51 protein-coding genes and 1 tRNA gene (2 of these 52 only partly in view) are annotated in these 56404 nt (G+C 64.1%); 38 read left to right on the top strand and 14 right to left on the bottom strand.

The annotated features are described in order from the left end of the window. On the bottom strand, positions 1 to 443 hold the 5' portion of the coding sequence (locus ACQ4WR_RS13530; RefSeq protein WP_102295246.1) for a GntR family transcriptional regulator. It extends 298 nt beyond the left edge of the window; only the first 443 of its 741 coding nucleotides appear in the window; its start codon is at positions 441 to 443; its stop codon lies beyond the left edge, outside the window. Between the two features lie 228 nt (positions 444 to 671). On the opposite strand from ACQ4WR_RS13530, the gene ACQ4WR_RS13525 reads away from it, so the two are divergent. The 12 genes from ACQ4WR_RS13525 (at position 672) to ACQ4WR_RS13470 (ending at position 14894) form a co-directional block, all read left to right on the top strand. After that, positions 672 to 2027 carry a serine hydrolase domain-containing protein gene (locus tag ACQ4WR_RS13525; protein ID WP_436487817.1) on the top strand — a complete coding sequence of 452 codons (1356 nt, stop codon included), beginning with the start codon at positions 672 to 674 and terminating at the stop codon, positions 2025 to 2027. A gap of 120 nt (positions 2028 to 2147) precedes the next feature. Then, positions 2148 to 3395, top strand: a complete 1248-nt coding sequence (locus ACQ4WR_RS13520) for a D-amino acid dehydrogenase (RefSeq protein ID WP_436487816.1) — start codon at positions 2148 to 2150, stop codon at positions 3393 to 3395. Positions 3396 to 3463: 68 nt separating this feature from the next. Then, the gene (locus ACQ4WR_RS13515) at positions 3464 to 3919 is read left to right on the top strand and encodes a YchJ family protein (RefSeq protein WP_219726831.1); all 456 of its coding nucleotides are present in this window, start codon (positions 3464 to 3466) and stop codon (positions 3917 to 3919) included. Positions 3920 to 3959: 40 nt separating this feature from the next. Continuing rightward, positions 3960 to 5582, top strand: coding sequence for a carboxyl transferase domain-containing protein (locus ACQ4WR_RS13510; RefSeq protein ID WP_436487814.1), 1623 nt, complete (start codon positions 3960 to 3962; stop codon positions 5580 to 5582). Positions 5583 to 5603: 21 nt separating this feature from the next. After that, a complete protein-coding gene (locus tag ACQ4WR_RS13505) occupies positions 5604 to 6392 on the top strand; it encodes an enoyl-CoA hydratase/isomerase family protein (RefSeq protein ID WP_102295240.1) in 789 nt (262 codons plus the stop codon). Between the two features lie 45 nt (positions 6393 to 6437). After that, the gene (bioA, locus tag ACQ4WR_RS13500) at positions 6438 to 7766 is read left to right on the top strand and encodes an adenosylmethionine--8-amino-7-oxononanoate transaminase (RefSeq protein WP_436487812.1); all 1329 of its coding nucleotides are present in this window, start codon (positions 6438 to 6440) and stop codon (positions 7764 to 7766) included. Position 7767: 1 nt separating this feature from the next. After that, the gene (gene bioF, locus ACQ4WR_RS13495; protein ID WP_436487810.1) at positions 7768 to 8964 is read left to right on the top strand and encodes an 8-amino-7-oxononanoate synthase; all 1197 of its coding nucleotides are present in this window, start codon (positions 7768 to 7770) and stop codon (positions 8962 to 8964) included. After that, a complete protein-coding gene (gene bioD / locus ACQ4WR_RS13490) occupies positions 8954 to 9745 on the top strand; it encodes a dethiobiotin synthase (protein WP_436487808.1) in 792 nt (263 codons plus the stop codon). The genes bioF and bioD overlap by 11 nt, the downstream gene beginning before the upstream one ends. A gap of 45 nt (positions 9746 to 9790) precedes the next feature. Further along, positions 9791 to 10837: a biotin synthase BioB gene (gene bioB, locus ACQ4WR_RS13485; RefSeq protein WP_046681747.1), complete on the top strand. Its 1047-nt coding sequence runs from the start codon at positions 9791 to 9793 to the stop codon at positions 10835 to 10837. Positions 10838 to 10997: 160 nt separating this feature from the next. Beyond that, positions 10998 to 13025, top strand: coding sequence for an acetyl/propionyl/methylcrotonyl-CoA carboxylase subunit alpha (locus ACQ4WR_RS13480; RefSeq protein ID WP_102295232.1), 2028 nt, complete (start codon positions 10998 to 11000; stop codon positions 13023 to 13025). Between the two features lie 11 nt (positions 13026 to 13036). Beyond that, the gene (locus ACQ4WR_RS13475; RefSeq protein ID WP_436487805.1) at positions 13037 to 13969 is read left to right on the top strand and encodes a 2-hydroxyacid dehydrogenase; all 933 of its coding nucleotides are present in this window, start codon (positions 13037 to 13039) and stop codon (positions 13967 to 13969) included. 1 nt (position 13970) lies between these two features. Beyond that, positions 13971 to 14894 (top strand): hydroxymethylglutaryl-CoA lyase, encoded by a 924-nt coding sequence (locus ACQ4WR_RS13470; protein ID WP_436487803.1) that lies wholly within the window; start codon positions 13971 to 13973, stop codon positions 14892 to 14894. 173 nt (positions 14895 to 15067) lie between these two features. Here the strand turns inward: ACQ4WR_RS13470 and ACQ4WR_RS13465 are convergent. Next, positions 15068 to 15144, bottom strand: a tRNA-Pro gene (locus ACQ4WR_RS13465). Positions 15145 to 15322: 178 nt separating this feature from the next. Here ACQ4WR_RS13465 and ACQ4WR_RS13460 point away from each other — a divergent pair. Then, entirely contained in the window at positions 15323 to 15952 is a 630-nt protein-coding gene (locus ACQ4WR_RS13460; protein ID WP_436487802.1) for a hypothetical protein, read from the top strand. Between the two features lie 39 nt (positions 15953 to 15991). Here ACQ4WR_RS13460 and rsmI read toward each other — a convergent pair whose 3' ends face one another. After that, the gene (gene rsmI, locus ACQ4WR_RS13455; RefSeq protein ID WP_436487800.1) at positions 15992 to 16900 is read right to left on the bottom strand and encodes a 16S rRNA (cytidine(1402)-2'-O)-methyltransferase; all 909 of its coding nucleotides are present in this window, start codon (positions 16898 to 16900) and stop codon (positions 15992 to 15994) included. A 165-nt stretch (positions 16901 to 17065) separates the two neighbouring features. Between rsmI and ACQ4WR_RS13450 the strand changes: the two genes are divergently transcribed. The 7 genes from ACQ4WR_RS13450 to ACQ4WR_RS13420 all read left to right on the top strand — a co-directional run bounded on the left by ACQ4WR_RS13450 (position 17066) and on the right by ACQ4WR_RS13420 (position 22109). Further along, positions 17066 to 18277 carry a penicillin-binding protein activator gene (locus tag ACQ4WR_RS13450; RefSeq protein WP_436487798.1) on the top strand — a complete coding sequence of 404 codons (1212 nt, stop codon included), beginning with the start codon at positions 17066 to 17068 and terminating at the stop codon, positions 18275 to 18277. Positions 18278 to 18286: 9 nt separating this feature from the next. After that, entirely contained in the window at positions 18287 to 18646 is a 360-nt protein-coding gene (locus tag ACQ4WR_RS13445) for a YraN family protein (RefSeq protein ID WP_102295219.1), read from the top strand. Positions 18647 to 18703: 57 nt separating this feature from the next. Beyond that, a complete protein-coding gene (locus ACQ4WR_RS13440) occupies positions 18704 to 19300 on the top strand; it encodes a phosphoheptose isomerase (protein WP_102295211.1) in 597 nt (198 codons plus the stop codon). Then, entirely contained in the window at positions 19293 to 19979 is a 687-nt protein-coding gene (locus ACQ4WR_RS13435) for a BON domain-containing protein (RefSeq protein WP_102295210.1), read from the top strand. Before ACQ4WR_RS13440 ends, ACQ4WR_RS13435 begins: the two co-directional genes overlap by 8 nt. A gap of 107 nt (positions 19980 to 20086) precedes the next feature. Beyond that, positions 20087 to 20608 carry a peroxiredoxin family protein gene (locus ACQ4WR_RS13430; RefSeq protein ID WP_436487796.1) on the top strand — a complete coding sequence of 174 codons (522 nt, stop codon included), beginning with the start codon at positions 20087 to 20089 and terminating at the stop codon, positions 20606 to 20608. Positions 20609 to 20826: 218 nt separating this feature from the next. Next, positions 20827 to 21417 carry a sigma-70 family RNA polymerase sigma factor gene (locus tag ACQ4WR_RS13425; protein ID WP_436487794.1) on the top strand — a complete coding sequence of 197 codons (591 nt, stop codon included), beginning with the start codon at positions 20827 to 20829 and terminating at the stop codon, positions 21415 to 21417. Then, on the top strand, positions 21414 to 22109 hold the full coding sequence (locus ACQ4WR_RS13420) for an anti-sigma factor (protein WP_436487792.1): 696 nt from the start codon (positions 21414 to 21416) through the stop codon (positions 22107 to 22109). The genes ACQ4WR_RS13425 and ACQ4WR_RS13420 overlap by 4 nt, the downstream gene beginning before the upstream one ends. Positions 22110 to 22221: 112 nt before the next feature. On the opposite strand, the gene ACQ4WR_RS13415 is transcribed toward ACQ4WR_RS13420, so the two are convergent. After that, complete coding sequence (locus ACQ4WR_RS13415) at positions 22222 to 22644, bottom strand: PaaI family thioesterase (RefSeq protein WP_102295202.1); 423 nt, start codon at positions 22642 to 22644, stop codon at positions 22222 to 22224. A 103-nt stretch (positions 22645 to 22747) separates the two neighbouring features. Beyond that, complete coding sequence (locus tag ACQ4WR_RS13410; RefSeq protein WP_436487790.1) at positions 22748 to 23905, bottom strand: PepSY-associated TM helix domain-containing protein; 1158 nt, start codon at positions 23903 to 23905, stop codon at positions 22748 to 22750. A 146-nt stretch (positions 23906 to 24051) separates the two neighbouring features. Between ACQ4WR_RS13410 and ACQ4WR_RS13405 the strand changes: the two genes are divergently transcribed. Together ACQ4WR_RS13405 and ACQ4WR_RS13400 are read left to right on the top strand one after the other, a co-directional pair. After that, positions 24052 to 24396 (top strand): hypothetical protein, encoded by a 345-nt coding sequence (locus ACQ4WR_RS13405; protein WP_436487788.1) that lies wholly within the window; start codon positions 24052 to 24054, stop codon positions 24394 to 24396. Positions 24397 to 24491: 95 nt separating this feature from the next. Further along, on the top strand, positions 24492 to 26681 hold the full coding sequence (locus tag ACQ4WR_RS13400) for a TonB-dependent receptor (protein WP_436487786.1): 2190 nt from the start codon (positions 24492 to 24494) through the stop codon (positions 26679 to 26681). Between the two features lie 205 nt (positions 26682 to 26886). On the opposite strand, the gene ung is transcribed toward ACQ4WR_RS13400, so the two are convergent. From ung to pdxR, 4 genes are all read right to left on the bottom strand, one after another. After that, positions 26887 to 27549: a uracil-DNA glycosylase gene (gene ung, locus ACQ4WR_RS13395; RefSeq protein WP_436487784.1), complete on the bottom strand. Its 663-nt coding sequence runs from the start codon at positions 27547 to 27549 to the stop codon at positions 26887 to 26889. A 144-nt stretch (positions 27550 to 27693) separates the two neighbouring features. After that, entirely contained in the window at positions 27694 to 28710 is a 1017-nt protein-coding gene (gene lipA / locus ACQ4WR_RS13390) for a lipoyl synthase (RefSeq protein ID WP_436487782.1), read from the bottom strand. A gap of 38 nt (positions 28711 to 28748) precedes the next feature. Further along, a complete protein-coding gene (gene lipB, locus ACQ4WR_RS13385; RefSeq protein WP_102295193.1) occupies positions 28749 to 29465 on the bottom strand; it encodes a lipoyl(octanoyl) transferase LipB in 717 nt (238 codons plus the stop codon). 79 nt (positions 29466 to 29544) lie between these two features. Beyond that, entirely contained in the window at positions 29545 to 31011 is a 1467-nt protein-coding gene (gene pdxR, locus ACQ4WR_RS13380) for a MocR-like pyridoxine biosynthesis transcription factor PdxR (protein ID WP_436487780.1), read from the bottom strand. Positions 31012 to 31129: 118 nt separating this feature from the next. Between pdxR and ACQ4WR_RS13375 the strand changes: the two genes are divergently transcribed. Next, positions 31130 to 32335 carry a multidrug effflux MFS transporter gene (locus tag ACQ4WR_RS13375; RefSeq protein WP_436487778.1) on the top strand — a complete coding sequence of 402 codons (1206 nt, stop codon included), beginning with the start codon at positions 31130 to 31132 and terminating at the stop codon, positions 32333 to 32335. Here ACQ4WR_RS13375 and ACQ4WR_RS13370 read toward each other — a convergent pair. The 3 genes from ACQ4WR_RS13370 to ACQ4WR_RS13360 form a co-directional block, all read right to left on the bottom strand. Then, on the bottom strand, positions 32328 to 32624 hold the full coding sequence (locus tag ACQ4WR_RS13370; protein ID WP_086140485.1) for a DUF493 family protein: 297 nt from the start codon (positions 32622 to 32624) through the stop codon (positions 32328 to 32330). The genes ACQ4WR_RS13375 and ACQ4WR_RS13370 overlap by 8 nt on opposite strands. 357 nt (positions 32625 to 32981) lie before the next feature. Further along, a complete protein-coding gene (locus ACQ4WR_RS13365) occupies positions 32982 to 34823 on the bottom strand; it encodes a DUF6600 domain-containing protein (protein ID WP_436487776.1) in 1842 nt (613 codons plus the stop codon). Between the two features lie 110 nt (positions 34824 to 34933). Next, a complete protein-coding gene (locus ACQ4WR_RS13360; RefSeq protein ID WP_102297364.1) occupies positions 34934 to 35575 on the bottom strand; it encodes a LysE family transporter in 642 nt (213 codons plus the stop codon). 191 nt (positions 35576 to 35766) lie between these two features. Between ACQ4WR_RS13360 and ACQ4WR_RS13355 the strand changes: the two genes are divergently transcribed. The 3 genes from ACQ4WR_RS13355 (at position 35767) to ACQ4WR_RS13345 (ending at position 39384) form a co-directional block, all read left to right on the top strand. Continuing rightward, on the top strand, positions 35767 to 36714 hold the full coding sequence (locus ACQ4WR_RS13355; RefSeq protein WP_102297367.1) for a DUF808 domain-containing protein: 948 nt from the start codon (positions 35767 to 35769) through the stop codon (positions 36712 to 36714). A gap of 83 nt (positions 36715 to 36797) precedes the next feature. Beyond that, entirely contained in the window at positions 36798 to 37229 is a 432-nt protein-coding gene (gene yiaA / locus ACQ4WR_RS13350; RefSeq protein ID WP_436487772.1) for an inner membrane protein YiaA, read from the top strand. Positions 37230 to 37275: 46 nt separating this feature from the next. Further along, positions 37276 to 39384: an EAL domain-containing protein gene (locus ACQ4WR_RS13345; protein WP_436487770.1), complete on the top strand. Its 2109-nt coding sequence runs from the start codon at positions 37276 to 37278 to the stop codon at positions 39382 to 39384. A gap of 10 nt (positions 39385 to 39394) precedes the next feature. On the opposite strand, the gene ACQ4WR_RS13340 is transcribed toward ACQ4WR_RS13345, so the two are convergent. Further along, complete coding sequence (locus tag ACQ4WR_RS13340) at positions 39395 to 40612, bottom strand: DUF1444 domain-containing protein (protein ID WP_436487768.1); 1218 nt, start codon at positions 40610 to 40612, stop codon at positions 39395 to 39397. A 257-nt stretch (positions 40613 to 40869) separates the two neighbouring features. Here ACQ4WR_RS13340 and ACQ4WR_RS13335 point away from each other — a divergent pair, with 257 nt between their 5' ends. From ACQ4WR_RS13335 to ACQ4WR_RS13285, 11 genes are all read left to right on the top strand, one after another. Then, a complete protein-coding gene (locus ACQ4WR_RS13335) occupies positions 40870 to 42540 on the top strand; it encodes a methyl-accepting chemotaxis protein (RefSeq protein WP_102297375.1) in 1671 nt (556 codons plus the stop codon). Positions 42541 to 42564: 24 nt separating this feature from the next. After that, the gene (gene hemN, locus ACQ4WR_RS13330) at positions 42565 to 44013 is read left to right on the top strand and encodes an oxygen-independent coproporphyrinogen III oxidase (RefSeq protein ID WP_102297378.1); all 1449 of its coding nucleotides are present in this window, start codon (positions 42565 to 42567) and stop codon (positions 44011 to 44013) included. Positions 44014 to 44026: 13 nt separating this feature from the next. Then, positions 44027 to 44788 (top strand): sulfite exporter TauE/SafE family protein, encoded by a 762-nt coding sequence (locus ACQ4WR_RS13325; protein WP_436487765.1) that lies wholly within the window; start codon positions 44027 to 44029, stop codon positions 44786 to 44788. 22 nt (positions 44789 to 44810) lie between these two features. Next, positions 44811 to 47240, top strand: coding sequence for a heavy metal translocating P-type ATPase (locus ACQ4WR_RS13320; protein WP_436487763.1), 2430 nt, complete (start codon positions 44811 to 44813; stop codon positions 47238 to 47240). Beyond that, a complete protein-coding gene (gene ccoS / locus ACQ4WR_RS13315; protein ID WP_102293088.1) occupies positions 47240 to 47419 on the top strand; it encodes a cbb3-type cytochrome oxidase assembly protein CcoS in 180 nt (59 codons plus the stop codon). Before ACQ4WR_RS13320 ends, ccoS begins: the two co-directional genes overlap by 1 nt. Positions 47420 to 47656: 237 nt before the next feature. Next, positions 47657 to 49084 carry a cytochrome-c oxidase, cbb3-type subunit I gene (ccoN, locus tag ACQ4WR_RS13310; protein WP_034752511.1) on the top strand — a complete coding sequence of 476 codons (1428 nt, stop codon included), beginning with the start codon at positions 47657 to 47659 and terminating at the stop codon, positions 49082 to 49084. A gap of 15 nt (positions 49085 to 49099) precedes the next feature. Then, positions 49100 to 49714, top strand: coding sequence for a cytochrome-c oxidase, cbb3-type subunit II (ccoO, locus tag ACQ4WR_RS13305; RefSeq protein ID WP_102293087.1), 615 nt, complete (start codon positions 49100 to 49102; stop codon positions 49712 to 49714). A gap of 1 nt (position 49715) precedes the next feature. Next, on the top strand, positions 49716 to 49919 hold the full coding sequence (locus ACQ4WR_RS13300) for a cbb3-type cytochrome oxidase subunit 3 (RefSeq protein WP_035823305.1): 204 nt from the start codon (positions 49716 to 49718) through the stop codon (positions 49917 to 49919). Next, positions 49912 to 50832 (top strand): cytochrome-c oxidase, cbb3-type subunit III, encoded by a 921-nt coding sequence (gene ccoP / locus ACQ4WR_RS13295; RefSeq protein ID WP_436487760.1) that lies wholly within the window; start codon positions 49912 to 49914, stop codon positions 50830 to 50832. The genes ACQ4WR_RS13300 and ccoP overlap by 8 nt, the downstream gene beginning before the upstream one ends. 2 nt (positions 50833 to 50834) lie before the next feature. After that, positions 50835 to 52217: a cytochrome c oxidase accessory protein CcoG gene (gene ccoG / locus ACQ4WR_RS13290; protein ID WP_436487758.1), complete on the top strand. Its 1383-nt coding sequence runs from the start codon at positions 50835 to 50837 to the stop codon at positions 52215 to 52217. Between the two features lie 146 nt (positions 52218 to 52363). Further along, complete coding sequence (locus ACQ4WR_RS13285; protein ID WP_102293084.1) at positions 52364 to 52888, top strand: FixH family protein; 525 nt, start codon at positions 52364 to 52366, stop codon at positions 52886 to 52888. A gap of 3 nt (positions 52889 to 52891) precedes the next feature. On the opposite strand, the gene fnr is transcribed toward ACQ4WR_RS13285, so the two are convergent. Beyond that, positions 52892 to 53650, bottom strand: coding sequence for a fumarate/nitrate reduction transcriptional regulator Fnr (fnr, locus tag ACQ4WR_RS13280; RefSeq protein ID WP_102293083.1), 759 nt, complete (start codon positions 53648 to 53650; stop codon positions 52892 to 52894). 260 nt (positions 53651 to 53910) lie between these two features. On the opposite strand from fnr, the gene ACQ4WR_RS13275 reads away from it, so the two are divergent. Beyond that, positions 53911 to 56404, top strand: the 5' portion of a protein-coding gene (locus ACQ4WR_RS13275; protein ID WP_436487755.1) for a HAMP domain-containing sensor histidine kinase. Its footprint extends 581 nt past the window's final position; the window shows 2494 of its 3075 coding nt (coding positions 1-2494); it begins with the start codon at positions 53911 to 53913; its stop codon lies beyond the right edge, outside the window.

Raw genomic sequence — 56404 nt, 5'->3', positions numbered from 1 at the left:
ATCACCACGTCGTCGGCCAGGCGCAAGCGCTCCAGGCGGGCCACTTTGGTATTCTGGGCCAGGCCCAGGCTCAGCTGCTCATCGCTGCTGGCGATGACGACATCGCGCTTGAGCCAGCGCGAACCGGGACGGTAGCCGCGCTGCTGCAGCTGCTCGGAAAAGCTCGACAGGTTCGACAGCGGCTGCTCGATGCGCGGGGCAATATAGTTGCCCGAGCCACGGCGGCGCACCACGAGGCCTTGCTCGACCAGCTGGTCGATGGCCTTGCGGGCAGTCACGCGCGATACGTCGAGCAGTTCGGACAGGGTACGTTCAGATGGCAGGGCCTGGTCTACCTGGTAGCGGCCGTTGCGTACGTCATCGCTCAGCTTGCGGGCGATCTGCATATATAAAGGCGAATTGTCATTTAAATCGACCTTGAGTTCTACGCTGGTCTGGCTCATACAGTTCTCCTTGTCCTCCTAGTGTAATAGCGATGGCGCTTGCGCGTATCCCGTCCGCCCATGAATAAATGGAAAATAGCTATAAATAACGGTTATACACTTAAAAAAACAATGTTTTACCATGGGTATAGCTTTGCATTATAGATAAATAAGCAATTTTCATTGGCCTTGGACACTTTCCCACCCTATGCTGGTGCTGCACTCCATCTACCATGACACAGGGAAAGCATGATCAATAAAATGACGGGTTTGCTGGGCTTGCTGTTGCTGGGTACGACCTGGAGTACGCTGGCCGCGCCGCCCGGCAGCGGCGCCGCGCCAGCGCTGCCGCCCGCACAGCAGCGCGCGCTCGATGCGGCCCTGTCGGCCATCGTCGATGACCCTGCACACCCGCTGGCCAGCCTGTCCGTGCTGGCCATCCGCCACGGCAAGGTGTCGTATGAACAGCAGTTTGGCTACCGCCACCTGGGCGCTACGCCGGACAGCAACTTGCCAGCGACGCCGGCCACCCTGTTTCGCATCGCCTCGGTCTCCAAGATGATGACCACTCTTGGCCTGATGCGCCTGGTGGAGCAAGGCAAGCTGAGCCTGGACCAGGATGTCAGTATTTATCTGGGCTTTTCCCTGCGCAATCCGCATTTCCCCCAGCAGAGCGTGACCTTGCGCAGCTTGCTCAGCCATACCTCCTCGCTGCGCGATGCGGGCGGCTACGCCTGGGGACCGGAGCGCAGCCTGCGCGACGTGTTTACGGCCGGTGGCGACCTCATGTGGGATACGACCGCGGCGCCAGGGCGCTACTTCACGTATTCCAACCTGAACTGGGGCGTGATCGGCACGGTGATGGAGCAAGTCACGGGCGAGCGCTTCGACCTGCTGATGCGGCGTTTGCTGCTCGATCCCATGGACGTGCCAGGCGGCTACAACCCGGCGGCGTTCCCGGCGCAAGACGTGGCAAACACGGCTACCCTGTACCGCAAGCGCACCGTTGACACGGAAGCGTGGCAGCCGCACGGGCCGTGGATCGCGCAGGTTGACGATTTCCATGCGCGCCCACCCGCCGCGCCGGCCGGCCTTGAACATTATGTGATCGGAAGCAATGCCACCGTCTTCAGTCCCACGGGCGGCTTGCGCATTTCCGCCGCCGGCCTGGGCAAGATCATGCAGATGCTGCTCGATGGCGGGCGCTACCAGGGTCAACAGATCGTGCAGCCGGCCAGCATCGCGCTGATGTTTGGCCGGCAATGGCAACTGGCGCCCGCTGGCGGCAACGGTGACAGCGAGCGGGGCCTGTACCGCGCCTGGGGCCTGGGCAACCAGCAATTCGATGCGGTGGCAGGGCAGGGCAACGGCCTGGCCGACGGCGCCAGCTTCGACGCCGTGGGCCACCTGGGCGACGCGTATGGCCTGGTCTCCGCCTTCGTGCTCGATTTCAAGAACAGGAACGGCATGGTGATGCTGGTGGGCGGCACGGGCAGCGATCCCGGCCAATACCCCGGCACGTACTCCGCCATGGGGCGCAGCGAGGAATTGATACTCACGGCCTTATACCGTGGTGCGATTGCCAACAGTCCCCCCTTGCCTTGAAATGGTGCATTCCTGAAAGTTATGGCTGCACCATGATGTTTCATTGGCTCCCATAACGCCCAGCCTCTAAGCTCTTCCCGAATGCTCCCGCACCATGGGAGCGCAACGCAGCGAGGCTACATGCAGCAACAAGTCATCATCATCGGCGGCGGCGTCGTCGGTCTGACATCGGCCTGGTGGCTGGCCGAGGCCGGCTACAAGGTCACTTTACTGGAACGCAATGAAGAAGTGGCGGTCGCCGCCAGTTACCGCAATGGCGGCCAGCTCAGCTATCGCTATGTGGCACCGCTGGCCGACGCCGGCGTCCCCCTGAAGGCCCTGCAGTGGCTGCTGCAAAAAGACGGACCGCTGCGCTTCCGCCCGGAGGCCGACTGGCGCCAATGGCGCTGGATGGCCAGTTTCCTGCGCAACTGTAACAGCGCCAGCAATGCCCGCACGACGGCCAAGCTGCTGGAACTGGGCGAACTGAGCCGCACTGGCATGGCGCAGCTGGAGTTGACGGTGCCGCCCGAGGCGTATGCCTGGCGCGATGCGGGCAAGCTCATCGTCTACCGCTCGCCGGCCATCTTCCAGCGCGCCGTGGCCCGCCCCGAATCGGAAGAGGCGCGCATAGTCTTGTCGCCGCTGGAAGCCGTGCAGCGCGAACCGGCGCTGGCCGCCTTGCAGGGTTCCCTGGCGGGCGGCATCTTTACGCCCGGCGAAGCGGTGGCCGATTGCCACGCCTTTTGCCTGACCCTCGAAGCGCGCCTGCTGCAGCACCCTAACTTTTCTCTCCTGCTGAAAGGCCAAGCACGCGGCCTCGTCACGCGCAATGGCAAGATGAGCGGCGTCGATACCAGCCTGGGTTTGCTGCAAGCGGACCACTACGTGCTGGCGGCCGGCATCCAGAGCCGCGACCTGGCCGCCACGGCGGGCATTTATTTGCCGCTGTACCCGCTGAAAGGCTACAGCCTGACGGCGCCCATCCGCACGCAGGACAAGGCGCCCGAGATCAGCATCACGGATTTCGAACGCAAGGTGCTGTATGCGCGCATTGGCGGCCACTTGCGCGTGGCCGCCATGGTCGACATGGTGGGCGCAGACAACCGCATCGATTGGAACCGCATCGCCGGCCTGACGCGACTGGCGCGCGAAGCCATGCCACAGGCAGCCGATTACGACCAGGCCACGGCCTGGGCCGGCTTGCGCCCCGCCACGCCAAACAGCGCGCCGCTGGTCGGCGCCAGCAAATATGCGAACTTGTGGCTCAACGTGGGCCATGGGCCGCTGGGCTTTACCTTTGCCGCCGGCACGGCGCGCATCCTTGCCGACCTCATGGCCGGCAAGGCGCCGCCGTTCGCGCTGGACTTCCTCAGCCCGAAAAAATAGCCGGCCAAGGCGGCGCGCACGCGGCGCCACCGTTATGGCGGATAATTGCGGAACTTTTCAGTTCCCCTATTTGCCAGCGCATGCCCACACCTTCGAAATTGTCCGCCTGCCCCTGTGGCGGCGCCGCCTACGCCAACTGCTGCGGCCCGTACATCGCGGGCGACGCCCTGCCGCCCACGGCCGAAGCGCTGATGCGTTCGCGCTACACGGCGTTCACCCTGCGCGACGAGCCGTATCTGCTGGCCACCTGGCATGCCAGCACCCGTCCCACCGACGCTTTATTTGCCGAAGAAGAAAAAGTCCATTGGCTGGGACTTGAGGTAAAATCTGCTTTACGTTTACGTCAACGTAAAGCAATATCAGCAGATCAAGCCGAAGAGACAAACCGCGACAGCGTCGAATTCGTGGCCCGCTACAAGGTCAACGGCCGCGCGCACCGCCTGCATGAAGTGAGCCGCTTCGTGCGCGAAGCTGGTGACGGCGGCATGCGCTGGTTTTATCTCGACGGCAGTTTTCCCGAATAGCGCGACCCGAGAGACCGGGCGATAAGAAAAAGGAACCGCAATGCCGCACATCGAAAGCAAACTCAATCCGCGCAGTGAAGATTTCAAGGCCAATGCCGCGGCCATGCAAGCCATCGTCGACGATTTGCGCGACAAGGTGGAAAAGATCGCGGCCGGTGGCGGCGAGGCGGCGGCCGCCAAACACCTGGCGCGCGGCAAGCTGCTGCCACGCGACAGGGTGCAGATGCTGCTCGATCCCGGCACGCCCTTCCTTGAGTTTTCCCAGATGGCGGCCTACGCCATGTACCAGGACGTCAAGGGCGTCGATGCGGCGCCCGCCGCCGGCATCATCACCGGCATCGGCCGCGTCTCGGGCCAGGAGTGCGTGATCGTGTGCAATGACGCCACTGTGAAGGGCGGCACGTATTACCCGATGACGGTGAAAAAGCATTTGCGCGCCCAGGAAATCGCCGACCAGAACAACCTGCCGTGCATTTACCTGGTCGATTCGGGCGGCGCCAACCTGCCGAACCAGGACGACGTCTTCCCCGACCGCGACCATTTCGGCCGCATCTTCTACAACCAGGCAAACCTGTCGGCCAAGGGCATCCCGCAAATCGCCGTGGTCATGGGTTCTTGCACGGCCGGCGGCGCCTACGTGCCGGCCATGAGCGATGAATCGATCATCGTCAAGGAGCAGGGCACGATTTTCCTCGGCGGCCCGCCGCTGGTGAAAGCGGCCACCGGCGAAGTGGTGACGGCAGAAGACCTGGGCGGCGGCGACGTGCACACGCGCTTGTCCGGCGTGGTCGACCACCTGGCGCAGAACGATTTGCACGCGCTGTCGCTGGCGCGCACCATCGTCTCAAACCTGAACCGTAAAAAACCGCAGCAGATGGATTTGCGCGCCTCCGTCGAGCCGAAATACCCGACGCAGGAACTGTATGGCGTGATCCCCGTCGATACGCGCAAGCCGTTCGACGTGAGGGAAGTGATCGCGCGCATCGTCGACGGCAGCGATTTCGACGAATTCAAGGCCCGCTACGGCACCACCCTGATCTGCGGCTTCGCGCATATCTATGGCGTGAAAGTCGGCATCATCGCCAACAACGGCATTTTGTTCTCCGAATCGGCGCTGAAAGGCACGCACTTCATCGAGCTGTGCTGCCAGCGCAAGATCCCGCTGGTCTTCCTGCAAAATATCACGGGCTTCATGGTGGGCCGCAAATATGAAAACGAAGGCATCGCCCGCAATGGCGCCAAGATGGTGACCGCTGTCGCCACGGCGGCCGTGCCGAAATTCACGGTGATCATCGGCGGCAGCTTCGGCGCCGGCAACTACGGCATGTGCGGGCGCGCGTTTTCCCCCCGTTTCATGTGGATGTGGCCGAATGCGCGCATCTCCGTCATGGGCGGCGACCAGGCCGCCTCCGTGCTGGCGACCGTCAAGCGCGACGGCATCGAGGGCAAGGGCGGGCAGTGGAGCGCGGATGAGGAAGCGGCCTTCAAGCAGCCGATCAAGGACCAATACGAACACCAGGGCCACCCATACTATGCCACCGCGCGCCTGTGGGACGATGGCGTGATCGACCCGGCCGACACCCGCATGGTGCTGGGCCTGGGCCTGTCGGCCGCCTTGAACGCGGAAATCCCGGACACGAAGTTCGGCGTGTTCCGCATGTAAGCGGCATTCAGGGAGAAGATCATGGAATTTGAAACCTTAAAACTGGTCATCGAGGGCAATGTCGCCACCGTGACCCTGAACCGCCCTGACGTGCGCAACGCCTTCAACGAGACGACGATCGCCGAACTGGCGCGCGCCTTCGAGGGCCTGGGACGCAGCGACATGGTGCGCGCCATCGTGCTGGCGGCGAATGGCGCGGCCTTTTGCGCCGGTGCGGACCTGAACTGGATGAAGAAGATGGCAGGCTACACGCATGCCGAAAACCAGGCCGACGCGCTGCAGCTGGCGCAGATGCTGCGCACGATTTACCTGTGCCCGAAGCCCGTGGTGGCGAAGATCCAGGGCGACTGTTATGCGGGCGGCATGGGCCTGGTCGCCGCATGCGATATCATTCTGGCTGCGGAAGATGTGCATTTCTGCCTGAGCGAAGTGCGGCTGGGCCTGATCCCGGCCACTATTTCACCGTATGTCATCAAGGCCATGGGCGAAAACGCGGCGCGCCGCTATTTCCTGAGCGCCGAGCGGTTCTCCGCGCAAGAGGCGCTGCGCATCGGCTTTGCCCACGAGGTAGTCGAGGCAAGCGCGCTGGACGCGAAAACGGCGGAGGTGCTGAAAGCGCTGACGGGCAATAGCCCGCACGCCGTGGCGCAAGCGAAAACGCTGGTGCGCGAGATCGCCGGCTTGCCGGTCGACGACGCGCTGCTGGCGGATACCGCCGAGCGCATCGCGCAGATCCGCGCCTCGGAACAGGGCCGCGAAGGCGTGCAATCGTTCCTCGACAAGCGCAAGCCGGCTTGGCTCATGGGCTAGTGAATAGTCTGAAGCCCATGGTCTAAGAATATCATTGGAGCAGTTTTGAAAGCAGAAAAACAATCGGGCTGGGTCGAACGCAGTCTGCGCAGCGTGTGGCATCCGTGCACGCAAATGCAGCACCACGAGACTGTACCGCTCATCCCCGTCAGCCATGGCCGCGGCGCCTGGCTGTATGACCACGAAGGCCGACGCTACCTGGACGCCATCAGCTCCTGGTGGGTGAACCTGTTCGGCCATGCGAATCCGCGCATCAATGCGGAACTCAAGGATCAGCTGGACCGCCTGGAACACGCCATGCTGGCCGGTTTCACGCATGAACCGGTGATCGAACTGTCGGAAAAGCTCTCTGCGCTCACCGGCGGCGTGCTTGGCCACAGTTTTTATGCCTCCGACGGCGCCTCGGCCGTGGAAATCGCCCTGAAAATGAGTTTTCACGCCTGGCGCAACAGCGGCAAGAGCGAGAAACAGGAATTCGTCTGTTTAAAGGGTAGCTACCACGGCGAAACCATCGGCGCCCTGGCCGTCACGGACGTCGCCCTGTTCAAGGATGCCTACGGTCCGCTGCTGCGTGCCACGCAGACCGTGATGTCGCCCGACTTGCGCCAGGCGGCCGAAGGCGAAACGGCTGAAGATGTGGCGCGCCGCGCCGCCTGTGAAGTGGAACACCTGTTCCAGCAAAAAGCCGACAAAATCGCCGCCATCATCATCGAGCCGCTGGTGCAATGCGCGACCGGCATGGCCATGCACGACCCGCTGTACCTGTCCCTGGTGCGCGCCCTGTGCGACCGCTATCAAGTCCATTTGATCCTCGACGAAATCGCCGTCGGCTGCGGCCGCACGGGCACCTTTTTTGCATGCGAGCAGGCCGGCATCTGGCCCGATTTCGTCTGCCTGTCGAAAGGCATCAGCGGCGGCTACCTGCCGCTGTCCCTGGTGATGACGCGCGAAGACATCTATCAGGCGTTCTACAGCACCGACGTACGCCGCGGCTTTTTGCATTCGCACTCGTACACGGGCAACCCGCTGGCCTGCCGCGCCGCGCTGGCGACTTTGTCGATTTTCGAGGAAGACGACGTGCTGGTGGCCAACCGCGTGCGCGCCGCCAAGATCACGCGCGCATTGGCGCCGCTGGCGCAGCATGACAAGGTAAAAAACTTCAGACAGCAGGGCATGATCTGGGCCTTCGATGCGGTGGATGCGGCGCCCGATTTCTCGCGCCGCTTCTTCAGCACGGCACTGGAACATGAACTGCTGATGCGTCCCATCGGCTCCACCGTCTACCTGATGCCGCCGTACATCCTCGACGACGAGGAAATCGCCGGCCTGGGCCAGCAGACCCTGGCCGTCTTCAACAGCGTGACGGGAGCCTGAGATGGAACTGCTCACGCGCTTGAAGCAGCAGTTGCACGGACTGGAAGAGCGCAGCCTGATCCGCCGCCGCCGCACCGTCGACACGCCATGCGCGCCGCGCCTGACGGTGGACGGGCGCGCCATGCTGGCCTTTTGCAGCAATGATTACCTGGGCCTGGCCGCGCATCCGCGCATCGTCGCCGCGCTGAAAGAGGGCGCCGACCTGTATGGCGCCGGCAGCGGCGCTTCGCACCTGATCAGCGGCCATAGCCGCGCCCACGCGCAGCTGGAAGAGCGGCTGGCGGCGTTCGTCGGCGCCAACCTGGAACAGGCGCGCGCCCTGTATTTCTGCACCGGCTACATGGCCAACCTGGCCGTGCTCACGGCCCTGTCGGCCGGCGACCCGGACGCGGAGATTTTTTCGGAAGCGCTGAACCACGCCTCGCTGATCGACGGCACGCGCCTGGCCCGCGTGAAAACGCGCGTGTATCCGCACGCCGACCTCGATGCCTTGGCGGGCCTGCTGGCAGCCAGCACGGCGCAAACCAAGATCGTCGTCACCGACAGTGTCTTCAGCATGGATGGCGACCTGGCGCCGCTGCCCGCGCTGCTGGCCCTGTGCGAACAATACGGCGCCTGGCTGGTGGTCGACGACGCGCACGGCTTCGGCGCGCTGGGCGAGCATGGCCGCGGTGCGCTCGAACATTTCAATTTGCGTTCGCCCTACCTCGTGTATGTGGGCACCCTGGGAAAATCGGCCGGCGTGGGCGGCGCCTTTGTGTGCGCGCACGAAGCCGTGATCGACACGCTGATCCAGAAGGCACGCCCCTACATCTTCACCACGGCGGCAGCACCCGCGCTCGCGCATGCGCTCTTGGCCAGCCTGGACATCATCGCCGGTGAAGAAGGAAAGCAACGCCGCGCCCACCTGGCGGCGCTGGTGGCGCAGTGGAACGACGGCTTGCAGCTGCAACGCTGGCAAGCCTTGCCTTCAGTGACCGCCATCCAGCCCGTCATCATCGGCGAAAACGCGCACATGCTGGCCGTCGCCGCCCAACTGTACGAGCAGGGCCTGTGGGTCGGCGCGATCCGCCCGCCCACCGTGCCAGCTGGCACGGCGCGCCTGCGCGCGACCCTGTCGGCCGGCCACACGGCGCAGGAAGTGGCGCAATTGATCAACGCAGTCAACACTCTGGAAAGGACTCGCCATGAGCCTTGATGACCCTATCGTGGCGGACGTGCTGGCGGACCTGGCACCGGCCGTGCAGCCGGCGCCGGCCACCACCGGCCTGCCATCGCGCTTTGCCTGTTTCGTCACCGGCACCGACACGGAAATCGGCAAGACCCTGACGTCGTCGGCCCTGCTGCACGCGCTGGTGGCGCGCGGCGTGCGCGCCTGCGGCATGAAGCCCGTGGCCGCCGGCGCCGAGATGCGCGATGGCGAACTGCATAATGAAGACGCCGACAGCCTGATCGCCGCCGGCAACGTCACCATGCTGCGCAGCCTGACGACGCCCTACATGCTGAAGGAACCGGCTGCGCCGCACATCGCCGCCGCGCTCGAAGGCGTGAGCATCGAATCCGTGCCCATCCTGGCCGCCTACCTGGAAATAGCTGCCGCCTCGGACGCCGTGGTGGTCGAAGGCGTGGGCGGTTTCCGCGTGCCGCTGTCTCCCGGTTTCGATTCTGCCGACCTGGCGCAGCAGCTCGACCTGCCCGTGATCCTTGTGGTCGGCATGCGCCTGGGCTGCATCAGCCAGGCCTTGCTGACGTTGGAAGCCATCGAAGCGCGCGGCCTGACGGTCATCGGCTGGGTCGCCAATACACTGGAAGTGGAAATGCGCTTCCTCGACGAAAATATCGATGCGCTGATCGAGCGCATCCCGGCGCCGCTGCTGGGCAGGGTGCCGCGCCTGGCGCAACCGAGCGCGCAAGCGGCGGCCGCGTATCTCGATTTCACCGGCCTGCCGAACTGGCCGGCGCAACAGTCGAACACTTAAACCAAACAATTAATCGTATCCAAAAATAGAAGCGAAGGAATCACCATGTCCGTAGTCCAAGAAGCAGCAAAAACCGTCGAACTGCACCGTCCGGCCGCACGCATCACCCTGCCGGAAGCGGCCACCTGGCCCATCGATGATGTGCTGGCCCTGTTCGACCTGCCGTTCAATGACCTGATGTTCAAGGCCCAGCAAACCCACCGCATCAACTTCCCCGATGGCGACGTGGAACTGGCGACCCTGCTGTCGATCAAGACGGGCGGCTGCGAGGAAGACTGCGGCTACTGCCCGCAGGCAGCCCGTTACGACACGGGCGTGGAAGCGAAAAAAATCCTCGACATCGACACGGTGCTCGACGCGGCCCGCCAGGCAAAAGCCAACGGCGCCACGCGCTTCTGCATGGGCGCCGCCTGGCGCGGCCCGAAAGACCGCGACATGGACAAGGTCGAGGAAATGGTCAGCAAAGTCAAAGCGCTGGGCCTGGAAACCTGCGCCACCCTGGGCATGCTGGAAGAGGGACAAGCGGACCGCCTGAAAAACGCCGGTCTGGATTTCTATAATCACAACCTCGATACGGCGCCCGAGTTCTACGACAACGTCATCTCCACGCGCGAATACCAGGACCGCCTGGACACCCTGGGCCGCGTGCGCGAAGCAGGCTTGAAAGTGTGCTGCGGCGGCATCGTCGGCATGGGCGAGACGCGTCTGCAACGCGCGGGCCTGATCGCCCAACTGGCGAACCTCAATCCATATCCGGAATCGGTACCCGTCAACCACCTGGTGCAGGTGGAAGGCACGCCTTTGTTTGGCCTGGAAGCGCTGGACCCGTTCGAATTCGTGCGCACCATCGCCGTGGCCCGCATCACCATGCCAAAGGCGCGCGTGCGCTTGTCGGCCGGCCGCCGCCAGATGGGCGAAGCCGTGCAGGCCATGTGCTTCCTGGCTGGCGCCAACTCCATCTTCTACGGCGACAAGCTGCTCACCACCGACAACCCGGAAGCGGAAGACGACCGCGTCTTGCTCGGTAAGCTGGGCTTGCAGACGCGCGGCGCCATGCTTGAATCGGTGCAGAAAGAGAAGTGCGGCTGCTGATGCCTGCCTTGTCGGGTTACGCCGTGCCGGCTAACCCGACCTACGAATACCGCCTCACCAATGCGTAGGTCGGCTTAGCGCAAAGCGCGTAAGCCGACACGCCAGCAGACAAGGTCCGCCAAGAGACAGCTGCCCCTTTTTGAGAGAATAGAGAGAGACCATGTTCACTAAAATCCTGATCGCCAACCGCGGCGAAATCGCTTGCCGTGTCGCCGCTACCGCGCGCCGCATGGGCATCCAGACCGTCGCCGTGTATTCGGAGGCGGACGCCAACGCCAAGCACGTCGCCGTGTGCGATGAAGCCGTCTTGATCGGTCCCGCGCCGGCCAAGGAAAGCTATCTGTGCGGCGAGAAGATCATCGCCGTGGCGCTGGCGACAGGTGCGCAGGCGATCCACCCCGGCTACGGCTTTTTGTCCGAGAACGCCGACTTCGCCGACGCCTGCGCCTCTGCCGGCCTGGTCTTCATCGGCCCGCCGGCATCGGCCATGCGCGCCATGGGTTCCAAGTCGGCGGCCAAGTCGCTGATGGAAAAAGCCAATGTGCCACTGGTGCCTGGCTACCACGGCGAAGAACAGGATGCGGACTTCCTGCACGGCCAGGCCGACAAGATCGGCTACCCGGTGCTGCTGAAGGCCTCGGCCGGCGGTGGCGGCAAGGGCATGCGCGTCATCGAGAACAGCGCCGATTTCAAGGCCGCGCTGGCCTCGTGCAAGCGCGAAGCGATCAGCTCTTTCGGCGACGACAAGGTGCTGGCCGAGAAATATCTGTCGCGTCCGCGGCATATCGAAATCCAGGTGTTCGCTGACACGCTCGGCAACTGCATCTACCTGTTCGAGCGCGATTGCTCGGTACAGCGCCGTCATCAAAAGGTGCTGGAAGAAGCACCGGCGCCGGGCATGCCGGCAGAGCGCCGCGCGGCCATGGGCGAAGCGGCCGTTGCCGCCGCCAAGGCCGTCGGCTATGTCGGCGCGGGCACGGTGGAATTCATCGCCAACCAGGATGGTTCGTTCTACTTCATGGAAATGAACACGCGCCTGCAGGTCGAGCATCCGGTGACGGAAATGATCACCGGTACCGACCTGGTGGAATGGCAGTTGCGCGTCGCCTTTGGCGAACCGCTGCCGAAAAAACAAAGCGATTTGACCATCCACGGCCACGCCATCGAGGCGCGCATCTATGCGGAAAATCCGGAGAAGGGCTTCCTGCCATCGATCGGCACCCTGCGCCACATGCAGTCGCCTTCGGCCGTCACGTTCGAACTCGGTGGCACGGTGGTGCCGGCCGCCGTGCGCATCGATTCGGGCGTGCGCGAGGGCGACGCCATTTCGCCATTCTACGATCCGATGATCGCCAAGCTGATCGTCTGGGGCGCCGACCGCCGCGAGGCACTGGCGCGCATGGCGCAGGCGCTGGCCGATTACCAGATCGTCGGCCTGGCCAGCAATATCGCCTTCTTGAAACGCCTGGTCGAAGGCCAGGCCTTCGCCAGCGCCGACCTCGACACGGGCCTCATCGAGCGCAATCAGGCGTCGCTGTTCCCCGCCTTGCAGGCGGCGCCCGACACGGCCCTGGCGCTGGCGTCCGTGGCCCTGCTGCTGGAGGAAAAAGCGGCGGCCGAAACGCAATCGGCCAACCGCGCCGACCCGTGGGGCAATGCCCTGGGCTGGCGTTTGAACAGCACCCTGGGGCGCAGCCTGTCGTTCGCCGATGAATTCACCTTGGCCAGCGACAACAAGGCCTATGCGGCGCGCATCGCCTACAAGACGGATGGCTGGCTGTTCAACGGCCAGCCCCTCTCCCTGACGGCGCACACAGGCAACGAGCTGCACATCAAGCTGGGTGAACGGGCCGTGCACGGCACCGTGCGCCGCGACGGCGAACAGTTCCACGTGTTTACCGGCGGCTTGCACCATACCTTGCATTACAACGATCCGATGGCGCATGCGGGCGAAGTGGAAGCGGAAGGCGGGCGCCTGACGGCGCCGATGCCGGGCAAGGTGGTCGCCGTACTGGTGAACAAGGGCCAGGACGTCAAGAAGGGCGAGCCGCTGGTCATCATGGAAGCCATGAAGATGGAGCACACGATCGCCGCGCCGCACGACGGCCTGGTGGAAGACGTGCTGTATGCGGTCGGCGACCAGGTGGCCGATGGCGCGCCGCTGCTGGCCTTCAAGGCAGCCGCATAAAGGCAGCCACCATGCGCATCCTGTTACAACGTTCGGACGGCAAGGAGGCGGCGTGGATCAGCGACCTGCGCGACTTGCTGCCCGAGGCCGAAATCCATTTCTGGCGCGAAGGCGAAGCGGTTGAACCATGCGACTACGCCGTCGTGTGGCAGCCGCCCGCCGCCATGCTGCCCGAGCTGGCCAAGGTCAAAGCCATTTTCAATACGGGCGCCGGCGTCGACGCGCTTTTAAAGTTCGGCGACGCGCTGCCGGACCACGTGCCGCTCGTGTGCCTCGACGACGCGGGCATGGGCGTGCAGATGGCCGAATATGTGAGCCACGCCGTGCTGCGCCACTTCCGCCGTTTCGACGATTACGAGGCGCAGGGCCGCGCCGGCATCTGGCAGCCGCTGCCCGCGTTCGACAAGGCGGATTTTCCCGTCGGCGTGCTGGGCATGGGCGTGCTGGGCACGCGCGTGCTCGATGCGCTGGCACAGTTCGAGTTTCCCCTGCGTGGCTGGAGCCGCAGCCAGAAACACATCGATGGCGTGGACTGCTTCGCCGGCGAGGAGGGACTCGACGCCTTTTTGCGCGGCACGCGCGTGCTGGTATGCATGCTGCCGCTCACGCCGGACACGCACAACCTGCTCGACCGCACCCGCCTGTCGATGCTGCTGCCGGGCGCCTACATCATCAACGTGGCGCGCGGCGCGCATATCGCCGAACCGGATTTATTGACCTTGATCCGCTCGGGGCATATCGCCGGCGCCACGCTCGACGTGTTCCGCAACGAGCCACTGCCGCAGCAGCACCCGTTCTGGCAAGAACCCCGCATCACCATCACGCCGCATATTTCGGCCGCCACCCTGCGCCGCGAAAGCGTGGCGCAGATCGCCGCCAAGATGCGCCGCCTGCAAGCCGGAGAAGTGGTTGCCGGCATCGTCAACCGTTTGCAAGGATACTGAAATGAATGCTCAAGCTAGTTTGCCGAAACAGGTCAAGATCGTCGAAGTGGGCCCCCGCGACGGCCTGCAAAACGAGAAGGAAACCATCAGCGCCGCCGTGAAGATCGAGCTGGTCGACCGCCTGACCCAGGCCGGCTTCGTCAATATCGAGGCGGCATCGTTCGTCTCGCCGAAATGGGTGCCGCAGATGGCCACCAGCGCGGAAGTGATGGAGAGAATCGCGCGCCGCCCCGGCACGATGTACTCGGCACTGACGCCGAACATGCAAGGCTTTGACGCAGCGCTGGCGGCGAAGGCCGATGAAGTGGTGATCTTCGGTTCCGCCTCGGAGGCCTTCTCGCAAAAGAACATCAACTGCTCCATCGCCGAGTCGATCGCCCGCTTCGAAGGCGTGGCCAAGGCGGCCAAGCAGCACGGCCTGCGCCTGCGCGGCAGCATCAGTTGCGCCTTCGGCTGCCCGTACCAGGGCGACGTGCCGCTCGACGCCGTGGCCGACGTGGTGGGCCGCATGCGCGACCTCGGTTGCGACGAGATCGACATCGCCGACACCATCGGCGTGGCCACGCCGCGCAAGACGCAGGCGGTGATGGAACGCGCGATTGCCGCCTTCCATGTGGGCGGGCTGTCCGGCCACTTCCACGACACCTACGGCCAGGCGCTGGCGAATATCTACGCCAGCCTGGAAACAGGCATCGCGATTTATCACTCGTCCGTGTCGGGCCTGGGCGGCTGCCCGTACGCCAAGGGCGCCACCGGCAACGTGGCCACCGAAGACGTGCTGTACATGATGCAGGGCCTGGGAATAGACACCGGTATCGACCTGGACCTGGTGGTCGACACGGGGCAGTTCATTTCGCAGCAGCTGGGGCGCAAGGGCTCCAGCCGCGCGGGCAACGCCATCGCGGCGAAACGCGCAGCTGTGTAGGTCGGATTAGCGCGCAAGCGCGTAATCCGACGCCACCAAGGACATAGCCAACACTGTTGTCGGGTTACGCGCTGCGCGCTAACCCGACCTACCCGACCGCCCCCGGCGTACGTAAACCGTACAGACGAAAAAAAACCCAAGAGCCGAAGCTCTTGGGTTTTTTTCTACAAATTTGGTCGGAGTACAAGGATTCGAACCTTGGACCCCCTGGTCCCAAACCAGGTGCGCTACCGGGCTGCGCCACACTCCGAAGACCAAGATAATACAGGCCGTATCGACTTCGGTCAAGGGTCAGGTGAAACTCTGTGTAAATTATTTACGCGCGTTACTCGGATACATGTATTTTTCAAAACGATTGAAGTATGCGACACTGGCTTGGCAAGTTTTCCCGATCAGACATGAAGGCGACGACGGCAATGGAATTCAGGATGGAAAGAAACAGTGGCGGCCAGCCCCTGCCGGATCGCCGCGGCGTCGCGCTGGGCATTGCCGTGTCCTTGCTGCTGCATGGCGCGCTGGTGTATCTGTGGCGCCATGCCCAGCCGCCCACCTTGGCGCCAGCAGGCGCCAAGGTGGAATCGATCGCCGTGTGGATACGTCCGCTGGCCGCCAAGCCGCCACCGCCACCCGCCGACGTTGTCAAACCGCAGCGCGAACCCAAGCCCATCCGCAAGCCGAAGCTTGCCACCACCCGGGAAACGCCGGCGGCGGCCAACGCGCCGGCAGCCGGCCCGCAAGCCATCACCGTCGCACCAGTCTCACCGGCCACGCCGGCGGCCAGTGCCGATAGCATCAAGCAAGAAACCCCGGAAACACCGAAATTCGACATGGACGCGGCCAGGAAAACGGCGCGCAAGATGGCGGGCGAGCGCGATCCATCCAAGGTGGGCACGGCCGTGGGGCAAATCCCCGACAAGCCCCTGCAAACGGAAAGCCAGCTGGCGCGCGACATCGCGCAAGGCAAGCGCGGCGATTGCCGCACCGCCTATTCAGGCGCAGGCTTGCTGGCGCCCGTGCTGATGTTGCTGGACAAGAAGGACAGCGGCTGCAAGTGGTAATAGTTTAATAACACGCCCGCAATGGGCCTGCGGGTAAAATTATTCCTGCCCCTTCAACTGCAACGCCCGCTCATACAGGGCATTCTTCTTGCGCCCCGTGATCTGCGCCGTCAGGTTAGCCGCCTGCTTGACGCTGCACTCGGCCAGCAGGATGTTGAGGATGCGCTCCGCTTCCACGTCTTCCGCGTCCTGCGCTTGCGTGGCGCCTTCCAGCAGGACGACGAATTCTCCCTTTTCGCGGTGCGCGTCGGCGCGTATCCAGCTTTCCGCCTCGGACAGGGGGCAGCGGTGGATTTCCTCGAACAGTTTCGTCAGTTCGCGCGCGAACACCACCTGGCGCGTCGGCTCGAACGCTTCGGCCAGGGCCGTGGCGCAATCGAGGATGCGGTGCGGCGCTTCATAAAACACCATCGTCGCCGTCACGCCGCGCAAGCTGTGCAGCATGTTTTCACGCTGCTTGGCCTTGGCCGGCAGGAAGCCGACAAAGTAAAACTGGTCATTCAACAGGCCACTGGCGGAAATGGCGGTGATCGCCGCCGAGGGGCCGGGCAGGGGCAATACGCGCAGGCCGGCCGCGCGCACGGCGTCGACGATGCGCGCGCCCGGGTCGGAGACGGCGGGCGTGCCCGCGTCGGACACCAGCGCGATGCGTTCGCCGGCATGCAGGCGGGCAATCAGGGTTTGCGCCACTTCCCGTTCGTTATGTTGATGCGCCGCAATTAACGGCTTGTTCAGGCCAAAGCGCGTCAACAGGTGCGCCGTGTTGCGCGTATCTTCACAGGCGACGGCATCGGCAAGGCTCAGCAAATGCAGCGCGCGCAGGCTGATATCGGTCACATTGCCGATCGGCGTGGCCACTATATACAATGTTGCGATAGGATAGACCTGGTGCGCCGCCTCTGTCATGATGGGCAGGCTGGCGATGGAACTGATTTCTTGTACGGTCATTTTGGAGGTTAAATGCTTGCTAATAGTGTGAAGTTACTGCTTGTTTGTGCCGCGACCGGCATGCTGAGCGCTTGCAGCACGCCTTGCGACGCGCCCGGGCAATTGTGCGCGCCTATTGAATCTAACACAAGGCCGCTACCACCACCGAAGCCACTGCCGCCACCCGTGCCGCCGAAACCGCCGGCGCCGGAGCCCGTCACCTTTGCCGTGGCCGTACCCGATATTACCGCCTACGACAGCAACGGCGCCCCGTTGGCGCCCATCAATACCAAGCCGGCCACCGGCACCGCGCTCGACATGCCGGCCGCCACGGCGCCGGCGCCGGCCGACGGCAAGGTTCATCACATCGGCCTGCTCTTGCCGCTACGCTCGGCTTCCCTGGGGCCGGCCGCCGAACTGCTGCGTGCCGGCTTCATGGCCGCATATGAGCGTGACCGCAGCGGCTTTGAGGTGACGGTGATCGACACGGGCGACGGCAGCAGCGACGTGCTGAACAAATTTGCGCAAGCGCAGGAAGAGCAGGACATCGTCGTGGGTCCCCTGTCGCGCTCGGCCGTCACGGCCGTGGCGAACAGCGACCTGGTACGCAAGCCAACCATCGCCCTGAACCACCCGGACAACCGCGGCGGAGCGCGCCTGCCGGCAAAAATGCTTGTCATGGGCCTGTCGATCGAGGCGGAAGCACGCCAGGTCGCCGCCTGGGCCGCCAGCGAACAACCGGGTGCCAGCGCGCTGATCCTGTCGGCCGGCTCGCCCTCGCAGCGCCGCACCAGCGCCGCCTTCAAGCAGGAATGGCTGCGCCAGGGCGGCAAGATCGAAACGATGGACCTGACGGCGACAAACGGCTACCTGAGCGACGCTGAACTGGTGCAACTGCGCGCGCGCCTGGCCGCCACGCCGCCAGGCCTGCTGTTTGCCGCACTCGACGCCGACCAGGCGCGCCAGCTGCGCGTGGCCATCGGCAGCGACTTGCCCCTGTATGGCACCTCGTCCCTGAATCCCGGCGCCGGGCGCGGCGCCAGCGGTCCTGAACTCGACGGTGCGCGCCTGCTGGACTTGCCATGGCAAGTGCAGCGCGACCATCCGCAAGTGATGGTGTACCCGCAGCCGCCGCAACCGGCCGATGCCCGTTTGACGGCCGACATGGAACGCCTGTACGCGCTGGGCATCGATGCCTTCCGCGTGGCGCGCGAAGTGGCGCTGCGGCCAAATGCGCCATTCACGCTCGATGGCGTGACGGGCCGCCTGGCCGTGCGTTTCGAGGATGGCCAGACGGTGTTTGAACGCACGGAGCAAGCCGCCACCTACCAGCAGGGCGCACTCGGCACCTGGCCGCCGGCCGCGCCCACGCCCGTCGCCTTGCCGCAGGCAGAATAAGGACACGCCATGTCGCCAGCGTCCACGCAAGACAGGCAGGAACGGGGGCGGCAGGCGGAAGATGCCGCGCTCGCGTATCTGCTGGCGCAGGGCTTGCTGCTGGTGCAACGTAATTATTTGTGCCGGGGTGGCGAACTCGATCTGATCATGCGCGATGGCGCCAGCGTCGTCTTCGTCGAGGTGCGGCTGCGCAGCGGCGCGCGCTTCGGCGGCGCCCTGGCCAGCATCACGCCGGCCAAGCAGCGGCGCATGGTGCTGGCCGCGCAAACCTGGCTGCTGGGCCAACAGCGCTTGCCGGCCTGCCGCTTCGACGCGCTGTGCATCGACGGCGGGCGCATCAGCTGGCTGAAAAACATCCTGGATATGTAAGCATTTTTAACAGTGCTTGTTCGCCATGCCGCGCGCCTGCACTATAATCGGCAGACTATGAATAATCAACGCATCCTCTCGCACTTCCACGAAAGTGCCGAAATCAAGATCCAGTCCGCCACCGTACTGGCGCAACCGATTGCGCAGGCAATCGAGCTGATGTTTTACGCCCTGTCCAACGGCAACAAGATCCTCGCTTGCGGCAATGGCGGTTCCGCCGCCGACTGCCAGCATTTTGCCGCCGAACTGGTGGGCCGCTTCGAACGCGAGCGCTTTCCGCTGCCAGCCCTGGCGCTGACGACGGATACCTCGATCCTGACGGCCGTGGCGAATGACTACAGCTATCGCGAGATCTTCTCGAAACAGGTGCAGGCCTTCGGCCAGGCTGGCGACATCCTGCTGGCCATCTCCACGTCGGGCAATTCGGCCAACGTGATGGCCGCCGTGGAAGCGGCGCTCGAGCGCGAAATGCGCGTCGTGGCGCTGACGGGCAAGGACGGCGGCGCCATCGGCAAGATGCTGACGGATGCCGACGTGCATATCTGCGTGCCGGCCGAACGCACGGCGCGCATCCAGGAAGTCCATCTGACCACCATACATTGCATCTGCGACGGCATCGACGTCGCGCTATTCGGAGGAGACGTGAATGACTAAATTCGGTACTGGCCCAGGCTGGAAACGCGTACAACGCCCGCTGGCCACCGCCCTGTTGTGCGGTGCCATGCTCACTTCGCTCACCGGCTGCATCGAACTGATGGTCGGCGGCGCGGTGATGGGCGGCGTCGCCGCGGCGGACCGCCGCACCCTGGGCGCGCAGACCGAAGACAAGTCGATCGCCCTGAAAGGCGAGTCGCGCATTCCTTCCATCGTCGGCGACGTGGGCCATGTCAATGTCACCAGCTTCAACCGCCGCGTCCTGCTGACGGGCGAAGTGCGCGATGAAGCGATGAAAAATGCCGTCGAGCGCGAAGTGCGCAATATCGAAGGCGTGGAATCGGTGGCGAATGAACTGATCATCGCCGGTCCCGCCAGCTATACCTCGCGCTCGAACGACGCGCTGATCACGGGCAAGGTCAAGGCCAGCCTGGTGGACATGAAAACCATCTCGGCCGCCTCGTTCAAGGTCGTCACGGAAAACGGCACCGTCTTCCTGATGGGCCGCGTGACCCAGCGCGAAGGCACCGTCGCCTCCGACGTGGCGCGCGGCGTGAGCGGCGTGCAGAAAGTGGTCAAGCTGTTCGACTACATCTCGGAAGCGGAACTCAAGCAGCTGCAGCCGGAAGCGCCGCAGCAGCGCACCACCAGCACGGTCAGCGATACGGTCCAGCAGTAAGCGTCGTCTCCGCCGTTTGACCTACAGCAAGGACGCCACGATACGGCTACAATAGCCGCATCGTGGCGTCTGTGCCGCGCTTTTCAAGTGACTTATTCAACTTCGACATGTCAACTTCGCCATCCGCCAGCAAGTCCTGTATCAAGCCAGCCCTCATCGCCGTCTTCGTCGCGGGCGTGGCAGCGGCTGCTTATCTGTCGCTGAACGACAAGCAAAACGCGCCGGACGTGACCTTCCATGGCATCCACGGCGAGAAAATCACCTCGGCGAGCCTGCGCGGCAAGGTCGTGATGGTCAATTTCTGGGCCACCTCGTGCACCACCTGCGTGGCGGAAATGCCGGACATGGTCGATACCTACAACAAGTACAAGGGGCAGGGCCTGGAATTCGTGGCCGTGGCCATGAAATACGATCCGGCCAACTATGTGCTGAACTTTGCCGAAACGCGCCAGCTGCCCTTCAAGGTGGCGCTCGACGTGACGGGCGAAGCGGCCAAGGCCTACGGCGACGTGGCCCTGACGCCGACCACCTTCGTGCTCGACAAGCAGGGCAAGATCCTCAAGCGCTATGTGGGCAAGCCCGAGTTTGCCGAACTGCACAAGCTGCTGGAAAAGGCCATCGCCGGATAAACGTCGCACATCAGCTGCTGCGCGTCGCCATTTGCAGCCTGCGATGCTCACTGTGCTCAGGCGCAGTTCCGCTTCTCTGCCGCAACTCACTTCCGCTCGCTACGCTTTTGCGGGGCGTTGAAGGCGATGAGAACACGGCATAAAACCTTGTTGCTAAGAATTACTAATTTGTTATAACCTTCCCATGCGTGATCCCACTCACCTTGTGAAGGCCAGCCGTGTCCCTAGCCGCTCAACCGCCCGACCTGCAACAACTCAAAACCTGGCTGCTTGCCGCCGGCAACAAGGACGCCATCGCGTTCCGTCAGCTATATAACTGCACATCATCGAAACTGTTTGGCTTCGCGCTGCGTATATTGCATAAGCAAGAGCTCGCTGAAGAAGCCTTGCAAGAGGGGTTCGTCGCCATCTGGAACAACGCCGCCACATACCAGAGCCATCTGGCGGCGCCGATGACCTGGATGGCCACCATCGTGCGCAACAAGGCGTTCGATGTGCTGCGGCGCAGCGACGATACCGTGGAAATCGATGCCGACCAGTTTGATAGTGAAGTCATGAACGCACTCCGAGACCCCCAGGCCACGCCGATCGAATCGCTGCAGATGAGCGGTGATGCCAAGGCGCTGGCGTTTTGCATGTCCGCCCTGGAAGGGCTGCACCGGCAGGTGGTTGCGCTGGCGTACTACCATGACCTGTCGCACAGCGAAGTGGCGCAGCAGATGTCGCTGCCGATCGGCACCGTGAAGACCTGGATACGCCGCAGCCTGGAACGGCTGCGCACGTGCCTGGCAAAACGGGAGGCATCATGAATATCCGTGGCAACGACACCCTGCGCCAGAAACTGGCGTCCGAATACGTGCTGGGCACCCTGAAAGGGGGCGCGCGGCGGCGTTTCGAAGGCTGGCTGCACAACGACGCCGATTTGCGCAATATCACGGCGGAATGGCGCCAGCGCCTGGAACCGATGGCCGAATTCGCCACGCCGGTGGCACCGCCCAAGCGCGTGTGGAAGCAGATCGAGCAGCGTTTGCACCTGGCGCCGCAAGGCGGCTGGGCCCTGTGGCGCGATTCGCTGTCATTCTGGCGTTCGCTGGGCATGGCCTCGAGCGCCATCGCCGCGCTGCTGGTGATCGTCGTGGCCACGCGCATGCTGGATGCGCCACAGATCAGCTATGTCGCCAGCCTGACGGACGAGAAAGCGCAAACGGCCCTGCTGCTGACAGCCGACAGCCGCCACGGCGCCCTCGACGTGCGCATGGTGGGCAACGCGCCGGTGCCGAGCGATAAGGATCTGGAACTGTGGGCCGTGCCGAAGAGCGGCAATCCGCGCTCTCTCGGCTTGCTGGCCGACAAGGGCAGCGTGAAACTGGCCCTGTCCGAACGCGCCATCGGCAACGACGTGGCCCTGCTGGCCGTCACCCTGGAGCCGAAAGGCGGTTCGCCCGATCCGAATGGACCGACGGGACCGATTTTGTATAAAGGTAACTGGGTGAAAATCTAGCAAACCCAAAAGCAAGGGCCGGGGTCGTTCCCTTCGGGATCCGAATTTCCCCCATTGGGGCAAATTCCCCCGCCGGGTCTGACCCCAGCAGTTGACGTATTTTGCCCTTGGGTTATTTAGGATACAGAATCATCTGCGTGCAGCGAAACAGGGCAATCGTCTTGCCCGTGTCCTTGCTTTTCACCACGGCATCCCACACTTGCGTGTTGCGGCCCTTGTGCTCGACCTTGGCCGTGCAGGTGAGCGTGCCTTCGCGGGCCGTGCCCAGGTGGTTCGATTTGAGTTCGATGGTGGTGAAGTTCGTCGCGCCTTCCGGCAGGTTGACGATGCAGCCATAGCCGGAAGCCGTATCGGCCAGGGTCACCACGCTGCCCGCGTGCAGATAGCCATTCGGCGCCAGCAAATGCGGCAGCACGGGCAGTTCCGCCGTCAGCTGGCCGTCGCCCACTTCCGTGATGACGATACCCAGATGGCCGGGCAAACGGCCCACGCCGCGTTCATTCAGTAGTGCTACGGTGATCTCGGGATGGCTCATGGTCTCTGCTTTTCCTTGTTGTCGTGAGGATGCCGGACAGCGCAAAGGCTGCCGGAAACTACTATGATGATAGCAACTTTTCCCGTATCAGTTTGGCGGCCGCTTATTTCCGGGGACGCCGCCGTTTCCACCACACGAGAGTCCCCGTCAACATGAACAGCAGTGGCATCAGGCCGAAGGCGGTAATAAAAGTGCGCCCGCCCACGCCGAACGCCTGGCCCGAATGCAGGGGGAATTGCCAGCCCAGGAAGCGTTCGCCATATGGCGCCGTCAGCGGGTCGCGGATGCGCAGGGCCTGGCCGCTGCGCGCATCCAGGGTGATGCGCGTGGCGCCGTCGCCCTGCGCGATTTCATCGGGCTGGCGCACGCGGATCTCGTATGGCTGGTCCTGCTTCGGCGGCAGCACGATGCGCGAGACGCGCGCCTGCGGATACAGCTGCTGCGCGGCGGCCATGGCCTGGCCCGCGTCGAGCACGGCGCCGTCGTGCTGTGCATTTTTCAGTTTCGCCGTGTCCGGCACTGTCGACACCAGGTCCACCAGCGGCACCACCAGCTGCGGCAAATTGAAATAGATGCCGGAAAAGGCCAGCACGGCCAGCACGGGCGCGGCAAAGAAGCCGGCCGCCTTGTGCAGCGAATAGTTAAAGCGCGGCCAGGAGCCGCCGTGCGACACCGTCAGGGCGCGCCTGATCGCCGACCACTGCAGGCGCGGCCACCACAGATAGATGCCGCTGATGGCCATCAGCAGCAGCATTACGCCGGAAATGCCGGTAATCGTCTTGCCCACCTCGCCCGACAGCAGATAGCGGTGCAAATGAAACATGCCCGACATCAGCAGCGGGCGCGTGAGGCCGAAACGGCCCCAGTCGCGCTCGCCTTTGACTTGCAGGGTGTAGGGGTCGACCATCACCTGACGCACGATGGCCTGGCGCAACGGCGATGGCTTGTCCGCCTGGCGGTACGAGGCCATGTACACGTCGCGCGCATCGGCCGGCGGATTGATCTGGCTCGGCTTGCCATAAACAGGGTCGGCGGCCAGCCGCTCCACCACCATTTGCAGCGTGCGCGGCGTCACCTGGAAGACCTGGCCCGGCGCCGGGTTGCTGGCCTGCAACAGGCTGGGGTTCAGATACGCATCGAGCTCGGGCATCCAGGCGATGGCAGAACCCGTCAAGCCCAGCAGGACGAACAGCGTGCCGAACCACAGGCCGGCATACAGGTGCAACTTGGCGAACAAGTACTTGATCGGGCGTTGGGACATGGGAGGCAAGGAGGCTGTGGGAATTTTGGGCTGCGGAACGATAGCATGAAAGCAGGGGCGTGAAAAACATTATCCGGCGCTTGCATAAAGCAAATGAATTGCAACAAGCGCTGACAGCGACGGGTTTTTCTTGCTACTATTCGCCCATGTCTTCCCGCCAGCCCACCCGCAAGCTTGCTCATCACGGTGCCGCCGCCTTTGCGCGCACGCCGTGGCGTTTGTGCGTGGCCCTGTTCAGTGCGCTGGCCCTCGTGTTCCTGCTGTCGACGGCCGCCTCGCACCTGCACAAGACCAGCCTGGACGCGGAAGAGTGCGCGCTATGCGCCACCGTCATCGACAAGGTGGCCGATATCGCCGTGCCGCCGGTCATCGTCGAGCCGCCGGCCCAGTTATTGCCGTACCGCTTGCTGGCCATCGCGCCAGCCACCGTGGCGCCTGTCGCCATCCTCGCCTTGCCGCCCGTGCGCGGCCCGCCTGCCATCTCTCTGTAGTTCCCACGCTGTTTTTCTTTTTTGCAGGCTGCACCGCCGCGTTCTCGTTCTGACGCGTGCCGTGCCGCCTGGCGTCGACTATTTTGAGGTTTATCATGCAACACACACCACGCTTGAGCGCGTTGTCGCTCGCCCTTGCCAGCCTGTTTACCGTTTCCGCCCATGCCGCCGAGCCTGCGGATGCCGCCATCGCCGTTGCCGATACCACGGCCGCGACGGCAGCCGATGCTGCGCCGCAAGCCATGCAGACGGTGGAAGTCACGTCCGCCCACCTGAAAAGCGCGCGCATCGAGCTGTCGCCGAAAGTCGGCACCACCATCTACAGCATCGACAGCCACATGGTCGGCATGCTGGGGCAAGGTGACAACACGCCGTTCAATGAAGTGCTGCTGCGCCTGCCGGGCGTGTCGCAGGATTCGAAAGGTTCGGGCGCCCTGCACGTGCGCGACGACCATGCCAACGTGCAATACCGCATCAATGGCGTGCAACTGCCGGAAAGCATCAGCGGCTTCGGCCAGTCGATCGACACGCGCCTGATCGACAAGACGGACTTCATCACGGGCGCCTTGCCGGCCCAGTTCGGCCTGCGCACGGCCGGCATCGTCGACATTGAAACGAAAGAGGGCGGCATGACGCCAGGCGGACGCATCGGCATCCTGGTGGGCAGCCACGACCATGTGGAGCCGAGTGCCGAATTTTTCGGCAGCGTCGGCAAGTTCAACTACTACCTGTCCGGCAGCTACCTGGGCAATGCGCTGGGCGTGGAAAACCCGCAAGACACGCGCAGCGCCCTGCACGACAAGACGCGCCAGAACAAAACCTTCGGCAGCCTGTCGTATTTCCTCGATGACAATACGCGCGTGGGCGCCATGTTCGGCACCTATAACGGCCGCTTCCAGATCCCGAATAACCCGGACCAGGCGCCGGGCTTTTCGCTTGCCGGCCACAGCGATGCACAGGCGGGCACGTCGACCTTGCCGTCGTCGCAGCTCGATGAAAACCAGCGCGAAGTGAACCGCTTCCTCGTCGTCTCGCTGCAAAAAAGTCTGGGCGACATCAATTACCAGCTGTCCGCCTTCCACCAGTATTCGGAACTGCACTTCACGCCCGATCCCATTGGCGACCTGATCTACAACGGCGTGGCGTCCGACTCGCGCCGCTCGAACAGCGCGTCCGGTGCCCAGTTCGACATCAGTTATAAACTGCACCAGGATCACACCCTGCGCGCGGGCCTGGCCTACACGCGCCAGAAAACCACGAGCGACAACACGGTGGCCGTGTTCCCGGCGATCGATGGCGCGCAATCGTCCACCACGCCGATCACGGTGCTGGACAACAGCGGCAAGACGGGTACCCTGGCCAGTGTTTATCTGCAGGATGAATGGCATATCAGCAAGCCGCTGACCCTGAACTATGGCGCCCGCTTCGACAAGATCTCGGCCTACACCAGCGAGCAGCAATGGAGTCCGCGCATCAACCTCGCGTATCAGCTGGCGCCCGGAACGGCCGTGCACGCGGGCTATTCGCGCTATTTCACGCCGCCGCCACAGGAACTGGCCGCACAAGGCAGCATCGACCTGTACGCCAACACGACGAATGCACCGGAAATCGGCCAGTCCGACAACGTCAAGGCCGAGCGCACGCATTACTACGACGTCGGCATCAGCCACCAGGTCAATTCCAAACTGACCTTGACGGCCGATGTGTATTACAAAAAAATCAGCAATCTGCTGGACGAAGGCCAGTTCGGCCAGGCACTGATTTTGACGCCGTTCAACTACGCGGACGGCTACGCCAAGGGCCTGGAATTGTCGGCTATTTACAGCGAGAAAAACTGGGGCCTGTTCCTCAACGCCAGCACGCAAAAGGCGCAGGGACGCAACATCAATTCCGGCCAGGCCCTGTTTGGCGCCGATGAGTTGAACTACATCAGCTCCCACTATGTCTATCTCGATCATGACCAGAAATACACGATGTCAGGCGGCGGCCACTACCATTTCGGCGATTCGCAAGTGAGCGCTGACTTCTTGTACGGCAGCGGCCTGCGGCTGACACCGGACGGCGGCGCACCGAATTCCGGCCATCTGCCCAGCTATTTCACCGTCAACACGGCGCTCACGCACACGTGGAAAAACACGCCTGTCGGCAAAGTCGAGGGACGCTTGGCCCTGATCAACCTGTTCGACAAATCGTATCTGCTGCGCGACGGTTCCGGCGTCGGCGTGGGTGCACCGCAGTACGGTGCCCGCCGCAGTTTCTATGCGGGTTTATCAACAAGCTTCTAACAACAGCTGGCAAAACCGTAGCGGGCGGATGTGCGTTGTGCTTGAGACGCGGCACGGTGCGTATGCACGGAACGCCAGGTCAGCGAACTTCGGAAACCGCGACGCGCGACGCGCAGCAGGTTTTGATAGATGTTCTCAGAGTTACGCGCGAAGACAGCGGCAGGGAGCAACGCCTGCCGCTGTCGGCTGCCGTACCATTTCATCATCATGCCCAGGCGATGGCTTTCTGGCCGTGCGCCTGCAAATACGCATTCGCCTGGCTGAACGGCTTGCTGCCAAAGAAACCTTTGCTTGCCGACAAGGGAGAAGGGTGCGGCGCCGCCAGCACCAGGTGCTTGCCGGGATCGATCAGGGTACGCTTGGCTTGCGCATAGCCGCCCCACAGAATGAAGACGAGGTTGTCGCGCTCGGCGGACAAATGCCGGATGGCGCTGTCCGTCAACTTTTCCCAGCCCTTGGCCGCGTGCGAACCGGCCGCCCCCGCGCGCACAGTCAATACGCTGTTGAGCAGGAACACGCCTTGCTCGGCCCAGTCGGACAAATCCGTGCGCGTGCGCTCGACGCCCATGTCGGTGGCTAATTCCTTGAAAATATTCTGCAGGCTCGGCTGCGCGGGATGACCGTCCGGCACGGAAAAGCACAAGCCCATGGCGGCACCGGGCGTGTGGTACGGGTCTTGCCCGAGGATCACCACCTTGACCTGCTCGAACGGCGTCAGGTCGAAAGCGCGGAAGATGGCTTTACCGGGAGGAAAACACGGCCCCGCCGCGTACTCTTCCTTCACGAAGGCGGCCAGGCGCTCCCAGTACGGCTGGACAAACTCGCGCTCCAGCCGCGCCTTCCACGATGCGTCGATGCGTACGTCCATCACTCACCTCATAGCTTATCCATCAACCATGCTTTTTCAGCACGCCAGTATAGGACGCCCGGCCGCATGAGGCGGGCACGATACGGACAGGCAAAAAAAAGCCGCCCGGCTCTACAGCGGGCGGCTTGATACGGCACAAGGTGCTTAAAAATTCAGCGCCGATTCCACGCCGGCGCTGTGCGCCTGTTCATCCGCGTGGTACGAGCTGCGCACCATGGCGCCCACGGCGGCGTGGGTGAAGCCCATTTTGTATGCTTCTTCCTCGAACATTTTAAACACGTCCGGGTGCACGTAGCGGCGCACGGGCAAGTGGCTGTTCGATGGCGCCAGGTACTGGCCGATGGTCAGCATGTCGATGTCGTGCTCGCGCATGTCGCGCATCACTTGCAGGATTTCCTCGTCCGTCTCGCCCAGGCCTACCATGATGCCGGACTTGGTCTTCACGTCCGGGTACATGGCCTTGAAGTCTTTCAGCAGTTTCAGCGAGTGCAGGTAGTCGGAGCCGGGACGCGCTTCCTTGTACAGGCGCGGCGCCGTTTCCAGGTTGTGGTTCATGACGTCAGGCAAGCCATCCTTGAACAGGTTCAGGGCTTTTTCCAGGCGGCCGCGGAAGTCGGGCACCAGCACTTCAATGCGGGTGTTCGGCGACAGGGCGCGCGTTTGCTGGATGCACTCGACGAAGTGGCCGGCGCCGCCGTCGCGCAGGTCATCGCGGTCGACGGAAGTGATGACGACGTAGTTCAGGCGCAGCTTGGCGATGGTTTTCGACAGGTTGGCCGGCTCTTCCTTGTCCAGCGGATCAGGACGGCCATGGCCGACGTCGCAGAACGGGCAGCGGCGCGTGCACTTGTCGCCCATGATCATGAAGGTGGCCGTACCCTTGCCGAAGCATTCGCCGATGTTCGGGCAGCTGGCTTCCTCGCACACCGTGACGAGTTTGTTTTCGCGCAGGATGTCCTTGATTTCATAGAAGCGCGTCGATGCCGACGCGGCCTTGACGCGGATCCAGTCCGGCTTTTTCAGGCGCTCGACTTGCTCGATCGGAATGATCTTGATCGGAATGCGCGACGTCTTGCTGGCGCCTTTTTGCTTTTCGCTCGGGTTGTACGCGGGAGCGGCGGTCGCGGCGGGGGCGGTGCTGGAAATGGTCTCAGAAGTCATGGCTGCAAGCCCTTGACGGGCGGTGTTGGTTTGTTTGCTCAGGCATCCGCTGCCTGAGGCGCGCCTGCGGCGCTGTTTGCTTCGCTTACATCGAGTAATACGGTCAATTCATGGGCCAGGGCCCGCTGCACCTCGGCCAGCGGCGCCACCACGCCCATGCTGCGCATGTCCACCGTCTTCAGGCCGGAATAGCCGCAGGGGTTAATCCAGGAAAACGGTGCCAGGTCCATCGCCACGTTGAGCGATACGCCATGGTAGGTGCAGCCGTTGCCGCGCACTTTCAAGCCCAGCGCGGCGATCTTCGCACCCTTGTCTGGCCCGCCGGCAATATAAATGCCAGGCGCGCCATCGATGCGCTCGCCAGCGAGATTATACGCCGCCAGCACGTTGATGATGGCTTGCTCGATTTTATGCACGAACTGGCGCGCATACAGCTTGCCGCCCGGCTTGTTGCGGCGCAAGTCCATCAGCAGGTAAATCACCACCTGGCCGGGGCCGTGGAAGGTGACTTCGCCGCCCCGGTCCGTCTGCACCACGGGGATCGCGTTTTCTTCAATCGCGGCGCCGGCCAGCAAATGCCCGCGGTCGGCCGCCAGGCCCAGGGTAAACACGGGCGGATGCTCGACGATCCACAGTTCGTCGCGCGTGTCCGTCGTGCGCGCATCGGTAAACGCGCGCATGGCGGCAAAGGTCGGCTCGTAATCGACGCGGCCCAGTTCGCGGATCAGCGCCGTTTCGGTGCGGGTGGTGGTCATGACAGATTCTGTGGTCAGCTGCCGGCGCCCTGCGGACGCTGCGGCGAAGCCGTGATTATAAGCCAGGCCGCTGTTTCATTCAGGCGTAGTCCACTGGCAACAGCAACCTGCCCAATTTTTGTGCAGCGTGGCGCACTTGCGCCAGGCTCAGGGCCGTGTAGCCCAGCAGCACGGCCGGCGCCAGCTGGGCGCCATGGCAAAAGTCGCCCAGCGGCTGCAGCGCCAGGCCGTCCTGCGCCGCGCGCGCGCAAAATGCGCGTTCGTCACCGCCTGGCGCCAGCCACAGCACGCAATGAAAGCCCGCTTGCTGGCCGGAAATGGTGTAGCGCCCGGGGGCGAACTGTTCCAGGCAGGCCAGCAGCAGGTCGCGCCGTTCCTTGTAGGCCAGCCGCGCCTGGCGCAAGTGGCGCACGAAGGCGCCTTCTTCCATCCAGGCGGCCAGCGCCAGCTGTTCCGTGATGCCCACGGAGCGTCCCGTCAATTGCAAGGTGCGCAACAGCGGCGCGCGCAAGGCGGGTGGCAGGACCATGAAACCCACGCGCAGGCCGGCGAACAGCGTCTTGTTGAAGCTGCCGCAGTAAATCACGCGCTGGTACTGGTCGAGCGCCTTCAGGGCGGCCAGCGGGGCGCTCTGGTAATTGAATTCGCTGTCGTAATCGTCTTCCACCACCCAGGCGCCGCTGTCATTGGCCCATTCCAGCAAGGCCAGGCGGCGCGTGACGGACATGGTCACGCCCAGCGGCGACTGGTGCGCCGGCGTCACATAGGCGAGGCGGGCGTCGCCATGCAGGCGCAGGGCGGCGCAATCGATGCCCTCGGCATCGACGGGAATGTCCACGGGCACGGCGCCGCAGAGGCCGAAGAGGGCGCGCGCGGCCGGGTAGCCGGGGTCTTCCAGGCAGACCTTGTCGCCATCGCGCACGACGCTGCGCGCCAGCAAGTCGAGCGCATGGCGGATGCCCGTGGTAACGATGATGTCTTGCGGGTCGCAGCGGATGCCGCGATACTTGGCCAGGTAATCGGCCACCTGCTGGCGCAGCGGCAAGGCGCCGGCCGGATCGGCGCTGCACAGCTGCTCCGGCGTGGCGGCGGCCAGCGCCCGCGTGGCGCATTTGGACCACGCGGCGACGGCAAACAGGCTGGCATCGGCGCGCCGCGCAACGAAGGGCAAGCCGTCGCGCACGCCCGTATCGGACACGGGTGCCGGCTGCGCCGCTGGTCCGGCCGGGATGGCGTCGCCCGCTTCCGCCATCAGGAAGCGTTCCGGCACCACGGCGCACACATGCGTGCCGGAACCGGGCACGCGCGTCACATACGCTTCCGCGTGCAAGCGGTCGAACACGGTTTCGATCGTGCCGCGCGACAATTCCCACCGCTCCGCCAGGGTGCGGCTGGACGGCAAACGGCTGCCGGCCGGCAGCAGCTTCGTCAGGATGGCCGAGCGCAGCGCTTCATAGGCGCCGTCCTGCTTGCTGACGCCTGCCTTGTCGAGCCAGCTGGTGGGGCGCGGCAAGTCCAGGGTGTGCGGTGATTTTCCTCGCGGCATGATAATGGTCGTCCAAGTGGTCCAATGAATTTTGTGATGACTGGCACTTCGCATTACACCACAACCATCTTACTCTCACCGTTCTGGTGCGTCTGCCATCTCTTGCTTATCGAAAAACATGAATCAACGAACAACACTTCCCCTATGGGCCTGGGGCGCCATCGTGCTGCTGCTGGTGTGCCTGTCGCGCATCAGCATCGATATCTATTTACCTTCGCTGCCGGCCATGGCCGATGCCCTGCATGCCAGCGATGCGCAATTGCAGCTGACCCTGAGCCTGTTCATGGCCGGCTCGGCCGCGTCGATGCTGGCCTGCGGGCCGCTGGCGGACCGCTGGGGCCGGCGTCCCGTGCTGCTGGCCGGCACGGCCATTTATGTGCTCGCCAGCATCGTCTGCACGCTGGCCACCGACGTCCACGTGCTGCTCGCCGCGCGCCTGCTGCAAGCGTTCGGCGGCTGCAGCGGCACCATCATCGGCCGGGTCATGGTGCGCGACCGCTTCGATCCCGCCACGCAGGCGCGCATGCTGGGGCAAATCTCGATGGTGATGGGCCTGTCGCCGATCCTGGCGCCGCTGGCCGGCAGCGTGCTCGACGCGGCCTTCGGCTGGCGCGCCGTGTTTGGCGTGCTGTGCGCGCTGGGGGCGCTGTCGCTGGGACTGATCGCCGCATATGTGCCGGAAACCAAGCCAGCCGGCGTCGTGCCACAAGGAAATACCCTGGCGCTGTACCGGCGGCTGCTGGGCGAGCGCTATTTCCTGCGCTACGCGCTGGCCATCGGCTGTGTGTATTGCACCTATTTTCCCTTCATCGCGGAATCGTCGGTGCTGCTGCAACGGGGCATGCAGCTGTCGCCGCACGCCTATGCGCTGGTGTTTGCGCTGACGGTGAGCGGCTATATCGCGGGATCGAGCCTGTTTCGCAAGCTGGGACCGCGCCTGGGCGCCGAGCACATGCTGGGGGTGGCGGTGCTGATCAATGTGGCGGGTGCGGCCAGTTTGCTGCTGGCCGGCAGCCTGGCGCCGCGCCACGTGGCCTCGCTGGTGGCGCCCATGCTGCTGGTGATGGTGTCGGTGGGCATGGCCATTCCGGCCTGCCAGCTGGCCGTGCTGCAGCCATATGGCGCCCAGGCGGGCAGCGCCTCGGGCCTGTTTTTCTTTGTGCAGATGGCCATCACGGCCGTCTGCGGCGCCATCATCGCCGCCATCACGGACGGCACGGAAAAACCGTTGCTATGGGTGACGGCGGCGGCCAGTGGCGCGTTTGCCGCCGTCTGGCTGCTCACGAAGAGCCGGGCCAGCGTGGCGGCAGCACGCCTTACATGACGATCTTCACCATCGGGTGGCCCGACAGCGCCGTGTACAGGGCGTCGAGCTGCTCGCGGCTGATGGCGCGCACGGTCACGGTCAGGCCCGTGTAATTGCCCTTGCCCGATGGACGCTCTTCCATGCGGCCCGCGTGGAAGGTCGGATCGTGGCTGATCACCAGTTCCAGCATGGTCGGCGCGAAGTCGACGTGCGTCGGGCCCATGATCTTGATGGGGAAGTCGCTCGGGTATTCGATCAGCGATTCGCTGGGCGGAATGATATGTTCGGTAGGAGGGGTGGTTTGCATGGGAATTCCAATCAGTGCCGGTCAGGACAGGCGGCGCGGCATACCTCGCGCGCGGCGGCTGCATAAAAGCGTATTGTAGCCAACTTTGGGGGCGGCTGCGCCCGTTGTGGCTGCGCCGGCGCCGGCGCAAAAAAAAGCCAGCTGTGCAAGCTGGCAAAAACTATTTCGTTTGACCAAAATAGCCGGAAAATTGATGCTCTCGCACCACAAGGATTGCGCAGTTCCGCAATGACGCCACTGTAGACAAAACGCCGCCGCCTGGCCTGCGGCATGTGACGAACTGCCGCGTTGGCGGCATGAACGTCGCCCAGGCGCGACCAGGCGGGAGCGTGAAGTGGCGTGGGATGGCGGCTGGCGTCAGCGGTCCGCTTCCATCTGCCGGCCGTTCCGGCCAGGATTGCCGCGCTCGCCGCCGCGCTCATTGCCCCGTTCACGCGGCGGCGTGGCGCGCTCGGGCGCACGTGGCTCCGGTGGACGGGCCACCGGTGCCGGCATCGGCGGCGGCGCCGGACGCGGTGCAGCTACCGGCGGTGGAGACGGCGGCGGAGACGTTTGCAGCGTTTCACGGCGCGCACTGCGTTCGCGCTCCCAGCGGCCCTCGTCGTGGCGCTGCAGGTCGGCGGGACGTTCCATGCCGGGGCGTTGTGGCCGCTCGGCGCGCGGACGCTCGTCACGCTGGCGCTCGTCGCCACGCCACTGGGGCGGGCGCGCCACATGGTCTTGCACGGGCGGCAAGGCGGGCATGGAGGGCATCACGGGCTGCGATGGCACGGGCGGCGACGGCGGCTGCACCGATGATGGCGGGACAGTCTGCATCGGCGGGCGGGCCGGCTGGGATGGCATGGCCGGGCGCGGCGCCAGGCGTGTCGGCCCATCGTCCGTCTGCAGGCGGCCAGGGCGGTAAACCCAGTCGCGCGGACCACGCGGGCCGCCATCCGTGCGCGGCCGGTCCGCAGGACGCTGCCAGTTGCCCGCCGGCGGCGGCGGCGCGCTCACCGGCAAGCTTTGCAGGACGGGCGGCGGCATGGTGGTGCGGTTGCGGCGCGGCACATCCACCGTGCGGCCGCCAAAGCGCTCGCCGGGCAGCATCGTCATGCCTTCGCGCCGTTCGCGCTCGCCCGCCACGGGACGGCGGCCGTCGGCGTAGCGGTTGAGGCGGCGTTCGTACTCGCTGCTGGCGCGGTAGCCGGGCACGTAGCGGTCGTGCGGCGACAGGGGGAACCAGCCGACGCCGGGGCGCTGGCCGTGATGGGCTTCGTGATTGCCGCCGACCCAGCCCACCAGCGCCGGCGCCCAAGGCACGCGCGCGCGGTCGCGGCCCGGTGCCCAGCCCCAGCGCTGGCCGCGCAGCACCCAGCGGCCATAATGCGAGGGCGCGTAGCCCCACGGCGCATTGTCGACCCAGGTCCAGCCCCACGGCGCGATCCAGGTCCAGCGCCCGTCGCTGTACGGCGCCCAGCCCGCCGGCACGCTGCCGGGCAGCCACAGGGGGCCGTATTCCGCATCTTCCTGCCACGCGCCGTAGCGGTCCAGCTCTTCATAGCCGGTGGTATCGTGCGTGACATAGCGCAAGGCCGGCGTGGCGGCGGGCATGGCTTCGGGCCAGTTGTCGAACGCCACGCGCTGCAGCGAGCCGGTGCGCAGTTCCTCGTCCGTCAGCTCGGCGCGCTTGCCGGCGCGCAAGGTGACGCTGCCCGTCGCGCCATCCACGTCGGCCGCCCCTTCAAGCACGCTGACGACGCTGGTGCCGGGCTGGCGCCCGGCATCGATGCGCACCCAGCCCGGCTGGGTGAGGATCACGCGGGCCTCGGCGGTGGTCAGCTCGACGCCGCGCAGCGCCTCCGCATTGCGCACGCGCACGCTCACCGTGCCGTAGCCGAGGTGCAGCTTGACGCTGTCGTCATCGAGTTCGCTCACTTCCAGTTCCGCATCGCCATCGAGGCGCACGGCGGCCGCGCCGACGCGGAACTCGGCCAGCGCGCCGCGCATGGTGGTGAGGCGGTTATCCGTGGTAATCGGCCAGTTCAGCAGGGCGTTTTGCGCCTCGCCATCGCCGGCGCGCACCAGCACCTGCCCTTCGACGGTGGAAATGCGCCCCACGCGGGCGGGCGGGTCCTGCGCCAGGGCAAGCGTACATGCCGACGACAGCAGCATGGCGCAGATGGTTTTCAACAACGGGAGAGACAGGGTCGGACGCATGGCGCGCTCCAGGCAGGACGGACAAAGATGAAAGGTAGACAACACCCCGATTACAGTCCTATCGGGCCGGCACCGCAAGCGGGCTTACAAATGTTTGCATATTGTCTGCTTCAGGCCGCTGCCTGGCCGCCGCGCTTGACGAAGAACAAGGCCGCGCCCACGGCCATCAGCAGGCCGCCAAAGAAACGGTTCTGCTTTTTCACGGCGCGCGCGTCGCGGAAGAAGCGCTGCATCGAGGAAGCAAGGAAGGCGTAGCTGTGCATCACGATCTGGTCGATGGTGCACATGGTGACGGCCAGTATCAGCAGCTGCGGCAGCAGCGGCGACGCCGGGCTGATGAATTGCGGCAGCACCGCCACCATGAAAATGATGCCCTTGGGATTGGTCACATTCGTCAAAAAACCCGTCAGCACGCGGCGGCGCAAGGACGGTACCACGGCGTCGGCATGCAGGTCGCCGGCCACGGCCACCTTGGCGCGCCACTGCGACAGGCCCAGGTAGATCAGGTACAACGCGCCCACCGTCTTGACGATGTTGAAGGCCACTTCGGACGCCAGCAGCAGGGAGCCGACGCCGGCGCCTGCAATGGCCAGCACGACCAGCAGCCCCAGCTGCAGGCCAAAAATGGTGGCGCTGGTCTTTTTCACCCCGTACGACAGGCCGTGCGACATCGACAGCACGGCGCCCGAGCCGGGCGAGACGGCGATGATGGAAGCGGCGATGACAAAGGTGATCCAGGTGGCGAAGGGCATGCGGTGTCCGAAAAATGAGATGGTGAGCAATTTTACCTCGCCCCGTGCGGCCCTGCCGGCCATCCCTGGGGTAAGATCGCAGTCATGCCGTACCTACATCATCCATTGCCGCTCAACCAAGAATAACATCATGAAAAACAACACTTTCCTCGCTCCACGATTCCCTGCCACCGCCGTGGGAGCGCGCTGAGATGGCCGGCTCCAGCCTGCTGGCCCTGCTCGACGACATCGCCAGCATCCTCGATGACGTTTCCCTGATGACCAAGGTGGCCGCCAAGAAGACGGCCGGCGTGCTGGGCGACGACCTGGCGCTGAACGCGCAGCAGGTGGCCGGCGTGCGCGCCGAGCGCGAACTGCCCGTGGTCTGGGCCGTCGCCGTCGGCTCGCTGAAGAACAAGGCCATCCTCGTGCCCGCTGCGCTGGCCATCAGCGCGTTTGCACCGTGGGCCATCACGCCGCTCTTGATGGTGGGCGGCGCCTACCTGTGCTTCGAGGGTTTCGAGAAAATCGCGCATAAATACCTGCACCCGGACGACAGCCACAAGGCCGAGCTGGCGCAGGCGCTGCGCGATCCGCAGGTCGACCTCGTCGCGCTGGAAAAGGACAAGATCAAGGGTGCCATCCGCACCGATTTTATTCTGTCGGCGGAAATCATCGTCATCGCGCTGGGCACGGTGGCCACGGCCACCTTCGCCGAGCAGGTGGCCGTCGTCGTCGGCATCGCCCTCCTTATGACGGTGGGCGTGTATGGCCTGGTGGCCGGCATCGTCAAGCTCGACGACGCCGGCTTTTATCTGGCCGCGCGCAAGGGCGCGGGGGTGCTGATGGATGGCGTGCGCGGCTTTGGCCGCATGCTGGTGTCGGCGGCGCCGAAACTGATGAAATTCCTTTCCGTGGTGGGTACCCTGGCCATGTTCATGGTCGGCGGCGGTATCCTGACGCACGGCTGGCCATGGGCCAGCGGCATGCTGCACCACGCCGAGCAAGCCGTCGGCGGCGTGGCCGGCATCGGCCCCGTGCTGGCGGCCATCACGCCCAGCCTGATCAATGCCGTGGCCGGCGTCATCGCCGGCGCCCTGGTGCTGGCCGGCGTCAAGGCCGTCTCGGCTTTGTTGCGCCTGGTCAAATCGGGCAAATAACTTTTCTGGTCTGATGGGGCGGCAGGCGCATCCGTGCCTGCCGCCCCGGCCATGCCGCGGCGCCTGCCCGCCCATGAGATCCTATGCAGACATCCCCTTTCCAACGTCCCAGCAGTGCCTTCATCGGCGCCTCCTGGCTGGCCCTGCTGATCGGCGTCATCACCTACCTGGCGGGCCTGTGGAACGCCGGCATGGCGCTCAACGAGAAAGGCTATTACTTCACCATCCTCATGTACGGCCTGTTCGCCGCCATCTCGCTGCAAAAATCCGTGCGCGACCGCACGGAAGGCATCGCCGTGACGGGCATCTACTTTGGCCTGTGCTGGATTTCCGTGCTGCTGGCCTTGCTGCTGCTGACGGTGGGCCTGTGGAACGCCACCTTGCAAAACAGCGAAAAGGGTTTTTATGCCATGGCATTCCTGCTCAGCCTGTTTGCCGCCGTGGCCGTGCAAAAGAACGTGCGTGACGTGGCGCGCGCCAACGCCGGCCTGCCCGGCGAGGTCGCGGGAACCTAGTCGCCGCCCGCGCGTCTACCTGTATATCCACGCGGGGGAGAGCAACATGAGCGACCAGCAGAAACGTTTGCAGATGGCACTGGAAGCGGCCAACATGGCCATCTGGGATTCGCGCATCGTCGACGGCCAGGTGATCGACGGCACGGTGACCTGGTCGGCCAGGGGCGCCACCCTGCTGGGCCTGGAAGAGCGCCCGTTGACGCAGCCGTTCCGCGAATTTCTCGACTGCGTGCATGCCGGCGACCGCGACAAGGTGCTGGACGTGCTGCAGGACGGCGTGCGCCGGCGCGGCGGCTACGCTTTGCAGTACCGCGTCGTGTGGCCCGATGGCAGCGAGCACTGGCTGGCGGCCAAGGCGCACATCTTCACGGATGCAGACGGCCAGCCCGACCGCACCCTGGGCATCATCTGGGATATCACCGAGCACATGGCCCGCGAACTGATGATCGCCGAAAGCAAGGAACTGGCGGAAGTGACGCTCAGCTCCATCGGCGATGGCGTGATCACCACCGACCCGTTCGGCAAAACGCGCTACATGAACCGGGTGGCCGAGCAATTGACGGGCTGGAGCAACCAGCTGGCGCAGGGCCTGGACATCTGGGAAACCTTGCACCTGGTCGATGAGCACACGGGCCAGCCGCTCGACCACGTGGCCATCAAGTGTTTGCGCCAGCGCCAGGCCATCGGTATTTCCACGCATGCGCAGCTGGTCACGCGCGACGGCCGGCGCATCGCCGTCGAGGACTCGGCCGCGCCGATCTGGTCGCGCAACGGCGAGATCCTCGGCGCCGTCGTCGTGTTTCGCGACGTCAGCCACGAGCGCAAGCTGAGCCAGCAACTGTCATGGCACGCCACGCACGACACCTTGACGGGCCTGATCAACCGGCGCGAATTCGAGCACCTGGTGGCCGGCGCCCTGCACACGGCCAAGCAGGAGGGCCATGTGCATGCGCTGCTGTATCTGGACCTGGACCAGTTCAAGGTCATCAACGACACCTGCGGTCACAGCGCCGGCGACGTGCTGCTGCAGCTGCTGGCAAAAATGCTGCAACAGCAGATGCGCGACAGCGACATCCTGGCGCGCCTGGGCGGCGACGAGCTGGGCGTGCTGCTGCCGCACTGTCCGCTCGACCATGCGCGCGTGGTCGGCGAACAGCTGCGCCAGTCGATCCGCGATTTTCGTTTCGCCTGGGATAGCCGCAGCTTCGAGCTGGGCGTGAGCATCGGCATGGTGGAAATTTCGCAGGACAGCAAGTCCATGAGCGAGCTGCTGAGCGCGGCCGACCAGGCCTGCTACCTGGCCAAGGAACAGGGCCGCAACCGCCTGCACGTGTACCAGGAGTCCGACGTCATGCTGGCGCAGCGGCATGGCGAAATGCTGTGGATTTCGCGCCTGAACGAAGCGTTCGAGCATAATTATTTCCGCCTGTACGCCATGCCCATCGTGCACCTGCGCGACCGCCCGGAATTCCACGACGAAGTGCTGATCCGCATCCGCAACGGCAAGGGCGATTTGATCCTGCCCGGCGCCTTCATTCCCGCCGCCGAACGCTACGACATGATGCTGTCCATCGACCGCTGGGTGATCCGCGCCGTCTGCCAGCATATCCAGAGCGTGCGCGACAGCCTGGCGCCGCTCGAAGCCATGGCCGAAAGCCAGCGCCGCGCCCCGGCCCTGTATTCGATCAACCTGTCTGGCGCCTCGCTGGCCGACACGGAGCTGCAAGACTATATTACCGAGCAGTTCGTGTACTATGCGATCGCCCCCGAACAGATCTGCTTTGAAATCACGGAAACGGCCGTCATCGCCAACCTGCCCAAGGCGCAGGCGTTCATGCACCAGCTCAAGGCCATGGGCTGCCGCTTTTCACTGGACGACTTCGGTAGCGGCTTTTCCTCGTTCGGCTACCTGAAGGCCCTGCCCGTCGATTATTTGAAGATCGACGGCGTCTTCGTGCGTGACATCGCCAGCAACGCCATCAACCGCGCCATGGTCAAGGCCATCAATGAAGTGGGCCACGTGATGGGCCTGAAAACCGTGGCCGAATACGTGGAAGACGCAGAAACCCTGGCCGTCATCCGCGAGCTGGGCATCGACTACGCGCAAGGCTACGCCGTGGGCAGCCTGCGGCCGCTGACGGCGGGCAGCGACTAGCCGCCAGCGCTCAGATCTCGCAGGCTGGCACCGCCGCCAGGCTCTGCGGATCGGGAGACGCACGCACGCGGTAGCGCACCGGGTAGCAATCGATCTGCTCCATCAGGCCGCCGTCGATCGCTTGCGCATCGTCCCACGCCAGCATCTTGTTGCCGCTGCGCTCACCGTGCTCATCGTACAGCTCGATGGCCACCACATCGGTGCGCGGCAGCAAGGTATGCACGTCGCGGGCCCAGCTGCTCACGGAAACGACGCGCTCGCCCGACTGCCGCTCGATCAACAGGCAGGTGGCAACAAAAACATCCTCGCCCGTGCTCGCGTTGAGGCGTTCCCACTCCAGCTTCTGCTGATTGTAAAGATCCGCGCCGATGATCGTCCGGTGGCGCCGCAACGCCGCGGCAACGCCAGCATCGGCGGGCTGGCAAGCCACGACCTTGCCCTGCCGCACACCATACATGGCGCTCGAGACATGCCGCCCCTCGTCGCGCGCCAGCTGCTCGGCCAGCGCCAACATGCTCAATTGTGCCGCCGCATTGTTCGACGATGCCAGCAGCAGGCGGCCACGCGTGGGCACCATCACCAGCGGTTCGCCGCCCTGGCAGGCGCGGTACAGCAAATCGGGCAGCAGCAGGCGCGAGGAGTCATAGGCATCGTTCCAATCGCCCATCAGCAAGCCATTGCCCAGTGCCACAAAGCGCTGCGCAGTGCGGTCGCGCAGATTGTCCATCGCCGCCGCCAGCGCCTGCTCGAACGTCACGCCCCATTGCGTCAGACTGGCCTGGCCGATGGTGGCCATATTCGTCTGCGTATCGTAGGCCAGCATGATGACCATATCCTCGCTGAAGTCCTGCGAAGCGGTGACAAAGGCCGCGCGCTGCGGCTCGGCTTGCGCCAGCAGGCGCAGATGGTCGCCCTGCTGGCGGCTGCGCAGCACGGGCATCAGGCTGGCGCGCGCCTCGGCAAAGCTGGACGGCATGCCGGGAGACGAGTAGATGCTCAGGTATTGCTGCACGACGGCGGCCCGCTGCTGGCGCGGCGCGGCGCAATAGTCGCGGTAGGCATTGTCCAGGTTGAAAATGATGCCGTCCACGCCAGCGGCCACGATGCGGAACTGTTCGCTGTCATAGCGGCAATCGGGCGCCAGCTGGTGCTGGGCGATCTGCCGCAGGATGATCTGCGCAAACGCCGCGCGCGTGGGCGGCCGGCGGAAAAAGTCGAATAAACCCATGGGTCTCCTGGAAAGCCGTGCTGGAAAATAGTGCAGATTAGCAAAAGAAATAGCCAATTTGGCACTATAAACCAAAAGCCGCCGTGACGAAACCGCTGCTCGCTTGCGCGCCGCGGCAAATTAGCCGAGCCAATCTGGAGGATTTTGATCTACATCAATAAATTTGCGTAGTCGACTCCTTACACTGATCTCCGTTCTTGCAATCGTGCAAGTCTTACTCACCAATTGCTCATTTAACCGATCAGGAAGCCGCGACCATGCGCCAAAATTTGCCAGTGACTAACCGTGAAGTCCTCGTCTTGGACGATCAGGCCATCGTGTCGAAAACGGATATGAACGGCAATATCGTGTATGTGAATCCGTACTTCAGCCAGGTCAGCGGCTTCAGCGAGGCAGAGCTGCTCGGTTCGCCACAGAACATCGTGCGCCACCCGGACATGCCGGCCGAGGCCTTCGCCGACCTGTGGGCCTCGATCCAGGCGGGCACGCCGTGGACGGGCCTGGTCAAGAACCGCTGCAAGAACGGCGACTTTTACTGGGTGCGCGCCAACGTCACGCCCATCCGCGAAGCGGGCAAGACCATTGGCTACATGTCCGTGCGCGTGAAAGCCGACAAGGATCAGGTGAAAGCTACCGAGGAAGCGTACGCGGCCATCCGCAACAAGGAAGGCGGCAATATCGTCATCAAGAACGGCCAGATCGTGCGCCCGGGCCTGGCGCACCTGCTGCACAGTCTGACGCACATGTCGCTCAACCTGCGCATCTGGGCCGCGACCTCCATCGTCAACTGCCTGCAACTGCTGGTGTGCATCATCAGCCTGTTCGCCAGCGGCGGCGAAATCACCAACTACGCCATCTTCGGCGCCACCCTGTTCGGTTTCCTGATCAACGTCTTCCTCTGGTACACCTTGCGCATGTCCGTGCTGAAACCGCTGGGCAAGGCCCTGAACGGCGCGCGGGCGATTGCCGCCGGCGACCTGTCGGGCAGCTTTGAAACGGACAGCACCGATGAAATGGGCCAGCTGCTGCGCGCGCTGCAGCAGATGAACAGCAACCTGATCGCCACCATCCGCGACGTGCGCATCAATGTGGAAACCATGGCGGTCGCCACCAAGCAGATCGCCGTCGGCAATATGGATTTGTCGGGACGCACGGAATCGCAGGCCGCCAGCCTGGAAGAGACGGCGTCGAGCATCGAGGAATTCTCGTCCACCGTGAAGCAGAACGCGGACAATTCCGTGCAGGCGAATGAACTGGCCATGGCCGCCTCGAAAGTGGCGGTGCAGGGCGGCGAGATTGTCTCCGACGTCATCACCACCATGGACGAAATCAACACCTCGTCGAAGAAGATCGTCGACATCATCGGCCTGATCGAGGGCATCGCCTTCCAGACCAACATCCTGGCCCTGAACGCGGCCGTCGAAGCGGCGCGCGCCGGTGAACAAGGCAAGGGTTTTGCCGTGGTGGCGGGCGAGGTGCGCAACCTGGCGCAGCGCTCGTCGGTAGCGGCCAAGGATATCAAGCAGCTGATCGAGATTTCCGTCGGCAAGGTGGGCGCCGGCATGCAGCAGGTGAACCGCGCCGGCGCCACGATGGAGCAGGTGGTCAGCTCCGTCAAGCAGGTGACGGCCATCATGCAGGAAATCTCCATCGCCTCGCGCGAACAGAGCATCGGCGTCGACCAGGTCAACCAGGCCATCGCCCACATGGACCAGGTGACGCAGCAGAACGCGGCCCTCGTGGAAGAAGCGGCCGCGGCCGCCACGCGCCTGGCGGAAGAAGCCGCCAGCCTGTCGCAAGCCGTGAGCCTGTTCAATTTCGGCAAGATGCCGCCGCCGCGCCGCGTCGCCACGCCAGGCGGCAAATCGGGCGCCGCCGGTGCCGCGAATGCCGGCAAGCCCAGCGGCCTGAAACGCCTGGCCGCCTAAACCTTTCAAGACTGAACCCACATCATGCCTACACTACTCAGCAGTGCTTCCGCCGAACTGGACGCAGTCGTCGAATTCGACCCGGTCATCATCGGCAAGATGAGCCAGTCCGGCCCGCGCTACACGTCCTACCCGACCGCCGACCGTTTCAATGGCGACTTTGGCTATGGCAACTTCCTCGAAGCCCTGGCCGCCCTGCGCATGCGCGGCGGCCGCCGCCCCCTGTCGCTGTACGTGCATGTGCCGTTCTGCGACACCCTGTGCTACTACTGCGCCTGCAACAAGATCATCACGAAAGACCGCAGCAAGGCGGCCACCTACCTCAGCTACCTGAAGCAGGAAATCGCCATGCAGGGCAAGCTGTTCGCCGGCATGAACCAGATCGAGCAGCTGCACTTCGGCGGCGGCACGCCGACTTATCTGAGCGAAAAGCAGATGGACGAACTGATGGCGCATTTGCGCCAGCATTTCGAGTTCGCCGCCGATGAAGACGGCGAATATTCGATCGAGATCGACCCGCGCACGGTGTCGCGCGAACGCGTGTTTTCGCTGCGCGCGCAAGGCTTCAACCGCATCAGCCTGGGCGTGCAGGATTTCGACGCCGACGTGCAAAAAGCCGTCAACCGCATCCAGCCGGAAGCGGAAACCGTGGCCATCATGCAGGCCGCGCGCGACGCCGGTTTCCGCTCGATCAGCATCGACCTGATCTACGGCTTGCCGAAGCAGAACCTGGAAACGATGACGGAAACGCTGCGCAAGGTGATCAACGCCAGCCCCGACCGCATCGCCCTGTACCACTACGCGCACATGCCGCACCTGTTCAAGCCGCAGCGCCGCATCCTCGACGCCGACATGCCCGACAGCGCCACCAAGCTGGCCATGCTGGGCCTGTGCATCGCGCGCCTGACGGCCGCCGGCTATGTCTACATCGGCATGGACCATTTCGCCAAGCCGACGGACGATCTGGCCGTGGCGCAGCGCCAGGGCCGTTTGCACCGCAACTTCCAGGGCTATTCCACGCGCGCGGAAGCGGACCTGATCGCCTGCGGCGTGTCGGCCATCAGCTCCGTCGGCGCCGTCTACAGCCAGAATGAAAAGACGCTCGACGCGTACTATGAAAAACTCGATGAGGGCGTGCTGCCGATCGCGCGCGGCATCAAGCTCGATACGGACGATTTACTGCGCCGTATCATCATCCAGATGCTGATGTGCAATTTTGAATTGTCGATCGCCAGCATCGAGCAGGCGCACCCCGTGCAATTTCGCAGCTACTTCGCCAGCGAGCTGGAAAAGCTGCGCGAACTGGCGCGCGACGGCTTGCTGGTGATCGAGGAAGACTGGCTGACGGTGACGCCGAAAGGGCGTTTGCTGATCCGCAATATCTGCATGGTCTTCGACCGCTACCTGACCCTGGCGCGCGCCAGCGCCACGCCGGATGCGCCGCAGCCGCTGCGCTACTCGAAAACGGTGTAAGACCGCACCCGCGATGAATGCCCTGAGCTTTTTGCCGCTGTTCATGGTCGGCCTGGCCGGCAGCGTGCACTGCATCGGCATGTGCGGCGGCATCGTCGGCGCGCTGTCGCTGGGCGGTGGCGCTGGTGCGGCGGCGCCCGCGCGTGCCGTGATTGCCATCGCCGTGGCGCGCCCCGCACTCCAGGCAAACGTGCTGCGCGTGCTGGCTTACAACGGCGGGCGCATCGCCAGCTACATGCTGGCCGGCGGCGTGGCGGGCGGCATCGCCGGCGCCGGCATGCTGCACATCGCCACACTGCAAGTGGCCGGCTACTGGCTGGCCAACCTGATGCTCGTCGCCTTGGGCCTGTACCTGATGGATGCCTGGCGCGGCCTGGCCAGAGTGGAGGCGGCCGGCAACGTCATCTGGCGCCGCGTGCGCCCTTTATTGAAACCGCTGATGCCGATGGATACGCCCTTCAAGGCGCTGGCCGTGGGCGCGCTGTGGGGCTGGGTGCCGTGCGGCATGGTCTACAGCGCCCTGCTGACGGCCATGCTGCAAGGCTCGGCGCTGCAGGGCGCGGCCGCCATGGGCGCCTTTGGCCTCGGCACCTTGCCCATGCTGTTCGGCATGGGACTGCTGGGTACGCGCCTGCGCGCGCAGCTGCAGCGCCGTCCCGTGCGCATCGCCAGCGGCGTGCTGGTGCTGGGCTTTGGCTTGCTGGGCCTGCTGCGCGCCGCGAATGGCGTCTCGCTGGGCTGGCTCGACGCCCTGTGCGTCACGGGCCATCCATGAAAAGGCGCATGAAAACACACTTATGAATGCTGTCCTGAAACCCTCCGCCTGCTTCCATTGCGGCCTTCCCGTGCCCGCCGGGTCCGACTGGAACGTCACCATCGACGAGGTGCCGCGCGCCATGTGCTGCCCCGGCTGCGAAGCGGTGGCGCAAACCATCGTCGACATCGGCCAGAGCGCGTACTACCGCGAGCGCGACGAATATGCCGTCAACGCAGCTGATGCGACCATGGTGCCGCCCGAGCTGCGCCTGTACAGCAATGACGACGCGCAGTTCGCGCGCGACGCCAGCAGCTGCGAAGCGACCCTGTCCGTCGAAGGCATCCGCTGTGCCGCCTGCGTCTGGCTGATCGAGCGCCAGCTGACGCGCTTGCCGGGCGTGCAGGCAGCCAGCCTGAACGTCGCCACGGAGCGCCTGTACGTGCGCTGGAGCCGCGCCGAGTGCGAACCGGGCGACATCCTGCAAGCCGTGCGGCAAGTCGGCTACACGGCCTATCCGTATGACGCCGTGCGCCATGGCGAGCGCCTGCAAAAAGCCAGCAAAACGCTGGGCCGCCAGCTGTTCGTCGCCGGCCTGTCGATGATGCAGGTGATGATGTACGTGGCGCCGTCCTATCTGGCCGCCGAGGATGGCACCTTGGACAACAATATGGCCAGCCTGATGCGCTGGGCCAGTTTGCTGCTGACCTTGCCCGCCATCTGTTACTCCGCCATGCCGTTCTTCCAGGGCGCCTGGGCCAGCCTGCGCGCGCGCACCCTGGGCATGGACGTGCCCGTCGCGCTGGGCATCCTGGCGGCCTTCTTCGGCAGCGTGGTGGCGACCTTTACGGGGCGCGGCGAGGTGTATTACGACTCGGCCACGATGTTCATTTTCCTGCTGCTGTGCAGCCGCTATTTCGAGCTGCAGGCGCGCCGCAAGGCCGCCTCGGCGCTCGAGCGCTTGCAGCACGCCTTGCCCGCCTCCGCCTCGCTGATGGCGGGCTTTCCCGACAACCGCGCCACCACCCTGGTGCCGGCCGGCAGCCTGGCCGTGGGCGACGTCATCCTCGTCAAACCGGGCGAGGCGATCGCCGCCGACAGCGTCATCGTCGAAGGCACGAGCGCGCTCGATTTATCGCTGCTGACGGGCGAAAGCGCGGCGCAGCGCAGGAAGACGGGCGAGCGCGTGCCGGGCGGCGCCATCAACGCCAGCGCGGCGCTCATCCTGCGCGTGCTGAAACCGGCGCGCGAGAGCACGCTGTCCGATTTACTGAAACTGATCGAGCGGGCCGGCAGCGGCAAGCCGCAGATCGCGCAGTGGGCCGACAAGGTCGCCGCCTGGTTCGTGCTGGGCCTGCTGCTGTTCGCCATCGCCGTGTTCGCCTTCTGGAGCTGGCATGACCCGGCGCAGGCCTGGCCCGTGGCGATTGCCGTGCTGGTCGTGTCGTGTCCGTGCGCACTGTCGCTGGCCACGCCGACGGCGCTGGCGGCCGCCACCGACAGCCTGCTGCGGCGCGGCGTGCTGATCGTCCAGCCGCATGTGCTGGAAACCCTGCACCGCGCCACCCACATCGTCTTCGACAAGACGGGCACCCTGACCCTGGGCCGGCCCGTGCTGAAACAGATCGAGAGCCTCGGCAGCCTGAGCGACGACGCCTGCCTGCAAGTGGCCGCCGCGCTGGAAGCGGGCAGCGCCCATCCGCTGGCGCAGGCGATACTCGATGCGGCCAAGGAACAGCCGCGCGCGCATGCGCAGCAATTGCAGGAAGTGCAGGGGCAAGGCCTGGAAGGCAGCGTCGACGGCGTGCGCTACCGTCTGGGCAACGCGGCCTTTGTCGCCGCCATCGCCGGCCCGCCGCTGGGCGACACGGCCGTCGGCATGCAGGGCATGACGCCGCTGTACCTGGGCACGCAGGGGCGCTGGCTGACGCGCTTTTTACTCAGCGATGCGCTGCGCCCGGAAGCGCGCGACGTCGTCGCGTATTTTCACCGGCGCGGCAAGCAGGTCGTGCTGCTGAGCGGCGACCAGGAAGCGCTGACGCAAAGCGTGGCGGCCGAACTGGGCATCGCCACGGCCTGCGGCGAATGCCTGCCCGATGAAAAACTCGATTTCGTGCAGCAGCTGCAGGCCACGGGCGCCGTGGTGGCGATGGTCGGTGACGGCATCAACGACGCCGCCGTGCTGAGCGGCGCCGACGTGTCCTTTGCCATGGGTTCCGGCGCCGCCCTGGCACAGGCGCATGCGGACACGGTGCTGCTCTCAAACCAGCTGGTGTCCGTGCTGGATACGGCCAAGACGGCCGCGCGCAGCATGCGCATCATCCGCGAAAACCTGGGCTGGGCCACCCTGTACAATCTGACGGCCATCCCGGCCGCCGCGCTGGGCTTTTTGAACCCGTGGCTATCCGGCGTCGGCATGGCCGCCAGCTCGGCCGTCGTCATCGCCAACGCCCTGCGCCTGCGGAAAGTCTGATGGAAGCCCTCTACCTCCTCATCCCCCTCAGTGTCGTCGTCGTCTTCATCGCCCTGTGGGTGTATTTCACGGCCTCGGACAGCGGCCAGTTCGACGACCTCGTCGGACCAGGCCTGCGCGTCTTGCAGGACGACGATACGACCGCTGACACTCGTCCCGACGACGCACCGCACGTCTGATTTCACAGCCCGGCTGGCGCAAGGCGCGCCATGGCCGGCGCCGCTGCTTTCCCCCCGCATGTACCTGCCGTTGCAGGGATCTTGCATGGCTTTTTCCAGCTGAATCGCATTTTATTTTGATGTCAGTTAACTACGCTTATTTCATCCGGGGAATTTTGATCCACATCAAAGTTTTTTAGCGGTCAAACACTTACTCTCTGGCCACCATCATAAATAGTAATTCCAGGGAGAGTCTTTGTGGATCAATCGCTGAACTATAACTACAAGATCGTGAAGCAATTCGCGGTCGCTACTGTGGTATGGGGCATCATCGGCATGCTGGTTGGCGTTATCATCGCCGCGCAGCTGGCCTGGCCTGCCCTGAACCTCGACATACCATGGCTGACATACGGACGCCTGCGTCCGCTGCACACGAATGCGGTGATTTTCGCCTTCGGCATCTGCGGCCTGTTCGCCACCTCGTACTACGTTGTCCAGCGCACCTGCCAGGTGCGCCTGTTTTCCGACAAACTGGCTGCCTTCACCTTCTGGGGCTGGCAAGCCGTGATCCTGTGCGCCGTCGTCACCCTGCCCATGGGCATGACACGCGGCAAGGAATACGCGGAACTGGAATGGCCGATCGCCATTCTCATCGCCGTCGTCTGGATCGCCTACGCCATCGTTTTCTTCGGCACCCTGATCAAGCGCAAGGTAAAGCATATCTACGTGGCCAACTGGTTCTTCGGCGCCTACATCCTGGCCGTGACGATTTTGCACGTGGTCAATGGCGCCGTCATGCCAGCCTCGTTCACCAAGTCGTATTCCGCCTATGCGGGGGTGCAGGACGCCATGATCCAGTGGTGGTACGGCCATAACGCGGTGGGTTTCATCCTGACCGCCGGCTACCTGGGCATGGTCTACTACTTCATCCCGAAACAGGCCGAGCGCCCCGTGTACTCGTACCGTCTGTCGATCGTCCACTTCTGGGCGCTGATCTTCACCTACATGTGGGCCGGCCCGCATCACCTGCACTACACGGCATTGCCTGACTGGACGCAATCGATCGGCATGGTCTTCTCGCTGGTCCTGCTGGCACCAAGCTGGGGCGGCATGATCAACGGCATCATGACCCTGTCGGGCGCCTGGCACAAGCTGCGCACCGATCCGATCCTGAAGTTCATGATCGTCTCGCTGTCGTTCTACGGCATCGCCACCTTCGAAGGTCCGATGATGTCGATCAAGACCATCAACTCGCTGTCGCACTACACCGACTGGACCGTGGCCCACGTGCATGCGGGTGCCCTGGGCTGGGTCGGCTTCATCACCATGGGTTCGATCTACTACCTGCTGCCGCGCCTGGCGGGCCGCACGCAGATGCACAGCACGCGCCTGGTCGACGTGCACTTCTGGGTGGCCACCATCGGCATCGTGCTGTACATCGCGGCAATGTGGATCGCCGGCGTGATGCAGGGCCTGATGTGGCGCGCGGTCAACCCGGACGGCACCCTGACCTACACCTTTGTCGAAAGCGTGAAAGCAACGTATCCGTACTACGTGGTGCGCGTGGCCGGTGGCCTGCTGTACCTGTCGGGTATGTGCATCATGGGCTACAACACCTGGATGACCCTGCGCGGCAGCAAACTCCCCGTCGCCCGCATTCCGGAACTGAACGCGGCGCACGCCTGATAGGAGCATAAGCAAATGAAATTTTCACATGCATGGATTGAGAGAAACCCCTGGCTGCTGATCGCCCTGGTCACGGTGGTGATCAGCATCGGCGGCGCCGTCGAGATCGTCCCCCTGTTCTTCCAGAAGAGCACGACGGAGCCGGTCGCCGGCCTGAAGCCGTATTCGCCGCTGCGCCTGGCGGGCCGCGACATTTACGTGCGCGAAGGCTGCTACAACTGCCACTCGCAGATGGTGCGTCCGCTGCGCGCGGAAACGGAACGCTATGGCCACTATTCGGTCGCCGGCGAGTTCGTCTATGACCGTCCGTTCCAGTGGGGTTCCAAGCGCACGGGGCCGGACCTGGCCCGCGTGGGCGCGCGCTACAGCGACGAATGGCACCGCACGCACTTGAACAACCCGCGCGACGTGGTGCCCGAGTCGAACATGCCGTCCTACCCCTGGCTGGCGAAGACCAAGCTGGTGCCTGACGAGATCATGCCGAAGATGCGCGCCCTGCAACGCCTGGGCCAGCCGTACAGCGATGAAGAGATCGCCGCCGGCCCCGCGCAGCTGCAGGACAAGACGGAAGAAGACGCCCTGGTCGCCTATCTGCAAGGCCTCGGTACATTAATCAAAACAAGGAATTAGCATGGCAATCGAAAACCTGTTTGACAGCGCCAGCAGCGTCATGACGGTGGTTTCCTTTACGACGTTCGTGGGTATCCTGTGGTGGACGTTCAGTCGCAGCAACAGCGACTTCGACGCGGCGGCACGCCTGCCGTTCGCCGACGACGCGCTCGACTATCCGGCCGAGGCCGAGATGAACCTGGCGAAGGAGCATCACCATGGCTGACTTTACCAATGGCTTCTGGAATATCTACATCGTCGTGCTGTCCCTGCTGGGCATCATCGGCTGCGGCGTGCTGCTGTACTCGCAGTCGAAAATCAAAGTGGTCGAGGGCGCCCCTGCCGACGGCACCACGGGCCACGTCTGGGACGAGGACTTGAAGGAACTCAATACGCCGATGCCGCGCTGGTGGATGTGGCTGTTCTACATCACCATCGTCTTCGCGCTGGCCTACCTGTTCCTGTATCCGGGCCTGGGCAATTATGCGGGCAGCCTGGGCTGGAAATCGACGGGCCAGTACGAGGAAGAGCTGAAGAAGGCGGAAGCCGACTACGGTCCCCTGTTCAACAAGTACCTGAGCCAGGACTTGAAGACGGTGGCCGCCGATCCGCAGGCGCAAGCCATCGGCCAGCGTTTGTTCCTGACCTACTGCGCGCAATGCCACGGCTCGGATGCGCGCGGCAACAAGGGCTTCCCCAACCTGACGGACAAGGACTGGCTGTATGGCGGCGAACCTGACGTCATCAAGACCACCATCCTGCACGGCCGCAATGGCCAGATGCCGCCGATGGGCGCCGCGCTGGGCTCCGAAAAGGATGTCGAGAACGTGGCCCATTACGTGCTGAGCCTGTCCGGCTCCACCGCGGATCCCGTCAAGTCGGTGCTGGGCAAGGCCAAGTTTGGCGCCTGCATGGTCTGTCACGGTGCCGATGGCAAGGGTAACCCGCTGCTGGGTGCGCCGAACCTGACGGACAAGACCTGGCTGTACGGCGGCAGCGCCGATACCATCATGGAAACCATCCGCAAGGGACGCAGCAACACCATGCCGGCCTTCAGCGATTTCCTCGGTGAATCGAAGGTCCACGTGCTGTCGGCGTATGTCTGGAGCCTGTCGAATCCGCAGGCGCCCGCCAAGTAAAAATGGAACCTCAAGTCATCAAGATGTATGCGGCCCGCGAGCAAATCTACCCTCGCGAGGCCAAAGGACGCTACGCTACCTGGCGATGGGTATGCGTCTGGCTTACCCAGCTGGCGTTCTACGGCTTGCCGTGGCTGACCTGGAATGGCAGGCAAGCCCTGCTGTTCGATCTGACCACGCGCAAGTTCTACATTTTCGGCGTCGTGCTGTGGCCCCAGGATTTTATTTACCTGGCGGCCCTGCTGATCATCTGTGCCTATCTGCTGTTCCTCGTCACGGCCATTGCCGGGCGGGTATGGTGCGGGTTCTCCTGCCCGCAAACGGTGTACACGGAAATCTTCCTGTGGGTCGAACGCAAGATCGAAGGCACGCGCAGCGCGCGCATGGCCCTCGACAAGCAGGGCCCGTCCCTGCGCAAGGCCTTCAAGAAGACGGCCAAGCACGTGGTGTGGGGCGCCATCGCCCTGTGGACGGGCTTTACCTTTGTCGGCTACTTCACGCCGATCAAGGAACTGGCGCAATCGGTGGTCACCTTGAACTTCGGTCCCTGGGAATGGTTCTGGGTCCTGTTCTACAGCCTGGCAACCTACGGCAACGCTGGCTGGCTGCGCGAGCAGGTGTGCAAATACATGTGCCCGTATGCGCGCTTCCAGAGCGCCATGTTCGACCAGGACACCCTGATCATCACCTACGACGCCAAGCGCGGCGAACCACGCGGCGCCATGAGCAAGAAGGCCGGCAACAACGCCAAGCTGGGCGACTGCATCGACTGTACCTTGTGCGTGCAGGTGTGTCCGACCGGCATCGATATCCGCAATGGCCTGCAGTATGAATGCATCGGCTGCGCCGCCTGCGTCGATGCCTGCAACAGCGTGATGGACAAGGTCGAGCGGCCGCGTGGCCTGATACGCTACAGCACCGACCATGCGATGGAAAACAACTTCAATTCGCAGCAGATCCGCCAGCGCGCCATGCGCCCGCGCGTGCTGATCTACACGTCCATCCTGGCGCTGATCATCATCGCCGTGTGTACCTCGCTGGCCCTGCGCACGCCATTGAAGATGGATGTCATCCGCGACCGCGGTTCCATGGGACGCGAAGTGGAAGACGGCATGATCGAAAACGTCTACCGCCTGCAGATCATGAACACCTCCGAGCAAAGCCAGCATTTCAAGATCAGCGTGGCCGGCTTGCCGGGCCTGACCTTGCTGACGCGCGAAGAAGTGACCTTGCAGCCGACGGAAACGCTGGGCTGGCCGATCCGCCTGCGCATGCCGCACGGCGTGGGCGAGAAGGGCTCGAACAAGATCACCATCGAGCTGCAATCGCTGGACGACCCGTCGCTGCATGTGCGTGAAAGCGCCGTGTTCATCGTGCCGCGGTGATGTTGATCCGGGGTCGGATCCCCTGGGTCCGACCCCGGTATTTCGCCGTAGGGGCAGCATCAAACCTGCGGCAGGTTTACTGTATTTTCAACCCAGAAGCAAAAGCTGGGGTCAAAGCCAAAGGGTCTGGCCCCAAGGAGAACAACATGTCCGACAGTCTGAAACTGCAAGCCCCCGTTGCACCGTGGTACAAGCACCGCTGGCCATGGCTGCTGATGATCGGCCCCGGCCTGTCCGTCGTCGTCGGCAGCTTCATGGGCTACATCGCATTTACGCAGCCCGACGCGCTGGTGGTGGGCGACTACTACAAGCAGGGCAAGGCCATCAACCAGGACTTGCGGCGCGATACGGCCGCCAGCAACCTGGCCATGGATACCAGCCTCGCGTATGACGTGGCGCAGGCGCGCCTGACGGGTTCCGTGCACAGCTTCGGCAAGGCCTACCAGGCACCGTTGCAGCTGCACCTGGCGCATGCGACCCTGCCGGAAAAAGACATCAAGCTGCTGGTGCAGCCCGATGCGGCCGGCAATTTTTCCGTGGCGCTGCCGATGCTCGAGCGCAGCCGCTGGCAGGTGCTGGTGGAAAACACGACGCGCGAGTGGCGCCTGTCCGGTATCTGGACCTGGCCAGCGCAACGCAGCATCGCGCTGCATGCGGATGAAGAGTTATAAGCCTTATTTGCAGACGTCCGTACCGGCCGTGATGGCCTTCAGTTTGGCCGGCTGCAAGATCTCGATCTCGCGGTTCGACACGCGCAGCCAGCCTTCCTTCTTGAACTTCGACAATAAACGGCTGACGCTCTCGATGGTCAGGCCCAGGTAGTTGCCGATTTCCTCGCGCGACATGCGCAGCTGGAAATTGCTGCCCGAATAGCCACGCGCCTCGTAGCGCGACGCCAGGTTGACGATGAAGGCGGCAAAACGCTGCGTCGCCTGCATATTGCCCAGCAACAGCATCACGCTTTGCTCGCGCGTGATTTCCTGGCTCATCATGCGGTGGAAATGGCGCAGCAGGGTAGGCATATTGCCCAGCAATTGTTCCAGGCTGGAAAACGGAATTTCACATACTTCGCTGTCTTCCAGCGCCACGGCATTGCAGTGGTGGCGGTCGGCGCTGATGGCGTCCATGCCCAGCAGTTCGCCCGCCATCTGGAAACCCGTCACCTGCTCTTCGCCGCCAGGATTGATCTGGTACGTCTTGAAGTGGCCCAGGCGGATCGCGTACAGGTTCTGGAACGAGTCGCCGATGCGGAACAGCGAGGCGCCGCGCACGACCTTGCGGCGGCGGCCGATAATCTGGTCCAGCCTGTCCATGTCACCCACATCGAGGCCCATCGGCAGGCACAATTGATGCATGCTGCACGTCGAGCAGCGCGCACGCAACGCTTCCACGTTCACGGTGGGCAAGGCTGGAGAGAGTAGCGCTTCTGTCATGTCAGACCCTTTTAGAAAAATGCAACAACAAGTTTACTGCATAGTGCGTTGCCATGTGCCAATTTCACGCCAATTTCACCCTAATTCCCCGTAATTTCACTGAATAAACGACGTTCGGCATTTAATTTTATGGCAACATCCACAAAAGCCTGCGCCGGGGCGTGGAATTCGACGAGCCGTGCTTGCCAAGTTAACGTATTGATAGGAAAATTCCTGACAGCATTATCTGCCGCCTGTCCTCTGGGACTGAAAAGGAAATCATGAAGCCTCTCGGCATTAAAGCAAAAGTCGCGCTGGCCACCAGTTTGACGTCGATCGCCATGATCGCCGTAGTTACCATGGTGCAGGTGAAACACATGCGCGACGATTTCACGCAAGTCCTGCTGAGCCAGCAAACGGCCCTGATCGAGCGCACCGCAGACGAGCTCGACGACAAGCTGGCCATGCTGCTCGACATCATCACCCAGACCGCGCGCCACCAGCCTGCGTCCCTGATGGCCGACACCGCCCAGTTGCGCGAGTACTACAAGCAGCGCGCCATGCTGGCCCTGTTCGACGATGTACTGGTGCTCGACACGCAGGGCAAGGTGGTGGCCAACGTGCCCGAAGTGCCAGGGCGTAACGGTGTCGACGTGGCCGACCGCGCCTACTTCCAGACGGTGATGCGCACGAAACAGGCGATGATCACGGAACCGATGCTGGGCAAGACCAGCCATCTGCCCATCGTGCAGATGGTGGCGCCCGTGCTGGACAGCAACGGCGAGGTGGCCGGCATCGTCATCGGCGTGCTGCGCCTGTACAAGGACAATATGCTGGGCCATTTGCGCACGGCCAAGGTGGGCAAGAGCGGCTATTACTTCATCCTCACGCGCGAAGCCGTGCCGCGCTATGTGCTGTACCCCGATGCCAGCCGGCTGCTGCAGCCGCGCGCGCCCAACGCCAACCCCGTCACGACGCAGCTGCTGAAGGAAGATGGCGAGGGCAGCATGGTCAGCACCAACAGCCGCGGCGTGACGGCCGTCAACAGCTTCAAGCGATTGAAGTCCGTCAACTGGCTGCTGGCCGCCTCGCTGCCCGTGGCCGATGCGTTCGAGCCCTTCAATGGCGTGCTGTACCGGCTGGTGCTGTGGAGTATCGGCGCCTCGCTGCTGGCCGCCGCCGTGCTGGCCTGGGTCACGGTGCGCCTGCTGTCGCCGCTGGTGCGCCTGCGCGACACCCTGCTGTCGCTGCGCCGCTCCGGCAGCCGCTTTACGCCCGTGCCGGTACAGCAGCGCGATGAAATCGGCGAGCTGACGGAAGCGTTCAACGGCCTGATGAGCGAACGCGACCGGCTGCAGCAGGAGATCGAGGCGCGCGCCAGCGAACTGGAGCGGGAGCGCGACCGCGCCGAGGCGGCCAACCGCGCGAAAAGCGATTTTGTCGCCAACATGAGCCATGAAATCCGCACGCCCTTGAATGCCGTGCTGGGCATGGTGTATTTGCTGGGCAATACCAAGCTCGACACCGAGCAGCGCAAGTACCTGACCATGGTGCGCGTGGCGGGCCAGTCGCTGCTGGGCATCCTCAACGACGTGCTGGATTTTTCCAAGATCGAAGCGCGCCGCATGGACTTGTCGCCCGTCGAGTTCGACCTCGATGAAGTCATGAACACCCTGGCCACGACGATGACCATGAATGCGGGCGAAAAGGAACTGGAACTGGCCATCGCGGTCGAACCGGAGGTGCCGCGCCGCCTCGTCGGCGACGCCCAGCGCCTGCAGCAAATCCTCGTCAACCTGGCCGGCAACGCCATCAAATTTACGGAAAGCGGCGAAGTGGTGGTGGCCGTCAGCGTGGCGGAAAGCAAGAACGAGCGGGCCTGGCTGCGCTTCGAGGTGCGCGACACGGGCATCGGCATGACGGAACAGCAGCAGGCCCAGCTGTTCACGGCCTTTTCCCAGGGCGACCAGAGCATCACGCGGCGCTTCGGCGGCACGGGCCTGGGCCTGGCCATCAGCAAGCATCTGATCCACATGATGGGCGGCGAGATCGCCGTCGCCAGCAGCGAAGGCAAGGGCAGCCGCTTCTGGTTCAGCGTGCCCTTCGAGGTCCTGGCGCAGCCGGCCGAGACGCGCCGCACCCCCACCCTGGGGCCGCTGCGCCTGCTGGTGGCCGACGACAACCGCACCACGCGCGAACTGATCGTCAAGCTGATCCACGCCTGGGGCTGGAACGCGGACGAGGTGGACTCGGGCTTCGCCGCCATCGAGCTGTACCGCGAACGCCTGGCGCAGCAGCAACCGTACGACGTGGTGCTGGCCGACTGGCACATGCCGGTGATGGACGGCCTGGCCACAGCCAAGGCCATCCGGCAAGCGGCATCCGGCCAGCGCCAGCCCATCGTGGTGATGGTCAACGCCTTCGCGCGCAATCACCTGGAGGAAATTTCCAGTGCCGCCGAGGCCGATGTCGTACTGATGAAGCCGATCACCGGTTCAAGCCTGTTCGACGCCCTGCACCAGGCGCTGATCGCCAAGGAAGACGGCGGCGAGCCGCGCATGCTGCACCAGCCGCTGGGCACGGAGCTGGCCGGCGTGCATTTCCTGCTGGTGGAAGACAACCATTTGAACCAGGCCGTGGCGCGCGGCATCCTCGAACACATGGGCGCCACCCTGGACGTGGTGGGCGACGGCTTGCAGGCCGTGGAGCGGCTGCGCACGGAAGCGCTGCGCTACGACATCGTGCTGATGGATATGCAGATGCCCGTCATGGACG

It is taken from the genome of Janthinobacterium amylolyticum (assembly GCF_051380655.1).
Lineage (GTDB): Bacteria > Pseudomonadota > Gammaproteobacteria > Burkholderiales > Burkholderiaceae_D > Janthinobacterium.
Note: the sequence above shows the minus strand (reverse complement) of the source record. Positions and strands in the feature narration are given on the sequence as shown.

Excerpts from the sequence above, each read along its gene's own strand:
- ACQ4WR_RS13525 (WP_436487817.1), top strand. The coding sequence starts at position 672 with ATGATCAATAAAATGACGGGTTTGCTGGGCTTGCTGTTGCTGGGTACG.
- ACQ4WR_RS13520 (WP_436487816.1), top strand. The coding sequence starts at position 2,148 with ATGCAGCAACAAGTCATCATCATCGGCGGCGGCGTCGTCGGTCTGACA.
- ACQ4WR_RS13510 (WP_436487814.1), top strand. The coding sequence starts at position 3,960 with ATGCCGCACATCGAAAGCAAACTCAATCCGCGCAGTGAAGATTTCAAG.
- ACQ4WR_RS13505 (WP_102295240.1), top strand. The coding sequence starts at position 5,604 with ATGGAATTTGAAACCTTAAAACTGGTCATCGAGGGCAATGTCGCCACC.
- bioF (WP_436487810.1), top strand. The coding sequence starts at position 7,768 with ATGGAACTGCTCACGCGCTTGAAGCAGCAGTTGCACGGACTGGAAGAG.
- bioD (WP_436487808.1), top strand. The coding sequence starts at position 8,954 with ATGAGCCTTGATGACCCTATCGTGGCGGACGTGCTGGCGGACCTGGCA.
- bioB (WP_046681747.1), top strand. The coding sequence starts at position 9,791 with ATGTCCGTAGTCCAAGAAGCAGCAAAAACCGTCGAACTGCACCGTCCG.
- ACQ4WR_RS13480 (WP_102295232.1), top strand. The coding sequence starts at position 10,998 with ATGTTCACTAAAATCCTGATCGCCAACCGCGGCGAAATCGCTTGCCGT.
- ACQ4WR_RS13475 (WP_436487805.1), top strand. The coding sequence starts at position 13,037 with ATGCGCATCCTGTTACAACGTTCGGACGGCAAGGAGGCGGCGTGGATC.
- ACQ4WR_RS13470 (WP_436487803.1), top strand. The coding sequence starts at position 13,971 with ATGAATGCTCAAGCTAGTTTGCCGAAACAGGTCAAGATCGTCGAAGTG.
- ACQ4WR_RS13460 (WP_436487802.1), top strand. The coding sequence starts at position 15,323 with ATGGAAAGAAACAGTGGCGGCCAGCCCCTGCCGGATCGCCGCGGCGTC.
- rsmI (WP_436487800.1), bottom strand. The coding sequence starts at position 16,900 with ATGACCGTACAAGAAATCAGTTCCATCGCCAGCCTGCCCATCATGACA.
- ACQ4WR_RS13445 (WP_102295219.1), top strand. The coding sequence starts at position 18,287 with ATGTCGCCAGCGTCCACGCAAGACAGGCAGGAACGGGGGCGGCAGGCG.
- ACQ4WR_RS13440 (WP_102295211.1), top strand. The coding sequence starts at position 18,704 with ATGAATAATCAACGCATCCTCTCGCACTTCCACGAAAGTGCCGAAATC.
- ACQ4WR_RS13435 (WP_102295210.1), top strand. The coding sequence starts at position 19,293 with ATGACTAAATTCGGTACTGGCCCAGGCTGGAAACGCGTACAACGCCCG.
- ACQ4WR_RS13430 (WP_436487796.1), top strand. The coding sequence starts at position 20,087 with ATGTCAACTTCGCCATCCGCCAGCAAGTCCTGTATCAAGCCAGCCCTC.
- ACQ4WR_RS13420 (WP_436487792.1), top strand. The coding sequence starts at position 21,414 with ATGAATATCCGTGGCAACGACACCCTGCGCCAGAAACTGGCGTCCGAA.
- ACQ4WR_RS13415 (WP_102295202.1), bottom strand. The coding sequence starts at position 22,644 with ATGAGCCATCCCGAGATCACCGTAGCACTACTGAATGAACGCGGCGTG.
- ACQ4WR_RS13410 (WP_436487790.1), bottom strand. The coding sequence starts at position 23,905 with ATGTCCCAACGCCCGATCAAGTACTTGTTCGCCAAGTTGCACCTGTAT.
- ACQ4WR_RS13405 (WP_436487788.1), top strand. The coding sequence starts at position 24,052 with ATGTCTTCCCGCCAGCCCACCCGCAAGCTTGCTCATCACGGTGCCGCC.
- ACQ4WR_RS13400 (WP_436487786.1), top strand. The coding sequence starts at position 24,492 with ATGCAACACACACCACGCTTGAGCGCGTTGTCGCTCGCCCTTGCCAGC.
- ung (WP_436487784.1), bottom strand. The coding sequence starts at position 27,549 with ATGGACGTACGCATCGACGCATCGTGGAAGGCGCGGCTGGAGCGCGAG.
- lipA (WP_436487782.1), bottom strand. The coding sequence starts at position 28,710 with ATGACTTCTGAGACCATTTCCAGCACCGCCCCCGCCGCGACCGCCGCT.
- lipB (WP_102295193.1), bottom strand. The coding sequence starts at position 29,465 with ATGACCACCACCCGCACCGAAACGGCGCTGATCCGCGAACTGGGCCGC.
- pdxR (WP_436487780.1), bottom strand. The coding sequence starts at position 31,011 with ATGCCGCGAGGAAAATCACCGCACACCCTGGACTTGCCGCGCCCCACC.
- ACQ4WR_RS13375 (WP_436487778.1), top strand. The coding sequence starts at position 31,130 with ATGAATCAACGAACAACACTTCCCCTATGGGCCTGGGGCGCCATCGTG.
- ACQ4WR_RS13370 (WP_086140485.1), bottom strand. The coding sequence starts at position 32,624 with ATGCAAACCACCCCTCCTACCGAACATATCATTCCGCCCAGCGAATCG.
- ACQ4WR_RS13365 (WP_436487776.1), bottom strand. The coding sequence starts at position 34,823 with ATGCGTCCGACCCTGTCTCTCCCGTTGTTGAAAACCATCTGCGCCATG.
- ACQ4WR_RS13360 (WP_102297364.1), bottom strand. The coding sequence starts at position 35,575 with ATGCCCTTCGCCACCTGGATCACCTTTGTCATCGCCGCTTCCATCATC.
- ACQ4WR_RS13355 (WP_102297367.1), top strand. The coding sequence starts at position 35,767 with ATGGCCGGCTCCAGCCTGCTGGCCCTGCTCGACGACATCGCCAGCATC.
- yiaA (WP_436487772.1), top strand. The coding sequence starts at position 36,798 with ATGCAGACATCCCCTTTCCAACGTCCCAGCAGTGCCTTCATCGGCGCC.
- ACQ4WR_RS13345 (WP_436487770.1), top strand. The coding sequence starts at position 37,276 with ATGAGCGACCAGCAGAAACGTTTGCAGATGGCACTGGAAGCGGCCAAC.
- ACQ4WR_RS13340 (WP_436487768.1), bottom strand. The coding sequence starts at position 40,612 with ATGGGTTTATTCGACTTTTTCCGCCGGCCGCCCACGCGCGCGGCGTTT.
- ACQ4WR_RS13335 (WP_102297375.1), top strand. The coding sequence starts at position 40,870 with ATGCGCCAAAATTTGCCAGTGACTAACCGTGAAGTCCTCGTCTTGGAC.
- hemN (WP_102297378.1), top strand. The coding sequence starts at position 42,565 with ATGCCTACACTACTCAGCAGTGCTTCCGCCGAACTGGACGCAGTCGTC.
- ACQ4WR_RS13325 (WP_436487765.1), top strand. The coding sequence starts at position 44,027 with ATGAATGCCCTGAGCTTTTTGCCGCTGTTCATGGTCGGCCTGGCCGGC.
- ACQ4WR_RS13320 (WP_436487763.1), top strand. The coding sequence starts at position 44,811 with ATGAATGCTGTCCTGAAACCCTCCGCCTGCTTCCATTGCGGCCTTCCC.
- ccoS (WP_102293088.1), top strand. The coding sequence starts at position 47,240 with ATGGAAGCCCTCTACCTCCTCATCCCCCTCAGTGTCGTCGTCGTCTTC.
- ccoO (WP_102293087.1), top strand. The coding sequence starts at position 49,100 with ATGAAATTTTCACATGCATGGATTGAGAGAAACCCCTGGCTGCTGATC.
- ACQ4WR_RS13300 (WP_035823305.1), top strand. The coding sequence starts at position 49,716 with ATGGCAATCGAAAACCTGTTTGACAGCGCCAGCAGCGTCATGACGGTG.
- ccoP (WP_436487760.1), top strand. The coding sequence starts at position 49,912 with ATGGCTGACTTTACCAATGGCTTCTGGAATATCTACATCGTCGTGCTG.
- ccoG (WP_436487758.1), top strand. The coding sequence starts at position 50,835 with ATGGAACCTCAAGTCATCAAGATGTATGCGGCCCGCGAGCAAATCTAC.
- ACQ4WR_RS13285 (WP_102293084.1), top strand. The coding sequence starts at position 52,364 with ATGTCCGACAGTCTGAAACTGCAAGCCCCCGTTGCACCGTGGTACAAG.
- fnr (WP_102293083.1), bottom strand. The coding sequence starts at position 53,650 with ATGACAGAAGCGCTACTCTCTCCAGCCTTGCCCACCGTGAACGTGGAA.